55 protein-coding genes (1 of these 55 only partly in view) are annotated in these 56,475 nt (G+C 60.0%); 36 read left to right on the plus strand and 19 right to left on the minus strand.

Translation table 11 applies throughout. The annotated features are described in order from the left end of the window. The 6 genes from JWS10_RS09275 to JWS10_RS09300 all read left to right on the plus strand — a co-directional run. A partial coding sequence (locus JWS10_RS09275; RefSeq protein WP_299506635.1) for a pyridoxal phosphate-dependent aminotransferase occupies window positions 1–1,100 on the plus strand: 1,100 nt, incomplete at its 5' end. Further along, complete coding sequence (locus tag JWS10_RS09280; protein ID WP_299506637.1) at window positions 1,097–1,909, plus strand: NAD(P)-dependent oxidoreductase; 813 nt, start codon at window positions 1,097–1,099, stop codon at window positions 1,907–1,909. The genes JWS10_RS09275 and JWS10_RS09280, both read left to right, overlap by 4 nt. Continuing rightward, on the plus strand, window positions 1,906–3,111 hold the full coding sequence (locus JWS10_RS09285) for an FAD-binding oxidoreductase (protein WP_299506639.1): 1,206 nt from the start codon (window positions 1,906–1,908) through the stop codon (window positions 3,109–3,111). The genes JWS10_RS09280 and JWS10_RS09285 overlap by 4 nt, the downstream gene beginning before the upstream one ends. A gap of 15 nt (window positions 3,112–3,126) precedes the next feature. After that, entirely contained in the window at window positions 3,127–4,041 is a 915-nt protein-coding gene (locus tag JWS10_RS09290) for a LysR substrate-binding domain-containing protein (RefSeq protein ID WP_299506640.1), read from the plus strand. Window positions 4,042–4,053: 12 nt separating this feature from the next. Then, the gene (locus tag JWS10_RS09295) at window positions 4,054–4,773 is read left to right on the plus strand and encodes an SDR family oxidoreductase (protein WP_299506642.1); all 720 of its coding nucleotides are present in this window, start codon (window positions 4,054–4,056) and stop codon (window positions 4,771–4,773) included. Window position 4,774: 1 nt separating this feature from the next. Beyond that, entirely contained in the window at window positions 4,775–5,524 is a 750-nt protein-coding gene (locus tag JWS10_RS09300) for an SDR family oxidoreductase (RefSeq protein WP_299473637.1), read from the plus strand. Between the two features lie 6 nt (window positions 5,525–5,530). Here the strand turns inward: JWS10_RS09300 and JWS10_RS09305 are convergent, their stop codons facing one another. The 6 genes from JWS10_RS09305 to JWS10_RS09330 are packed head-to-tail and all read right to left on the minus strand — an operon-like array spanning window position 5,531 to window position 10,989. Continuing rightward, window positions 5,531–6,289, minus strand: coding sequence for a pyrroline-5-carboxylate reductase (locus JWS10_RS09305; protein WP_299506644.1), 759 nt, complete (start codon window positions 6,287–6,289; stop codon window positions 5,531–5,533). After that, entirely contained in the window at window positions 6,290–7,042 is a 753-nt protein-coding gene (locus tag JWS10_RS09310) for an SDR family NAD(P)-dependent oxidoreductase (RefSeq protein ID WP_299506646.1), read from the minus strand. Between the two features lie 9 nt (window positions 7,043–7,051). Continuing rightward, complete coding sequence (locus tag JWS10_RS09315) at window positions 7,052–7,816, minus strand: SDR family oxidoreductase (protein WP_299506648.1); 765 nt, start codon at window positions 7,814–7,816, stop codon at window positions 7,052–7,054. Next, the gene (locus JWS10_RS09320; RefSeq protein ID WP_299506651.1) at window positions 7,813–8,856 is read right to left on the minus strand and encodes a proline racemase family protein; all 1,044 of its coding nucleotides are present in this window, start codon (window positions 8,854–8,856) and stop codon (window positions 7,813–7,815) included. Before JWS10_RS09320 ends, JWS10_RS09315 begins: the two co-directional genes overlap by 4 nt. Window positions 8,857–8,868: 12 nt before the next feature. Beyond that, complete coding sequence (locus tag JWS10_RS09325; RefSeq protein WP_299506653.1) at window positions 8,869–10,101, minus strand: FAD-dependent oxidoreductase; 1,233 nt, start codon at window positions 10,099–10,101, stop codon at window positions 8,869–8,871. A 3-nt stretch (window positions 10,102–10,104) separates the two neighbouring features. After that, complete coding sequence (locus JWS10_RS09330) at window positions 10,105–10,989, minus strand: dihydrodipicolinate synthase family protein (RefSeq protein WP_299506656.1); 885 nt, start codon at window positions 10,987–10,989, stop codon at window positions 10,105–10,107. Between the two features lie 159 nt (window positions 10,990–11,148). Here JWS10_RS09330 and JWS10_RS09335 point away from each other — a divergent pair, with 159 nt between their 5' ends. Together JWS10_RS09335 and JWS10_RS09340 are read left to right on the plus strand one after the other, a co-directional pair. Beyond that, entirely contained in the window at window positions 11,149–11,868 is a 720-nt protein-coding gene (locus JWS10_RS09335; RefSeq protein ID WP_299506657.1) for a GntR family transcriptional regulator, read from the plus strand. 61 nt (window positions 11,869–11,929) lie between these two features. Beyond that, the gene (locus tag JWS10_RS09340; protein WP_299506660.1) at window positions 11,930–12,922 is read left to right on the plus strand and encodes an MDR family oxidoreductase; all 993 of its coding nucleotides are present in this window, start codon (window positions 11,930–11,932) and stop codon (window positions 12,920–12,922) included. A gap of 100 nt (window positions 12,923–13,022) precedes the next feature. On the opposite strand, the gene JWS10_RS09345 is transcribed toward JWS10_RS09340, so the two are convergent. After that, entirely contained in the window at window positions 13,023–13,733 is a 711-nt protein-coding gene (locus JWS10_RS09345) for a GntR family transcriptional regulator (protein WP_299506662.1), read from the minus strand. Between the two features lie 21 nt (window positions 13,734–13,754). Next, window positions 13,755–15,113 carry a formimidoylglutamate deiminase gene (locus tag JWS10_RS09350; protein ID WP_299506664.1) on the minus strand — a complete coding sequence of 453 codons (1,359 nt, stop codon included), beginning with the start codon at window positions 15,111–15,113 and terminating at the stop codon, window positions 13,755–13,757. A 126-nt stretch (window positions 15,114–15,239) separates the two neighbouring features. On the opposite strand from JWS10_RS09350, the gene hutI reads away from it, so the two are divergent. Genes hutI through hutU form a run of 3 tightly spaced genes read left to right on the plus strand, consistent with a single transcriptional unit; the run spans window position 15,240 to window position 19,657 of the window. Then, window positions 15,240–16,418: an imidazolonepropionase gene (hutI, locus tag JWS10_RS09355; RefSeq protein WP_299506739.1), complete on the plus strand. Its 1,179-nt coding sequence runs from the start codon at window positions 15,240–15,242 to the stop codon at window positions 16,416–16,418. Beyond that, window positions 16,415–17,947 (plus strand): histidine ammonia-lyase, encoded by a 1,533-nt coding sequence (gene hutH / locus JWS10_RS09360; RefSeq protein WP_299506666.1) that lies wholly within the window; start codon window positions 16,415–16,417, stop codon window positions 17,945–17,947. The genes hutI and hutH overlap by 4 nt, the downstream gene beginning before the upstream one ends. A gap of 12 nt (window positions 17,948–17,959) precedes the next feature. Continuing rightward, window positions 17,960–19,657, plus strand: coding sequence for a urocanate hydratase (gene hutU, locus JWS10_RS09365; RefSeq protein WP_299506668.1), 1,698 nt, complete (start codon window positions 17,960–17,962; stop codon window positions 19,655–19,657). A 142-nt stretch (window positions 19,658–19,799) separates the two neighbouring features. Here the strand turns inward: hutU and JWS10_RS09370 are convergent, their stop codons facing one another. Next, a complete protein-coding gene (locus JWS10_RS09370; protein ID WP_299506671.1) occupies window positions 19,800–20,234 on the minus strand; it encodes a MarR family transcriptional regulator in 435 nt (144 codons plus the stop codon). A gap of 125 nt (window positions 20,235–20,359) precedes the next feature. Here JWS10_RS09370 and JWS10_RS09375 point away from each other — a divergent pair, with 125 nt between their 5' ends. The 4 genes from JWS10_RS09375 (at window position 20,360) to JWS10_RS09390 (ending at window position 23,361) form a co-directional block, all read left to right on the plus strand. After that, window positions 20,360–20,788 carry an organic hydroperoxide resistance protein gene (locus tag JWS10_RS09375; RefSeq protein ID WP_299473595.1) on the plus strand — a complete coding sequence of 143 codons (429 nt, stop codon included), beginning with the start codon at window positions 20,360–20,362 and terminating at the stop codon, window positions 20,786–20,788. Between the two features lie 87 nt (window positions 20,789–20,875). Next, the gene (locus tag JWS10_RS09380; protein ID WP_299506673.1) at window positions 20,876–21,640 is read left to right on the plus strand and encodes an SDR family oxidoreductase; all 765 of its coding nucleotides are present in this window, start codon (window positions 20,876–20,878) and stop codon (window positions 21,638–21,640) included. Window positions 21,641–21,889: 249 nt separating this feature from the next. Next, complete coding sequence (locus tag JWS10_RS09385) at window positions 21,890–22,075, plus strand: hypothetical protein (RefSeq protein ID WP_299506675.1); 186 nt, start codon at window positions 21,890–21,892, stop codon at window positions 22,073–22,075. Between the two features lie 392 nt (window positions 22,076–22,467). Further along, window positions 22,468–23,361, plus strand: coding sequence for a calcium-binding protein (locus JWS10_RS09390; RefSeq protein ID WP_299506678.1), 894 nt, complete (start codon window positions 22,468–22,470; stop codon window positions 23,359–23,361). A 207-nt stretch (window positions 23,362–23,568) separates the two neighbouring features. Here JWS10_RS09390 and JWS10_RS09395 read toward each other — a convergent pair whose 3' ends face one another. Beyond that, window positions 23,569–24,435, minus strand: coding sequence for a branched-chain amino acid aminotransferase (locus tag JWS10_RS09395; RefSeq protein WP_299506680.1), 867 nt, complete (start codon window positions 24,433–24,435; stop codon window positions 23,569–23,571). A 138-nt stretch (window positions 24,436–24,573) separates the two neighbouring features. On the opposite strand from JWS10_RS09395, the gene JWS10_RS09400 reads away from it, so the two are divergent. The 8 genes from JWS10_RS09400 to JWS10_RS09435 all read left to right on the plus strand — a co-directional run bounded on the left by JWS10_RS09400 (window position 24,574) and on the right by JWS10_RS09435 (window position 31,316). Next, window positions 24,574–25,083, plus strand: coding sequence for a MarR family transcriptional regulator (locus JWS10_RS09400; RefSeq protein ID WP_299473585.1), 510 nt, complete (start codon window positions 24,574–24,576; stop codon window positions 25,081–25,083). Further along, complete coding sequence (locus JWS10_RS09405) at window positions 25,080–25,781, plus strand: response regulator (protein ID WP_299473583.1); 702 nt, start codon at window positions 25,080–25,082, stop codon at window positions 25,779–25,781. The genes JWS10_RS09400 and JWS10_RS09405 overlap by 4 nt, the downstream gene beginning before the upstream one ends. Before the next feature lie 68 nt (window positions 25,782–25,849). Beyond that, on the plus strand, window positions 25,850–26,347 hold the full coding sequence (locus JWS10_RS09410) for a hypothetical protein (protein WP_299473581.1): 498 nt from the start codon (window positions 25,850–25,852) through the stop codon (window positions 26,345–26,347). Window positions 26,348–26,682: 335 nt separating this feature from the next. Continuing rightward, on the plus strand, window positions 26,683–27,609 hold the full coding sequence (locus tag JWS10_RS09415) for a histone deacetylase family protein (protein ID WP_299506683.1): 927 nt from the start codon (window positions 26,683–26,685) through the stop codon (window positions 27,607–27,609). After that, window positions 27,606–27,845, plus strand: coding sequence for an exodeoxyribonuclease VII small subunit (locus JWS10_RS09420; RefSeq protein ID WP_299473577.1), 240 nt, complete (start codon window positions 27,606–27,608; stop codon window positions 27,843–27,845). Before JWS10_RS09415 ends, JWS10_RS09420 begins: the two co-directional genes overlap by 4 nt. Beyond that, entirely contained in the window at window positions 27,842–28,711 is an 870-nt protein-coding gene (locus JWS10_RS09425; RefSeq protein WP_299506685.1) for a polyprenyl synthetase family protein, read from the plus strand. The genes JWS10_RS09420 and JWS10_RS09425 overlap by 4 nt, the downstream gene beginning before the upstream one ends. Window positions 28,712–28,718: 7 nt before the next feature. Further along, window positions 28,719–30,632, plus strand: a complete 1,914-nt coding sequence (gene dxs, locus JWS10_RS09430) for a 1-deoxy-D-xylulose-5-phosphate synthase (protein WP_299506687.1) — start codon at window positions 28,719–28,721, stop codon at window positions 30,630–30,632. A 189-nt stretch (window positions 30,633–30,821) separates the two neighbouring features. Next, window positions 30,822–31,316, plus strand: coding sequence for an HdeA/HdeB family chaperone (locus JWS10_RS09435; RefSeq protein ID WP_299506690.1), 495 nt, complete (start codon window positions 30,822–30,824; stop codon window positions 31,314–31,316). A gap of 186 nt (window positions 31,317–31,502) precedes the next feature. On the opposite strand, the gene katG is transcribed toward JWS10_RS09435, so the two are convergent. Then, entirely contained in the window at window positions 31,503–33,731 is a 2,229-nt protein-coding gene (katG, locus tag JWS10_RS09440; protein ID WP_299506692.1) for a catalase/peroxidase HPI, read from the minus strand. A gap of 122 nt (window positions 33,732–33,853) precedes the next feature. Here katG and JWS10_RS09445 point away from each other — a divergent pair, with 122 nt between their 5' ends. From JWS10_RS09445 to JWS10_RS09460, 4 genes are all read left to right on the plus strand, one after another. Then, entirely contained in the window at window positions 33,854–34,768 is a 915-nt protein-coding gene (locus JWS10_RS09445; RefSeq protein WP_299506741.1) for a hydrogen peroxide-inducible genes activator, read from the plus strand. A gap of 131 nt (window positions 34,769–34,899) precedes the next feature. Continuing rightward, window positions 34,900–38,217: a DUF2126 domain-containing protein gene (locus JWS10_RS09450; RefSeq protein WP_299506694.1), complete on the plus strand. Its 3,318-nt coding sequence runs from the start codon at window positions 34,900–34,902 to the stop codon at window positions 38,215–38,217. Further along, the gene (locus tag JWS10_RS09455; RefSeq protein ID WP_299506695.1) at window positions 38,217–40,613 is read left to right on the plus strand and encodes a circularly permuted type 2 ATP-grasp protein; all 2,397 of its coding nucleotides are present in this window, start codon (window positions 38,217–38,219) and stop codon (window positions 40,611–40,613) included. The genes JWS10_RS09450 and JWS10_RS09455 overlap by 1 nt, the downstream gene beginning before the upstream one ends. A gap of 11 nt (window positions 40,614–40,624) precedes the next feature. Then, complete coding sequence (locus JWS10_RS09460) at window positions 40,625–41,503, plus strand: transglutaminase family protein (protein ID WP_299506697.1); 879 nt, start codon at window positions 40,625–40,627, stop codon at window positions 41,501–41,503. A 39-nt stretch (window positions 41,504–41,542) separates the two neighbouring features. On the opposite strand, the gene JWS10_RS09465 is transcribed toward JWS10_RS09460, so the two are convergent. Then, window positions 41,543–42,493 carry a TerC family protein gene (locus JWS10_RS09465; RefSeq protein ID WP_299473559.1) on the minus strand — a complete coding sequence of 317 codons (951 nt, stop codon included), beginning with the start codon at window positions 42,491–42,493 and terminating at the stop codon, window positions 41,543–41,545. Window positions 42,494–42,976: 483 nt separating this feature from the next. Here JWS10_RS09465 and JWS10_RS09470 point away from each other — a divergent pair, with 483 nt between their 5' ends. Continuing rightward, window positions 42,977–43,273, plus strand: coding sequence for a PRC-barrel domain-containing protein (locus JWS10_RS09470; protein ID WP_299473557.1), 297 nt, complete (start codon window positions 42,977–42,979; stop codon window positions 43,271–43,273). A 126-nt stretch (window positions 43,274–43,399) separates the two neighbouring features. Here JWS10_RS09470 and JWS10_RS09475 read toward each other — a convergent pair whose 3' ends face one another. Together JWS10_RS09475 and JWS10_RS09480 are read right to left on the minus strand one after the other, a co-directional pair. After that, window positions 43,400–44,014: a TetR family transcriptional regulator C-terminal domain-containing protein gene (locus JWS10_RS09475; RefSeq protein ID WP_299473554.1), complete on the minus strand. Its 615-nt coding sequence runs from the start codon at window positions 44,012–44,014 to the stop codon at window positions 43,400–43,402. A gap of 110 nt (window positions 44,015–44,124) precedes the next feature. Beyond that, window positions 44,125–44,955: an SDR family oxidoreductase gene (locus JWS10_RS09480; RefSeq protein ID WP_299506699.1), complete on the minus strand. Its 831-nt coding sequence runs from the start codon at window positions 44,953–44,955 to the stop codon at window positions 44,125–44,127. A 132-nt stretch (window positions 44,956–45,087) separates the two neighbouring features. Between JWS10_RS09480 and JWS10_RS09485 the strand changes: the two genes are divergently transcribed. Both JWS10_RS09485 and JWS10_RS09490 read left to right on the plus strand, forming a co-directional pair. Next, window positions 45,088–46,566: an AMP nucleosidase gene (locus JWS10_RS09485; RefSeq protein WP_299506701.1), complete on the plus strand. Its 1,479-nt coding sequence runs from the start codon at window positions 45,088–45,090 to the stop codon at window positions 46,564–46,566. A 156-nt stretch (window positions 46,567–46,722) separates the two neighbouring features. Next, window positions 46,723–47,010: an HU family DNA-binding protein gene (locus JWS10_RS09490; RefSeq protein ID WP_299473643.1), complete on the plus strand. Its 288-nt coding sequence runs from the start codon at window positions 46,723–46,725 to the stop codon at window positions 47,008–47,010. Window positions 47,011–47,272: 262 nt separating this feature from the next. Here JWS10_RS09490 and JWS10_RS09495 read toward each other — a convergent pair whose 3' ends face one another. Beyond that, complete coding sequence (locus JWS10_RS09495; protein ID WP_299506703.1) at window positions 47,273–47,887, minus strand: glutathione S-transferase family protein; 615 nt, start codon at window positions 47,885–47,887, stop codon at window positions 47,273–47,275. A 71-nt stretch (window positions 47,888–47,958) separates the two neighbouring features. On the opposite strand from JWS10_RS09495, the gene JWS10_RS09500 reads away from it, so the two are divergent. Together JWS10_RS09500 and JWS10_RS09505 are read left to right on the plus strand one after the other, a co-directional pair. Then, the gene (locus tag JWS10_RS09500; RefSeq protein WP_299506705.1) at window positions 47,959–48,651 is read left to right on the plus strand and encodes a YafY family protein; all 693 of its coding nucleotides are present in this window, start codon (window positions 47,959–47,961) and stop codon (window positions 48,649–48,651) included. A gap of 139 nt (window positions 48,652–48,790) precedes the next feature. After that, the gene (locus tag JWS10_RS09505) at window positions 48,791–49,750 is read left to right on the plus strand and encodes a magnesium transporter CorA family protein (RefSeq protein WP_299506707.1); all 960 of its coding nucleotides are present in this window, start codon (window positions 48,791–48,793) and stop codon (window positions 49,748–49,750) included. A 104-nt stretch (window positions 49,751–49,854) separates the two neighbouring features. Here the strand turns inward: JWS10_RS09505 and JWS10_RS09510 are convergent, their stop codons facing one another. Together JWS10_RS09510 and mutM are read right to left on the minus strand one after the other, a co-directional pair. Next, complete coding sequence (locus tag JWS10_RS09510; RefSeq protein ID WP_299506709.1) at window positions 49,855–50,631, minus strand: enoyl-CoA hydratase; 777 nt, start codon at window positions 50,629–50,631, stop codon at window positions 49,855–49,857. A gap of 9 nt (window positions 50,632–50,640) precedes the next feature. Then, window positions 50,641–51,486: a bifunctional DNA-formamidopyrimidine glycosylase/DNA-(apurinic or apyrimidinic site) lyase gene (gene mutM / locus JWS10_RS09515; RefSeq protein WP_299506711.1), complete on the minus strand. Its 846-nt coding sequence runs from the start codon at window positions 51,484–51,486 to the stop codon at window positions 50,641–50,643. 82 nt (window positions 51,487–51,568) lie between these two features. Between mutM and ubiE the strand changes: the two genes are divergently transcribed. After that, window positions 51,569–52,312, plus strand: coding sequence for a bifunctional demethylmenaquinone methyltransferase/2-methoxy-6-polyprenyl-1,4-benzoquinol methylase UbiE (gene ubiE, locus JWS10_RS09520; protein ID WP_299506743.1), 744 nt, complete (start codon window positions 51,569–51,571; stop codon window positions 52,310–52,312). Further along, complete coding sequence (ubiB, locus tag JWS10_RS09525; RefSeq protein WP_299506714.1) at window positions 52,309–53,838, plus strand: 2-polyprenylphenol 6-hydroxylase; 1,530 nt, start codon at window positions 52,309–52,311, stop codon at window positions 53,836–53,838. The genes ubiE and ubiB overlap by 4 nt, the downstream gene beginning before the upstream one ends. On the opposite strand, the gene JWS10_RS09530 is transcribed toward ubiB, so the two are convergent. Together JWS10_RS09530 and JWS10_RS09535 are read right to left on the minus strand one after the other, a co-directional pair. Beyond that, entirely contained in the window at window positions 53,839–54,492 is a 654-nt protein-coding gene (locus JWS10_RS09530; protein ID WP_299506717.1) for a flagellar hook capping FlgD N-terminal domain-containing protein, read from the minus strand. Window positions 54,493–54,566: 74 nt separating this feature from the next. Next, window positions 54,567–55,874, minus strand: a complete 1,308-nt coding sequence (locus tag JWS10_RS09535; RefSeq protein ID WP_299506719.1) for a flagellar hook-length control protein FliK — start codon at window positions 55,872–55,874, stop codon at window positions 54,567–54,569. A gap of 167 nt (window positions 55,875–56,041) precedes the next feature. Here JWS10_RS09535 and JWS10_RS09540 point away from each other — a divergent pair, with 167 nt between their 5' ends. Beyond that, on the plus strand, window positions 56,042–56,263 hold the full coding sequence (locus JWS10_RS09540; protein WP_299506746.1) for a rod-binding protein: 222 nt from the start codon (window positions 56,042–56,044) through the stop codon (window positions 56,261–56,263). Further along, window positions 56,253–56,475, plus strand: partial view of a hypothetical protein gene (locus tag JWS10_RS09545; protein WP_299480928.1) — the 5' portion only. The gene runs 95 nt beyond the window's last position; 223 of the gene's 318 nt are visible here — the first part of the coding sequence; it begins with the start codon at window positions 56,253–56,255; its stop codon lies off the right edge, out of view. Before JWS10_RS09540 ends, JWS10_RS09545 begins: the two co-directional genes overlap by 11 nt.

The following is a 56,475-nucleotide window of genomic DNA, read 5'->3' on the forward strand; positions in this document are numbered from 1 at the left end:
TTGGCGAGCCTGATTTTCCAACGCCCGCGCATGTGGTGGATGCCGCTTTCAAGGCCGCTGCGGCGGGGCAGACGCTTTATACCGCGTCGGCTGGCACGCAAGCTTTGCGGCAAGCGGTGGCGGATAAATTCAAGCGCGATAACGGCTTAGACTACACCGCCGATGAAATTACCGTCGCCAATGGTGCCAAGCAGATCATCTTCAACGCCTTGATGGCGACGCTTAATCCCGGCGATGAAGCGATCTTACCGACGCCCTATTTCGTCTCGTATCCCGAGATGGTGAAGCTGCTCGGCGGCGTGCCAGTGATGCCAGCTTGCCCAGCGGAAAGCGGTTTTCGCCTTACGCCCGAAGTGTTGGAGGCGGCCATTACCCCCCGCACCAAATGGCTGTTTCTGAACATGCCGGGCAATCCATCCGGCGCTGTTTACAGCTTGGTCGAGTTGCATGCGCTTGGCGCGGTATTGGCACGGCACCCGCAGGTGCTGATCCTGTCGGATGAGATTTACGAACATATCCTGTTTGACGGTCGGCAATTTGTCAGCTTTGGCTATGCCTGTCCCGAGCTGCGCGACCGCTCTTTGATCGTTAACGGTGTGGCGAAAGCCTATGCAATGACTGGCTGGCGCGTCGGCTATGCGGCTGGCCCCGCGCCGTTGCTGAAGGCGATGAATACGGTGCAAAGCCAGTCGGTGACCTCGGTTGCGGCGCCGATGCAGGCGGCGGCACTGGCGGCTTTAACTGGCCCGCAGGATTGCGTCACCGAATTTCGCATCGCTTTTGAACGTCGCCGCGATCTGGTCGTCGCGGGGATCGCAGGTGTTCCCGGCCTGACGCTCTCCCCGCCCGAAGGTGCGTTTTACGCCTATATCGGCTGCAACGGCATGATCGGTAAACGCACTCCTAAAGGCGATGTGCTGACCGACGATAGCGCTGTGACGCAATACCTGCTGGCCGAGGCCCGCGTCGCAGCCGTGCCGGGTGCTGCCTACGGATTGTCACCGTTCTTCCGCATCTCCACCGCGACTTCCGACGCCGTGTTGTCCGAAGCCATCACCCGCATCGCCGCTGCCGTGGCCGCTTTGGAGGATGCAAAATGAGCCGATTTGATACCATCCTGATCACCGGCGCTGCGGGTCGCTTAGGCACCGAACTGCGCCGGGGTCTGGCCCCATTGGCACGGCGTTTGCGGCTGTCTGATGTGGCCGAGATCAGCTATTTGCAACCCAATGAGGAAGCCGTGATCTGCGATCTGGCCGATGAGGCCGCGATCCTGTCGCTCACCCAAGGCGTTGATGCGATTGTGCATTTCGGCGGCGTCCCGATGGAGCGGCCTTGGGACAGCATCCTAAATGTCAACATTCGCGGCAGCTATCACATCTACGAAGGCGCGCGGAAAAATGGCGTCAAACGGGTGATCTATGCCTCGTCGGTCCACGCTATCGGCTATCACGACTTGGAAACTCAGATCGACGCCAACGCCCCGCATCGCCCCGATGGGCTGTATGGCCTGTCGAAGTGCTTCGTCGAAGATCTGGGCCGCCTCTACTGGGATAAATTCGGCATCGAAACCGCGGCATTGCGGATATTCTCGTCCTTCCCCGAGCCGAAAGACCGCCGCATGTTGTGGTCCTACCTGTCGTTTGACGATTGCATCCGCCTCGTCACAGCGGCTTTGACTGCGCCTCGTGTCGGCTTCACGGTTGGCTTCGGCATGTCAGATAACACCGTGAAAACCGTCGATAACCGCCTTGCGGGCCACCTTGGCTATCACGCAAAAGACAGCTCGGAACCCTTCCGTGCCGGGGTCGAGGCGCGCACCGATCCGCCCGATCCGAACGCGCCAGCGGTGCGGCATTTGGGCGGCTGGTTCGTAGATTTAGGTCACCCCGACGAGGAGTCGAAATGAAGACGCAATATGACGTGGTGATCGTGGGCGGAGCGGTGATTGGCTCGGCGGTGGCGTATTTCCTGATGGCGAACCCCGATTTTGATGGCTCTGTATTGGTGGTGGAGCGTGATCCGACCTACGCCAAAGCCTCGACCTCGCTGTCAGCGGCCTCAATCCGCACGCAGTTTTCCAACGCGATCAACGTGAAGATCAGCCAGTTTGGCTATCAGTTTATCAAGCAATTTCCAGAGGTAATGCAGGTCGGCGATGACAAGCCCGACCTGAATTTCCACTCCGGCGGCTATCTCTATCTCGCAGGCACGCCCGAGCAGGAACAAATCTTGCGCGAAAGCCATGAGGTGCAGCGGGCATGTGGGGCCGACACCGTGCTGTGGGATCAAGACGAATTGGCCCGCGCCTTCCCGCATCTGAACGTCGATGATATTCGCCTCGCCAGCTACGGCCAATCCGGCGAAGGTTGGTTCAACAACACCGGCATCATGTCCGGTTTCCGCAACAAAGCCCGCGCCTTGGGGGCCGAAGTTATCAATGATGAGGTCACGGCCATCGGTCGCACTGGCGATGCCGTCACCTCTGTCACGCTGAAATCCGGTGCAACTGTTCAGGCGGGCACCGTGGTTAACGCCTCCGGCCCCCGCGCGGCCCTCACTGCACGGATGGCTGGCCTCGATGTCCCCGTTGAACCCCGCAAACGCACCCTGTTCGTGTTCGATTGCGCCAAAACTCCCGAAGGCAGCGCCACGGTTAACCAAGGTCGCCTGCCCCTGATGATCGACCCGTCCGGCGTATTCTGCCGCCCCGAAGGCCGTTTCTTCCTGACCGGAGCCGTCCCCGTCGAAGATCCCGCCGTCGATTGGGACGATTTCGAACCGCGTTACGAGGAGTTTGAAGACATAATCTGGCCCGCCCTCGCCAATCGCTCGCAGGGGTTTGAGGCGATCAAAGTGGTTAACCAATGGGCTGGCCACTATGATTTCAACACGCTTGACCATAACCTGATCGTCGGTCGCCACCCGCAGGTGCGCAACTTTGTTTTTGCCAACGGCTTCTCCGGCCACGGCTTGCAACAAGGCCCAGCCGCAGGTCGCGCGGTGTCCGAGTTGATCATATACGGCGGCTATCGCACGCTCGATATGTCCGAAGTCGGCTATGAACGCATCGTCGAAAACCGCCCTTTCCTTGAGAAAGCGGTGATCTAAAACGGGCACGCTGCGATGATGGATCGCCCCTTCCGCCTTCCGCCTTTGAACGCTCTGCGAGTGTTTCAGACCGTGGTGCGGCAGCGTAGTTTTCGCGGCGCGGCGGATGAATTGAGCGTCACGCCGCAAGCCGTCAGCCAGCAAATCAAACTGCTGGAGGACACGTTGGGGCTGGAATTATTTGCCCGCAAAGGCCGCGCGATTGAGCCGAATGAGCAGGCGATTTTACTCGCCCATTACGTCCAAGCCGGCTTCGATGAGTTTGCCGAAGGTGTGCGCCGCGTCACAAAACTCGGTCAGCGCAACCGTATCAACCTCAATGCCAGCCCCTATTTCGCCACCCGTTTCCTGCTGGATCGGCTGGCGGGATTCCGTGAAATCATGCCCGGTGCCGACCTGCGGTTAACCACGATGGTAGAGCTGCCCGATTTCGTCGCCGATGATGTTGATGTGGCGATCCAATGGGGTTTTGGCACTTGGACGCAGTTCGATCAGGTGCTTTTACTGCGTGATATCAAGGTGATATGTTGCACGCCGACGCTGGCGCAAAGCCTGCACGCGCCCGCAGATCTGCGCGCAGTACCGCTGTTGCATTCGGTTCTGGCCGACCTTTGGGCTCCGGTTCTGACGCATCTGGGCGTGGTCGGCGCGATCGCCCAAAGCGCGTTCCGCTTTCAGGATGCCGCCACGATGCGCCGCGCGACCTTGGCGGGCTTGGGCGTCGGTTTGCTCTCCACGATTGACGCTGACGAGGATTTAGCCTCCGGCAAACTGGTGGCTCCGTTTGGGCGCGATGTGATGGCAGCAATGCCAGAAACGCAGACACCGGGCTTTTATCTAGTGCTGCCAAAAGCGCATCGCCGGGTAAAATCTATCGCGGCATTTTGCGATTGGGTGGCGCATGAAAACTGGGCTTTGCCCATTGTTTAGACGGGAGACGGCATGGCGCAGGCATTGGTGACGGGGGCGACCAGCGGCATTGGTCGGGCGATTGCACTGGCGTTGCATGGCGCGGGTCATGAGGTTATCGCGCTTGGTCGCAACGCTGCCGCCCTTCAAGGATTGAGCGCGCTGGGGATGCAAACCCGGCAGGTTGATCTGGCGGATGCAGCCGAATTGACAACGGCTCTGAACGGTCTCGCCCCCGATATTTTGGTGAATAACGCTGGCGTGATGCCGCCGCTGGGCAATTTTTGCGACGCCGATCTGGCCGACATTGATCAGGCGATTAACGTTAATTTGCGCTCGGTTCTGGCTCTGACCCACGCGATAGCTCCGGGTATGCGCGCGCGGGGTCACGGTCATATCTTCTTCACCGGATCGACGGCAGGCCACGCCCCCTTCGCCAATCTCGCGGTCTATTGCGCCACGAAGGCTGCGATTGGTGGCTTTGCCCAAGCCCTGCGGTTGGACCTAGCGCCGCACAATGTCCGCGTCACCGAGATCGTCGCAGGCCGCGTTGAAACTGCGCTTTATAGCACCTTGCTTCCGCCCGAAGCCCGCGCCGCGATGTATGCAGGCAACTCCGCCGTGCAGCCCGAAGATGTCGCAGCGATGCTGCTGGCGGTGCTGGCCTTGCCGCAATCGGTCGATGTGGCGCGGTTCGATATTCTTCCCACATATCAAGGGGTCGCCACGGGCACCCCCAAGAAAGAGGCGTGAAATGAAGGGGTTATCAGTCGTCATCATCGGAGGCGGTGCAGGTTTGGGCGCGCTATTGGCACAGATGGCAGTCGCCGAAGGTGCCAGCGCCTTGGGCATCATCGACGTGAACGCAGCCGCCGCCGAGGCAGCTTTAGCCCCCGCCCGCGACGCTGGTCTGCCGCACGCCTTTGCCGCCTGCGACATACGCACCGCCGAGGCCGCGCACGCTGCCTTCGCCCAAGTTGCCGCCGCTTTGGGTCGCGTCGATACCCTGATCAACTCCGCCGCGATCTATCCGCGCAAGCCGATCCTAGAGATTTCGGATGCCGATTGGGATGCCTCCAACGCGATCAACGTCAAGGGCACCTATCACATGATGGTCGCCGCGATTCGCCAGATGCGCGGCCAAGATCCCATTAACCATATCCGTGGCCGCATCGTTAACATCACCTCGGTCGATGCCTTCAAGGCCCACCCGCAGAACGCGCATTATGCGGCGACCAAGGCGGCGGTGGTGAGCCTGACCAAAAGCATGGCGCAAGAGGTCGCGCCTGATGGCATTCTAGTTAATTCGGTTGCTCCTGCGGGGATGGCTACCGAAAAGGCCCGCGAGTCGGGCTTTCTGAATGAACTCGCCAAAGCCAGCCCTTTGGGTCGTGGCGGTGAGCCGCGCGAAATGGCCGAGTGGGTGCTTATGGCAGGCGGCCCGCGCAACACCTATATGACAGGGGAAAACATCATCGTTTCAGGAGGTTACATCTATGCTTGAGGCAGCCTAGCCCTGCACCCGTTTGAAGGCGACGGTCAAGGCGGTCTCCATCGCAGCACCGCCGCCACCTTGAACGAAAGTTTGAAAAATCATTTCATTTAGGCCGCCCTTGGTGGAATGATCCTGCCGCAACTGCTCAAACGAGGCAGGTTTCTCGCGCAAGACATCGCCCAAGCTGCCGAACAATCCGCGCAGATACAGCGCGGCATCAGCGTCCGAATGACCCTGCGCCACCATCCAAGCCGAGGCGGTTTCGAGCAGGCCGAAATAGCTGCCCATTAAGGCGCTCGCAGCCGCGTATGCATCATACGCGGCCAGATCACTGACAGGCAAAGCGGTGCCCAAAGCCGCAAAAATCTGCATCGCTACGGGCTGGGGCGGGAACACCGGAGTCACCCCCTCATGCCGTTCGACAAATGGCAACGGGATCGCGCGGGCGATATCTTTTGCGCCCGTCCACTCAGCCAAAGTCTCGATATGCAGCCCCGCGATCAGGCTGATAATTGGGCGATTTACTGTGAAAATCAACGGCTTAATCACCATCTCCGCCACTTGAGGACGCACCGCGAGGATCACAACATCGGCCTGATCCAGCACCGCTTGATTGCCAGCAGCGACCGTCACGCCCGGCAGCAGCGCCAGTTCCGCAGCCACCGTCTCACCACGCGGTGAGACGACAATCTGCCAATCCGCCAGCCCCGACGTCTTCAGCCCCCGCACCATATGCGCGGTGATCGTGCCGGTGCCGATAAACCCCAGCCGCATCTAGGCCACCGCCTGCGCGCCGGTAATTTCCACCAAAGATCCGCACATAAAGGCTGCCTCATCGGACGCTAGAAACGCCACCAAGGCCGCCACTTCCTCGGGCCGACCAATCCGCCCAAATGGCACCATCTTGTCGAGATCGGCAATGGTGCGGCCCGAGCGTTTCACCCCTGCCTCCAGCATCGGCGTGTGAATTTCGCCCGGACACACTGCATTCACCCGGATTTTCTGCGCAGCATAATCGCGCGCAAGGTTCTGCGTGAAACTCGCCACCGCCGCTTTGGTGACGTTATAGGCGATGTGGTTTGGCGCGGGGTAAAGCCCCCATTGTGAAGCGGTGTTCACAATCGCTCCACCACCCGCTGCAATCATATGCGGCAGGGCTGCTTGGCACAGATGAAACATCGCGTCGATATTGATTGCGAAGGATAAATCCCAATCATCTAGCGTCAACGACAACAGATTTCCACGCCGATTGACCCCCGCATTGTTGCACAGAACATCAAGGCGCCCCTCAACCGCGATCACATCGGCAATCACCGCGCGACATCCCTCGGCCCCACCAATATCAGCGGCAAAACTGCGCGCACGACCGCCCGCATCGCGCAGCCGCAACGCCGTCTTCTCCGCCCCGTCCGCGTTCACATCTGTCACCACCACGCGCGCGCCTTCCGAGGCAAACCGCTGGCAAATCGCCGAGCCAATACCGCCCGCAGCCCCCGTAACCACAACCACTTTATCCTGAAACCGCATTTTATTCCCCTAACGCAGATAGCTGCCGCCGTTCACATCCAGCACCGCGCCGTTCAGCGACGCCTGACTTGGCCGCAGCGCAAACGCCACCAACTCACCGATCTCGGCAGCCTTGGCCATCGCGCCAATCGGGATGCCAGCCATAGCCGCCGCTTCGCCATGCTGCGCAATAAACGCCTCGGCCATTTCGGTGCGAACCCAACCCGGCGCTATCGCCACCGCCGTAATCCCCTCCGCACCATGACTTTGCGCCACCGATTTCGTAAGGTTAATCAGTGCGGCCTTGCTCGCGCCATAAGCCATCGCGTTCGAGGCATAACCGCGCTGCCCCGCCCGGCTCGCCATATTGATAATCCGCCCACCACCATGCGCCCGAAAGTGCAAGATCGCCGCGCGGGTCAGATCAACGGCGGCGAGGAAGTTCACCCGAAACTCACGCTCCCACACCGCTTGCCACTGGTCCAACGGCGCATCTACGGCCACTTCAGACCGGATGCCCGCGTTGTTAACCAGCCCATGCAATCGCCCGGTCAAAGCCTGCGCCTGATCCCATAAATCAGTTGCCCCTGCAGGCTCTGACAAATCCGCGCCAACGCACCAACCTGCGCCGCCGATCTTAGCCAACAAAGCCTCTGCCCCGGCCCGATTGCGTCCGTAATGGATTACCACTCGCGCGCCTTCAACAACCAAAGCGCTACAAATCGCCTGCCCAATCGCCCCCGTCGCACCAGTGACCAGCACGTTCCGCTCAGACAGGCTTCTCGCCATAGTCATAGTTCGCCCACCTGTGGACCCCATGTATCCGACAGCGCAAACCCGGTGACAAACGGATCATCCGGGTTCACCCGCAACTGCTCGCGACCGTAAATCCACGCTTTCCCGGTGATCCGAGGCAGCACTGCCCGGTGTTTGCCTACCACCGCCTCGCCGATTGCTTCCGCCTCAAATGTACCACCGATGATCGAACGCGAGGTCAAACTGTCACCGACGCTGACCTCACTGCGTTCAAACATTACCGCCAAATTCGCCGACGACCCAGTACCGCAGGGTGAGCGATCGACCCGCCCCGGCTTCAAAGTCGTGCAAGTCACGATAGCGCCGTCGGCGTCGCGCGCCCGAAACATCACATAGGCGACCTCGTCCAAACCGGGGATTTCGGGGTGGTTGACCTTGATCTGCCCGCGCAAATCCGCCTTGATCGCGATGCCCGCCTCAGCCAAAGCCCGCGCATTTTCCGGCACAATCGTTAGGCCAATTTGCTCCACGTCGACCAGCGCATAAAACACGCCACCAAAGGCAATATCGGCGCGTAAGATACCGTAATCGCTGGTTTTCACCTTCATATCCAGTTCCACCACGAACGCTGGCACGTTGTCCAAGCTGACCGACATGCAGCGGCCATTTTCACAGCGCGCCCGCGCCGTGATTAACCCTGCCGCAGTGTCCAGTCGCACAACCGAGACGGGTTCCACCATTTTGACGCGCCCGGTTTCCAGTAGTGCTGTCACCACGCATATGCAGTTCGATCCTGACATTGGATGCGCCCGATCCGGTTGCAGCACGATGAACGCGGCATCGGCATCGGGTCGGCAGGGCGGCAGCAACAGGTTCACAGACATCGCCACATGGCCGCGCGGCTCGAGCGTTACAAAGCGGCGCAGGCTATCGTCTACATTGTTGATGTAGTTCATTTTATCCAAGATCGTTGCGCCCGGAATCTCTGGTGCGCCGCCGACAATGACCTTGCCGATCTCGCCCTGACAATGCACCAGCAGCAGTTCTAACGCGCCGTTCCAAAGTGCTATGTCCGACATGAGTTCATTCCCCTAAAAACGGTTAACACGGTAAGGATACAAGTCCAGCGCGGGCTTCGTGCCGGTGATCAGCTCGCCCATCAGTCGCGCGGTGGTTGCAGCATACGTTAACCCTAAATGCCCGTGACCGGTGGCATAAAATACGCCCTTTGTTTTGGCCGAGGCTGACAATATCGGCACGGTATCCGGCAGGGCAGGGCGGTGGCCCATCCATTCGGTAAATTTCGCGCATTGCAACCCCGGTGTCGCCGTTTGGGCCCGCCTGACCGTTACTTTGGCGCGGCGATAATCTGGTGCGGCGTCCAGCCCCGCCATTTCCACGGTGCCGCCGACGCGAATACCGCCCGCCGTCGGCGTCACCATAAACGCCCGCGCCGGCCAGATGATGGAGTGTTTGATCTCAATGCCCGGCGCCATGATCTGCGTGTGATAGCCGCGCTCTGTTTCCAGCGGGATCGGTTCGCCGAGCAGCGTTGACAGCCTGCCCGAGAACGCCCCGGCGCAGATCACCACCTCATCCGCCGCAATCTCACGCCCATCCGCCAGCTTAACGGCGTCGATTTTATCGCTGCGCGCAAAGCCAACGACCGAACCCTCCTCAACGCGTCCGCCCATAGCCACAAAGCGATCGGCCAAGGCAAGCACCAGTTTATAGGGATCTTTCATCGAACGATTGTCGGGAAACCGCACCGCCATGCCGATTTTATCCGACAAGGCAGGCTCCAACGCGCGTACTTCCGGCCCGCCGATCACCTCATGCGCGAAGCCAAACCGCTTTAAAATCTCGATATGCTCATGGTCGGCGCGAAACTCGGCTTCGTCGGTATAAAGTGACAGGCAACCTTGCTCGCTGAGCTGATCCGCAAGCCCGGTTTCCCGCAGCAACTCCACCGTATCCGCCAGCGCACGGCTGCAAAGCGCCGCCCCCTGCGCCTCTAACGCACGCAGTTTGCTTGGCCGCGACGCCGCAATAAACCGCAAAAACCACGGCACCAGTTTCGGCATATACGAAGGCCGCACCCGCACCGGACCTTCCGGGTCGAGCATCCAGCCGGGTATCTGCCGCCAGATTGAGGGGCGCGACGACGGCATAAACTCCGTCACCGCGATTGAGGCCATATTGCCGAAAGACGCTCCACGCCCCGGCGCATCGCGGTCCAGCAAAACCACCTGCCGCCCGCGCTTTTGCAGATCATGCGCAATGGCAGTGCCGATAATTCCGGCCCCAATCACAACCGTGGTCATGGCTTATTGCCGGTTGATGATCGGCTGCATAGCGGCTGCAAAATCGGCCTTTTCGTCGTCGGTCAGCGGGCCGAGCGGCATCCGACATTCGCCCACTGAAAGCCCCTGCAACTCGCAGCCATACTTGAGCTTCTGGACGAATTTCCCCGATTCCAGAATGTTCATCGCGGTGTAAAGCGTCGCCATCTGCGCCTTCGCCTTCACCAAATCACCCGAGCGGTAAGTCCGATCCAGATCGCAAACCGCCTGCGCCATGCAGTTCGCTGGCCCGCAAATCCAACTATCCGCGCCCCAGAACATGAAATCCAGCGCGATATCGTCCGAGCCGGAAACCAGCTGAATCCGCCCCGCATAGCGCGTCGCAATGCCAATCGCGCGCTGCAACGCGCCAGAGCTTTCCTTGATCCCGATCACCCGAGGATGATCCGCCAGCGCATCCAGCACCTCCCAACCCAGTTCGACGCCGTCCTTATCCGGATAGGAATACAGCACGATATTCACATCGACCGCATCCAACACCGCGTTGAAATGCTTGATCAATTCGGCTTGCGTTGGCTTGGTGTAGAACGGTGTGGCCAGCAGCACAGTGTCATAGCCCAACTCTTTCGCGCGTTTGGAATTGGCGATCACTCCCGCAGTATGCGGCGCGTTGGTGCCTGCGATCAGCGTCTCGGACGGCAGTGCGAAATCCTTCACAAACGCCAGCACTTCCTCACGTTCAGCATCGCTCAGGAAGTTATACTCGCCCGACGACCCACACGGCACCCAACCGCTGACGCCTGCCGCGCGCAGATTGGTCAAATGGGTTTCAAACGCCACGAAGTCGATTTTGCCGTTGGCATCAAACGGGGTGACAAGGGCGGGCATGACGCCGGACAGTTTCAACATGAGGTGGCCTTTCAAAGCGCGAATCAACCGAAAGCCCACACGTGCAGGCGCTGTTCAAAACATGACGACAGCGTGCCGACACGTCAATTTAAAAATATTCTGTGTCGACATGATTGGCAAAAAAGATTAGCCTTTTCCGACGCAATGCAAAGGCAGCAGATGAGCGACGAGACAGAAATCAAGCGGGCGAAAGGCACTGGCGCGAAGTTCGCCTATGAAGCCATTCGCGACGAGATTCTGTCGTTGACCCTCGCGCCGGGTGCGCTGCTGGACGAAACGTCGCTCGCCGATCGCTTCGGCATGTCGCGCTCTCCGGTGCGGGAGGCGCTGATCCGGCTGGCTGGCGAAGACCTTGTGGTTATGCTCGCCAACCGCTCCACCATCGTAGCCCCAATCGACGTTACCAGCTTTCCGAAATACGTCGAGGCGCTGGATATTGCCCAGCGCATGAACACTCGTTTGGCCGCCGAATTGCGCAGCGACGCCGATCTGAAAGCCATCGCCAAACGTCAACGCGCGTTTGAAGCTGCGGTGAAAACTGGCAAGCATCTGGCAATGTCGGAGGCCAACAAGCAGTTCCACATGGCCATCGCCGATGCCGGTAAAAACCCATATCTGTCAGGGTTTTACCAACGTCTGCTCGATCAAGGCCGCCGCATGTTGCATCTGCATTTCCAATACCTAGAACGCACCCATGACGGCTATCTTTTAACCGACGAGCACGCCGACATGCTTGATGCCATTCGTGACCGCGACATCCCGCGCGCCGATGCTTTGGCCCATGCCCACACCCGCCAATTCCGCGATAACTTTATCGGCTTCATGCAGGAAAACTACTCCGCGACCATGCCGCTCGCCACCCCGCAAGCCGCCGAGTAGCCCGGTTCCAAAGCTGCGCGATCCGGGCTAGGCTCGGGCAAACCGCATGAGGGGGCCGCAGATGACGTTCAAAGCACTGGTTGTCGATAAGGACGCTGCGGGCGCGACCCATGCCGCCATCAAAACTCTGACCCTCGCCGATCTTCCGGCAGGCGAGGTTCTGGTCGCCGTCGAATACTCCACCGTTAACTATAAAGACGGTCTGTGCATGGGATCGGGCGGCGGCATGGTGCGCAATTATCCGCATGTGCCGGGGATTGATTTTGCTGGCATTGTCGAGGCTTCAGACGATCCGCGCTACCAGCCCGGCGATAAGGTCGTGCTGACCGGCTGGCGTGTGGGAGAGGCTTATTGGGGCGGTTTTGCGCAAAAAGCTCGCGTCAAAGCCGATTGGCTGGTGCCGCTGCCCGCCACTCTGACCACCCGCGCCGCGATGGCCGTCGGCACTGCTGGCCTGACCGCAATGCTCGCCGTGATGGCTTTGGAGGCGCATGGTTTGCAGCCGGGGCAGGGGCCGGTTTTGGTGACTGGCGCTGCGGGCGGTGTCGGTTCCGCTGCCGTCGCGATCTTGGCGCATCTGGGATATGAGGTCGCGGCCGTCACCGGTCGGCCCGAAACCGAAGCCTATCTGCGCGACCTTGGCGCCACCCAAATCATCCCGCGCGATCAGATCAATGAGACCGTCAAACGGCCGCTGGAGTCTGAAACTTGGTCCGGCTGCATTGATGCCGTCGGCGGTGCGATGCTCGCTCGCGTGCTTGGTCAGTTGAAATATCGCGCCTCGGTCGCGGCTGTCGGCTTGGCCGGAGGCACGAACCTGCCCGCCTCTGTGATCCCGTTCCTGCTGCGCGGCGTCAACCTGCTCGGCATCGATTCCGTGCTGCAACCCTACGCCAATCGCCAAGCCGCATGGGCCCGCATCGCCACCGATCTGCCGCAGGATAAGCTGGAGTCGATGGTGACAATGGCGACCCTCGCCGATCTGCCGCGCCTCGGGGTTGAGATTTTGGCAGGCCAGATCAAGGGGCGCTGCGTGATCGACGTGAACTCGTAGGGCAATTTAGTCGCGATCCTACCACATATGGTGCAGACTGGCTCAAAAGGCGCGTTACACAAGTCCCTCCCCGCTGGGAGGACTTTGTCAGCGACGTGCCTCAATACCGCGTCGTCATGCGATACCCCCGCCGATGCGCCAGCGTCACCAGAGTAACGGCGGCGTTCTGCCACCACGTTGCGCGCTCGACACAAAACACCGGATCGCCCAAAGCATGATCGAGATGCGCGACCATCACTGCATCCGCCGCCGCCGCCAGAAAGCTGATCTCCACCTCCGAGAATGGCACCGTCGCCACCAGCCATTCATTCGGCCCAACGGTTGAGAAATTTTGCTCCAAAGCCATTGGCAAAGCCCCCGCATTGATCCAACGATCCTCTAGTTGAAACGCCACCCCGTCGGCGAAATGCAAACACAGCAGATGCACCACCCGGGCGCGCGCTTTCAACCCCAGCCGTCCCCGCAGCCAATCCGGGGCCACCAGCACCTCGCGGGCAAGCAGCTGATAGCCATAAATCGCCCCGGTTTTCTCAATCTCAGACCGCACCACGGGCATCTCAAACCGCGCTTGCCGGATCGGAGCCATCCGCACCCGCGTTCCCGCCTTACGCTTACGGTCCAGAAACCCCAGTTCCGACACCTCTCGCAAAGCCCGGTTCATCGTGGTGCGAGAGCAGCCGAATTCCTCCGCCAGTTCAACCTCACCCGGCAGCAAGGTTCCCGGCCCCCACGGCCCCTCGGTGATGCGCTGCACAATCTCGGCCATCACCTCGCGGAAAGTCGTGGTCTCATGCTTTGCAATTTCTGCCATCGCGCCCTCCCGAACGCCGCCCTAAAGCGCGTCCACCAGCCCCCGCACAGCCACCCGCCAGCCCGCGATAATCTGATCGCGCTGGATATGCCGCCCGCCGCGCACCTGATGCCGCCCCGCCGACCACAAATCGGTGATGACGTTATCCGAGGCCGCAAACGCCAGCCCGTCCAAAATCTGATCATTCCGTAGCGCGCAAAGCGAGGGATGCGCCAGATCAATCGCCACCACATCCGCCAGCATCCCCACCGCAATCGCCCCAGACTGCCGCCCCAAAGCCTGCGCGCCGCCCTTCGCAGCCTCCATATAAAGCGACTGCCCAACCGAGCCTTCGCCCACAACCATCACATTCCGCGCAATATCCCGCAGCCGCTGGCTATACTCCAACGTCCGCAATTCCTCGGTCAAAGAAATCCGCACATTGCTGTCCGAGCCAATGCCAAACGCCCCACGAGCCGCCAGCCACCCCGGCCCATTGAACGGCCCATCGCCCAAATTCGCCTCGGTGATCGGGCACAGACCCGCCACAGCACCGGACTGCGCCAGCCCCGAAGTCTCCGCCTCCGTCATATGCGTCGCATGAATCGCACACCAATCGGCGTTAATCGGTGTATTAGCCAGCAACCACTCCGCCGGACGCGCTCCCAACCAAGCCGAAATATCCGCGACCTCCTTAGGCTGCTCTGCCACGTGGATATGCACCGGATTGCCCGCCGCAATTGGCAATGCCCGCAGCAAATCCCCCGGATTGGTCGCCCGTAAAGAATGCGGCGCAATCCCCACCCGCGTATCCGACGGCAAAGCCCGGGCCGAAACTCGCGCCGCCTCAACCAACCGCGCAAACCGATCCACATCATTGCCAAACCGCAACTGCCCCGCCGTCAGCGGCTGCTCGCCAGCCCCGCCGTAAGTATACAAAACCGGCAAATGCGTCAGCCCGATCCCTGTCAGATCGGCGGCCGCAAAAATCCGCCCCGACAGCTCGGCAATATCCGAATAGACAGCCCCACCCGGCTGATGATGCACATAATGGAACTCGCCGACCGAGGCATAGCCCGCCTCCTGCATCTCCATAAACACCAGCGCCGCAATCGCCTGCATCTGCTCCGGCGTCAGACGGTCCAGAAACCGATACATCAAATCGCGCCACGTCCAGAAACTGTCCCGCCCGGCGATGCGATGCTCGGTCATCCCTGCCATCGCGCGCTGAAACGCATGGCTGTGCAGGTTCGCCAGCGCAGGCAGGAGCGCCGACACCAGCACATCGCCCGCCTGCACCTTAGCCCCGACCGCGACCGCCGAGATATGTCCCTCCGCCACAGTGATCCTGACATTCTCAGCCCAGCCTTGCGGCAACAAAGCACGTTGAGCAAAAATCACGATGGCGACTCCTTATGTGTAGACATAATAAACATACTCGCATAAACCTTGTTGAGGCAATAGCTTTTGGCGAGGCATCCCGTGCATCCTTCCCCGATCACTCTTATCGGCCTGCAAGCCGCCACGATGCAGTCGTCGGATAGGTCCGGCGCGGACCCCTACGGCTTGATCCAAGACGCCGCTTTGGTGCTGGCGGAAGGCCGTATCGCATGGGTCGGCCCCCGCGCTGACCTCCCCGCTGAACACGCTCGCCTGCCGCAACATGACTGCGGCAACCGCCTGATCACCCCCGCTTTGATCGACTGCCACACCCACGTCGTCCACGGTGGCAACCGCGCCACAGAGTTTGAGATGCGCCTTGAGGGTGCCACTTACGAAGAAGTCGCCCGCGCTGGCGGTGGCATCATTTCCACCGTCAAAGCCACCCGCACCGCCTCGCAAGCCGATTTGGTCGACCAAGCCCTACCGTTCGTCGATGCGATGATCGCCGAGGGCGTCGCGGTGATCGAGATCAAATCCGGCTACGGCCTGAACCAGGTCACCGAACTTCGGATGCTGCGCGCGGCCCGCGAAATCGCCACCCTGCGCAAAATCACCGTCAAAACCAGCTACCTTCCCGCCCAGGCCATTCCTCCCGACTACTACGACCGAGCTGACGCCTATATCGACGACGTCGCCATCCCGGCCCTACACGCTGCCCACGCTGAAGGCTTGGTTGAAGCGGTGGACGGCTTCTGCGAAGGCATCGCCTTCTCCCCCGCCCAAATCGAGCGTCTGTTCACGGTCGCCCGCGCCCTGAACCTTCCGGTAAAACTCCACGCCGAGCAACTCTCCAACCTTGGCGGCGCAGCCCTAGCCGCCCGCTTTAACGCCATCTCCGCCGATCACCTCGAATATCTCGACGAAGCTGGCGTCATCGCAATGGCCGCCGCAGGAACCGTCGCCGTCATCCTCCCCGGAGCCTTCTACACCCTGCGCGAAACGCAAGCCCCGCCCGTCGCGCTCCTTAGAAAACACAACGTCCCGATGGCCGTCGCCACCGACATGAACCCCGGCTCCTCCCCCATGTCATCGCTATTACTGGCGATGAACATGGCCTGCACCCTGTTCCGCATGACCCCCGCCGAAGCCCTCGCGGGGACCACCATAAATGCCGCCCGCGCCCTAAACCTACCCAGCCACGGCACGCTGGCCGCAGGTCAGGTCGCCGACCTCGCCATCTGGAACGCCCAACACCCCGCCGAACTCGCCTATCGCATCGGCTTCAACCCACTTCATCAACGCATCATCGGAGGCGCGCTTTGACCGCACTGACCCTGACCCCCGGCCAAACCACCCTCGAACAACTGGTCCGCATCTACCGCGACGAACTCCCCGTCACCCTCGATCGCGCCGCCAAACCCGGCATCGAACGCGCCGCCGAAGCCATCAAAGCTGCCGCCGCTGGCGATGCCCCGGTTTACGGCGTCAACACGGGTTTCGGTAAACTCGCCAGCATGCGCATCGCCCCCGCCGACACCGCCACCCTGCAACGCAATCTGATCTTGTCGCATTGCTGCGGTGTCGGCGAGGCGATCCCTCGCCGCCACGCCCGCCTGCTGATGGTGTTGAAACTGCTCAGCTTCGGTCGCGGCGCGTCCGGTATCCGTTGGGAATTCATCGAACTGCTGGAGTCGATGCTCGCCAAAGGCGTCACCCCGCAAATCCCAGCGCAGGGCTCCGTCGGCGCATCCGGTGACCTCGCCCCACTCGCCCACATGACCGCCGTGATCATCGGCGAAGGCGAAGCCGAATACCAAGGCCAGATCCTGCCCGGAGCCAAAGCCCTCGCCGCCGCTGGCCTCCAAGCCCTGCAACTCGGCCCGAAAGAGGGTCTCGCCTTCATCAACGGCACGCAATTCTCCACCGCTTTCGCCCTCGCTGGCCTGTTTGACGGCTGGAATGCCGCGCAATCCGCGCTTGTCACATCGGCGCTATCGACCGACGCCATCATGGGCTCCACCGCGCCGCTGCAACCCGAAATCCACTCGCTTCGCGGCCATGCAGGCCAGATCGAAGCCGCCGCCTTCATGCGCGCCCTGCTGGCAGGTTCGGAAATCCGCGAAAGCCACATTGAGGGCGACGCCCGCGTGCAAGACCCCTACTGCATTCGCTGCCAACCGCAGGTCACCGGTGCCGCGATGGACGTCCTTCGCCAAGCCGCCACCACCTTGGAGATCGAAGCCAACGCCGCCACTGACAACCCCCTCGTGCTGACCGAAGCGGGCCTGATCGTCTCGGGCGGCAACTTCCACGCGGAACCGGTGGGCTTTGCCGCCGACATGATCGCGCTGGCCCTCGCCGAAATCGGTGCCATCGCGCAACGCCGCGTCGCCCTGATGGTTGACCCGGTGCTGTCGTTCAACCTGCCGCCTTTCCTCACCCCACGCCCCGGCCTGAACTCCGGCTTGATGATCGCCGAAGTCACTACGGCGGCTTTGATGAGTGAAAACAAACACACCGCCATGCCCTGCGTGACCGACAGCACCCCCACTTCCGCCAACCAAGAAGATCACGTCAGCATGGCCGCGCACGGTGCCGTCCGCCTCGGCAAGATGGTCGCAAATCTCAACGTCATCCTCGGCGTTGAAGCGATCTGCGCCGCCCAAGGCGTCGATTTCCGCGCCCCCCTGCAAACCTCGACCCCGCTGCAAGCCGTCGTCGCCCGCCTGCGCCAAGACGTCGCCACCTTGGGCGATGATCGCTACCTCGCCCCCGACCTGATCGCCGCCGCCAATCTGATCGCCACCGGAGCCCTCACCGAAGCCTCCGCCCTCACCCTTCCCACCTTGTAAATCGAGGCTGATATGAACAAACCGCTCGACAACTCCCGCCACAATATGCGCGACATTTACCCCGCCACTGGCACCGAGATCACCGCGAAAAGCTGGCAGACCGAGGCCGCGATGCGGATGCTGATGAACAACCTGCATCCCGACGTCGCCGAAAATCCGCACGAACTGGTCGTCTACGGCGGCATCGGTCGCGCCACCCGCACCTGGGGCGATTTTGACCGCATCGTCGCCACGCTGAAAACGCTAGAAGATGATGAGACGCTGGTGGTGCAATCCGGTCGCCCTGTCGCCGTGGTCCGCACCCACAAAGACGCCCCGCGCGTGCTGATCGCCAACTCCAACCTTGTGCCACACTGGGCGACGTGGGACCATTTCAACGCGCTCGATAAAAAGGGCCTGATGATGTACGGCCAGATGACCGCTGGCTCGTGGATTTACATCGGCACCCAAGGCATCGTGCAGGGCACGTATGAGACGTTTGCCGAAGCGGGCCGTCAGCACTACGGCGGCTCGCTCAAAGGCAAATGGATTCTGACGGGCGGTCTGGGGGGCATGGGCGGCGCTCAACCTCTGGCGGCTGTGATGGCCGGAGCCTGCTGCCTCGCGGTGGAGTGTGACGAGACCCGCATCGACTTCCGCATCCGCACCCGCTACGTCGATGCCAAAGCGCATACGCTCGACGAAGCCCTCGCGATGATCGCCGAATGGACCGCTGCCGGAGAGGCCAAATCGGTCGGCCTGTTGGGCAATGCCGCCGACATATTCCCCGAACTTGTTCGTCGCATGAAAGCTGGCACCGCCCGCCCCGATATCGTCACCGACCAAACCTCGGCGCACGACCCGCTGCACGGCTACTTGCCGCAGGGCTGGAACGTCGCTGAATGGCGCGCCAAACAGGAAACCGACCCGAAAGCGGTGCAAAAAGCCGCCCGCGCCTCAATGCGCACCCATGTCGCGGCGATGGTCGATTTCTGGAACGCAGGTGTGCCGACTTTGGATTACGGCAATAACATCCGCCAAATCGCACTTGAAGAAGGCTTGGAAAACGCCTTCGCCTTCCCGGGTTTCGTCCCCGCCTACATCCGCCCGTTGTTCTGCAAAGGCATCGGCCCGTTCCGCTGGGTGGCCCTGTCCGGTGACCCGGAAGATATCTACAAAACCGACGCCGCGATGAAGAAACTGTTCCCGGAAAACGACCACCTGCACCGCTGGCTGGATATGGCCGCCGACCGTATCGCCTTCCAAGGCCTGCCCGCCCGTATCTGCTGGATCGGTCTGGGGGATCGCCACCGCGCTGGCCTGATGCTCAACGAGATGGTAAAATCTGGCGAACTCAAAGCCCCCATCGTCATCGGCCGCGATCACCTAGATGCTGGCTCGGTCGCCTCGCCCAACCGTGAGACCGAAAGCATGATGGACGGCTCGGATGCTGTCTCCGACTGGCCCCTGCTCAACGCCCTCGTCAACACCGCATCCGGGGCCACATGGGTTTCCATCCACCACGGCGGCGGCGTCGGCATGGGCTTTTCGCAACACTCCGGCGTGGTGATCGTCGCCGATGGCACCGATGATGCCGCCAAACGGCTGGAGCGTGTGCTGTGGAATGACCCAGCTTCGGGCGTCTGGCGCCATGCCGATGCGGGTTATGAGACCGCAATTGATTGCGCCAAAGAGCAAGGCCTTCGGCTGCCGACAATCTTGGGCAACTAAAGCCGATATGCAAGGAACCGGACGAACTATTTCCGGCTCCTTGCATATCTTTCAAACTTAACCAAAATTTTTCATCTACTCATAAATATCCCACGGGGGTCCGGGGGTGTGAAACCCCCGGCGATCAGCCCAGAAAGCCAAGTTAACCCCGCAACTGATCTCGCAGCGCATTGACCTGATCGCGCAGCGCCGTCAAAGCCGCCAAAGTCATGCCTGACTTCTCCAGTATGCACCCGGGAATATCCGCCGCCCGCGCCTGCATGTCGCGGCCCACGCCCGTCAAAGACACCCGCACCTGACGCTCATCGCGACTATCGCGCGCCCGCGCCACCAACCCCTGAGCCTCCAACCGCTTCAACAGCGGCGTCAGCGTGTTGCTCTCCAGCTGCAACGCCTGCCCCAACTGCCCGACGGTCTGGCCGTCCTCGCCCCACAGTGACACCAGCACCAGATATTGCGGATAGGTCAGCCCCAACGCTTCCAACATCGGCTTATAGGCGTGCTGCATCGCATGGGTCGCCGAATACAGCGAGAAACAGATCATCTCGGAGATCGGCAAAGTGGTGGGCGCTGGCATCATCGGGCTCCTTTCCAGCAGGATAAGTCGCACACGATAAAATCGCAAGGGATTTGAAGCGTGTTGACTTCGCTGCCGACTCGCGTTAAATATATCGCACACGATTAAATCGCAAAGGAAATATCATGTTGACAAAAATAGCGTATTCCACTGAAGCCACCGCAACTGGCGGCGGTCGTGATGGAAAATCGGCCACCACAGATGGCGCGTTGGCCGTCACTCTGGCTGTGCCAAAAGAAATGGGCGGCAATGGTGGTGGAAACAACCCCGAGCAACTGTTCGCCGTGGGATACGCCGCTTGCTACCTCGGCGCGATGCGCTTTGCCGCGTCGAGCGAGAAACTCGGCACCGTTCCGGCGGATGCCTCCGTCACCTCGACCGTCAGCATTGGCCCGCGCGACGAAGGTGGCTTCGGCCTGCAAGTCGAGTTGAAAGTTTCGATGCCCGGCGTTGACCGTGAAACCGCGCAGAAAATCGTCGATCGCGGCCATTTCATTTGCCCATACTCGAACGCCACCAAGGGCAATATCGACGTCACCACCACGCTGGTCTAAACATTCCGGTCTTAAGGCCGGGGTCTAACCCCTTGCCACTACCCCTTGCCCTGCTAGGCTAACCCCAACAGGGCAGGGGGCTTTTCGATGGACCGCTTAAAAGGCAAAGTTGCTATCATCTCCGGCGGTGCCACCGGAATCGGAGCCGCCGCTGCCCGCTTGTTCGCCGCCGAAGGCGCTGCGGTCGGCATCATCGACTGCAATGTCGAAGCAGGCCAAGCCCTCGCGTTTGATCTGGTCCTCGCTGGCCACCGCGCCTGTTTCGCCACCGCCGATGTCAGCCAAAAAGCCCAAGTCGATGCCGCCGTTGCCATCGTAAAATCGCAACTCGGCCCGGTGAACGTGCTGTTCAACCACGCCGGCACCATCGTCATCAAACCCTTCCTTGAGACCGAGGAAGCCGATTGGGACATGCTGTTCGACGTCAACGTGAAAAGCATGTACCTGATGACCCGCGCCGTCCTGCCGATGATGCTGGCGCAAGGCAAAGGCTCCATCGTCTGCACCTCCAGCATTTCCGCCGTCTACGCCACCCCGATGGAGGTGCTGTATGACGCCACCAAAGGCGCCTGCCACATGTTCGCCCGCGCCATCGCGGTGGAGTTTCGCGACAAAGGCATCCGTTGCAACGCCGTCTGTCCCGGCTTTATTGAGACCCCACACGGCCTGCGCGAAGTAGCCGAACTCCCCGCACTCGGAGTCGACGCCTCCGAATCCGCGATCAAAGCCGCGCAAGGCCGCTTCGGCCAACCCGAAGACATCGCCCGCGCCGCCCTCTACCTCGCCTCCGACGACGCTGAATTCGTCACCGGCACGCAACTGTTCGTCGATGGCGGATTTTCGGCGGTTTAGCGCCAATCGGTCGTATCGGACTGCGCGCGTTGAGAGCGATGCGAAAGGTCGCAATTTCGGTCCACAGCCTGACAAACGGCCAGCTAGTATTCTCAGCCAGCAAGCGGATTCATGCCAATGCTGCCGTCGATCTCTCCGGTTTTTGCCGAACGTGCAATCAGCCTGCCGCTGCCCCTTTGGACGCAGTTCGTTCTGTGCTAATCTAACCAAATCAACCCACTAATTAACGTTACCGAAAGGGAGCATCCCATGACCAAACACATCGCAGACCACCGCGAACCGTCGAATGGCGCTCGACTTCAACACTTCTTGCGCCTCGCCCGCGAAGCCTCCCCGGCCGCACCGCGCCAACTCCACCAACGCCCGCAAACCCGCAGCGAAGACAACCGCCGTATGCAGGAATATCTGCGCATTGAGCGCGGGATTGAGGCTTAAGGCTACGAGTTTGCGACGCAATTATTTTGCGACGCAATTATGAAGCGCGGCTAAAGCCCTGTCCGTTGACTGCCAGATGAGGTGACGCTTTCAACGCAGCCTGCGCGTGCAAATTATGCGTTTCGGTTCGTTCAGAAAGCTGTGTGCGGTTCCAAAGCTTGTCGGATACCCCACAATCGCACCGGCCGCGCCGCCGAACACTCCTTACGGATAGCGCGTCAAGGCTGGGTCTGTGCGATTTGTTCCCTACTCCCTCCCCCAGAGTTTCTGCCGCTGACTTTGCAACGCATGCTATTTTAGGAAGGTGCAGTTCATCTGCGGGGGTGGATGATCCCTGCGGATGATCCCTGCGGAGGAGCAAGAGCCTACGCTCATTATTTCGGAGTGATAGCATGACTTTCATACTCGGAACCAACCGCCGGGATTCTTTCAGCATGGGGCCCGGCGACGATATCGTCTACGGCCGTGGCGGCAACGATTATCTGAGTGGCGGTGAAGGCAACGATACGGTCTACGGCGGTTATGACAATGATGTCCTCTCGGGCGGCTCGATCGGCAATGACTACCTGTATGCTGGCATCGGCAAAGATTCCGTCTTCGGCGGACCGGGCAATGATGCGACTTATGGCGGCTACGGCAAGGACCTTCTGTATGGCGACGACGGCGACGATACGGTCTACGGCGGTTATGACAATGACGTGCTCTGGGGCGTGCACGGCAATGACAAGCTGTCTGGCGGCGTCGGCAAGGATGCCGTCTATGGCGGGCACGGCGCCGATACAGCCTATGGCGGTGACGGCAAGGACAGGGTGTATGGCGATTTCGGCAACGATATGGTCTACGGTGGCAAGGGCGGTGACGTGCTGTATGGCGGCGGTGACCGCGATAGACTTTACGGCGGCGACGGCCACGACACACTGTCTGGCGGAGCTGGCACAGACGCGCTGACCGGCGGTGCGGGGAAGGATGTGTTCCTGTTCAGTTTCGGCTCGGCGGTCGGGGCGGCGAACAGTGACAAGATCAACGGCTATGTCTCAGCGGATGATCAGATCCAGCTGGAGGATGCGGTGTTTGCAGCGCTGGCACCCGGCGCGCTCGCTGCAAAGAATTTCGCTGTCAACCTGAGCGGGCTTGCGGTGCGGGCCACCGATCACATCATCTATGAACGCGACACCGGCAATATTTACTATGACCCGGACGGGGTAGGCGGTGCCGCCGGCGAGGTGTTTGCCAATGTCGGGGCCAATCGAGCTGGCTTCGGTGCGCATGAGTTCCTGATCATTTGATCCAGATCGCAACATTCAGCCGCACACTGCGGCCGAGGCTGAGAAATGCAGTCGGCCGTCAGACTGGCCTTATGCTCTGGGCTGGCGCACGGCCCGCGCCGCTTGCCAAAGCCCGGTGGTCTTGGCAAGCGGCGGCGTAACCCGTGACCGTGTACGACCGCCCTCTAGGGATGGGTGCTCTGCCGCCGCGACCAGCAGATCGGCAGGTTAGGCCCGCACCAGCTTCTCATACTGATCCGAGATCCCCAAAGTCAGCGCCCCAACCTCAAAACTATACTCGCCGATCTGCCCAACCGGAGTAACCTCCGCAGCCGTCCCGGTCAGCCAGCATTGCTGGAAGCCCTCCAACTCGGCAGGCAGAATATGCCGTTCATGCACCACAATGCCCTGATCGCGCAGCATCCCGATCACCGTCTGCCGGGTGATGCCGTTCAGGAACGCATCCGGCAGTGGGGTGTGAACCTCGCCATCCTTCACAAAAAAGATATTCGCGCCCGTCGCCTCGGCCACATAGCCGCGATAGTCGAACATCATCGCATCCGAGCAGCCCTTCGCCTCGGCTGCATGTTTCGACATCGTGCAGATCATATAAAGCCCCGCCGCCTTCGCCTCATGCGGGATCGTCTCGGGCGAGGGCCGCTTCCACTTGGCGATGTCCAGCTTCGCACCCTTGGTCTTGGCATCGCCGTAATAATTCCCCCAAGACCACACCGCCACAGCCAGCCGGATCGGGTTGCGTTTTGAGGCCACCCCCATATCCTCGCCAGCCCCGCGCCAAGCAATCGCCCGCACATAGGCATCGCTCAACCCGTTGGCTTTAAGCGTCGCCTGCTTAGCCGCCTCAATTTCCGCCACCGAATATGGCAACTCCATATCCAGCAACGCACCCGAGTTCCGCAGCCGTTCCGAATGCTGCACCGATTTGAAAATCTTGCCGTTATAGCAGCGCTCGCCCTCAAACACCGACGACGCATAATGCAGCGCATGGGTCAGAATATGCACATTCGCTGATCGCCATTCCACCAGCTTGCCATCCATCCAGATGAACCCGTCCCGATCGTCATAACCTGCCATCGCAGCCTCCATATTTGCGAATGTTGCGCAATATAGGTCCAATACGGTCATAATATTGCGTGAAATCACGAATCCGCTAAACCTTATGACTTGGAATGTCAACAAGGCTGACGTATATTATCGGCGGAGGAGACGACCATGCCCGACCCAAGCAACAGCGGCGAAAGCCTGCTGTTTCTCACTGATGAAAACCTGCGCAAAGGCATCGAGGCGATGTTCTTCGCCTATCGCGGGTTCACGGCTGATCCCGACCGTATCCTTGAAGACATGGACTACGGCCGCGCCCATCACCGCGCCGTGCATTTCATCAATCGCTCACCCGGCACCACTGTCGGCAATCTGCTGACCATCCTCGGCGTCACCAAACAATCGCTGAACCGCGTGTTGCGCACCTTGTTTGACGATGGCTTGGTTGAGGCCCGCGTCGGCAAACAAGACAAACGCGAGCGCCACCTTTACCTCACCGACAAAGGCCGCTCGCTTGAACGCGCGCTGTCGGACGCGCAACGTGCAAGGATGCGCGCGGCCTACCGCGCCGCTGGGCCGAGCGCTGTGCAGGGGTTTCGCACCGTGCTAGAGGCGATGATGGACGCCGAGCAGCGCCGCCAGTATCAAGGCCAAAATCAGGGATCAAAAGAGGGCACATGACAGAGCTTCCGCCACATCTTCTGGTCGTGGACGACGACGAACGCATCCGCGGCTTGTTGCAAAAATTCCTGATCCGCAACGGCTTCCTTGTCTCGGTCGCCCGCGATGCTGCCCAAGCCCGTCGCCTGCTCGCAGGGCTCGAATTTGATATGCTGGTGCTTGACGTAATGATGCCCGGCGAGGATGGCATCAGCCTGACCCGCGCTTTGCGTCAAACCCTGACCGTGCCAATCTTGCTGTTGACGGCCAAGGGTGAAACTTCGAACCGGATAGAAGGTTTTGAGGCCGGGGCCGACGATTACCTGATCAAACCATTCGAGCCGAAAGAGTTGCTTTTGCGCATCAACGCCATTCTGCGCCGCGTGCCGGCTGCCAAGCCCGCTAGCCCCGCGCCGAAGGTGTTGCATATGGGCCCTGTGCGCTACGATATGGATCGCGGCGAGTTATGGCGCGGCACCGATCTGATCCGCCTGACCTCGACCGAGGCCGCCTTGATGCGAATTTTCTCGGCGCAACCCGGCACAGCAATGTCACGCGATAAACTCGTCGGCGACATGCCGCGCGATGACAGTGCTGGGCAAGAACGTGCCGTAGACGTGCAGATCACCCGGTTGCGACGCAAAATCGAAGACGACCCAAAATCGCCACGCTACCTGCAAACCGTGCGCGGCGAAGGCTATATGTTGCAAACCGACTGAAGCCGATCGCTTCAGTTGCTTAACGATTTCCTGCCAGTTTTGGTGCAATAACATCCTTGGGAGAGACTATGACTTTGTTGAAATTCACCGCCGCCTGCGGCTTTGCTTTGTTGTCTACCGCGGCCTATGCCGATGATCTGGTGCCTTATTCCGAAGCTGGCGGCTGGGATGTGCAAGTTGACACCACTTTGGGCAATGGTTGCCTGTTGTCGTCCGATTTCGAGGACGGCAGCCATGTTCGCATCGGTTTTGACCGCACTGCAGGCAATGGCTATGTTGCAGCCTTCAACACCGCTTGGGGTGAGATAGAGGATGGCACCGACTATCCGATCAGCTTTATGCTGGATGATGAAAAATACGATGGCACTGGCAAGGGCATGCACCTCGACGAGGTTCCGGGCGTGCTGGTCAGCTTTGACAGCCCCGACTTTCTGACCGACCTTTCCGCGAAAGAAGTCATGGTGCTGCAAAGCCAAGGCACCGAAGTCATGTCTATCGACCTTTCTGGCAGCGACGAAGCAGTGACAGAGACGGTTGCTTGTCAGGAAGAGCAAGAGAAGGGCTGAACCTGATCACGCAGATTGATCTCGCAGCGCGACTAAGCCGCGTAGCTTTCAACGACCACGCTGGGGGTTTCACACCCCCAGACCCCCGCGGGATATTTGAGCACAGAACCGAACTTTGAGCAGTGCGCCTGTAGACGGCGGGGTGCACCAACAATGTCTGTCTCGCCAAGACTGCAATCCCCATCCCGTAAGATTTGACTAAAATTTGCTTTCGCATTGGCAAAAATATCCCACGGGGGTCCGGGGGTGTGAAACCCCCGGCGACGGTCCCAAAACCGACCATTCCCGTTCTGCCCGCCCCGCGCTATCTTCGAACCAAACCAGCCGAGGCACGCATGACAACTCTTCTCATCAACTCCCCCGAATCCGAAAACCACCTGACACCCCCCGGCCACCCCGAGCAGGTCGCGCGCTACGCCGCCGTTCAAGCGGGGCTAAGCCACCTCGATTTGCTTCGCCGCGATGCGCCGCTTGGCCTCGATGAGGATATCCTGCGCGCGCATCCCGCCCGATATCTCGCCAAACTCCGCGCGGCATCCCCTGCAACCGGATGGGCGCAACTCGACGGCGACACCTTCCTCTCTGTCGGCTCGCTCAATGCCGCTTTGTATGCCGTTGGTGGAGCCTGCGCCGCAGTCGATGCCGTGCTTTCAAGCAAGGCTAAGAACGCTTTCCTCGCCGCCCGTCCTCCCGGCCACCACGCCGAATCTGAAACCGCGATGGGCTTTTGTCTGCTTGGAACAGTCTCTATTGCGGCACTTAGAGCCTTAAATCACCATAATCTCGCGCGTGTCGCCATTGTCGATTTTGACGTGCATCACGGCAACGGCACGCAAGATCTGTTCTGGAATGAATCCCGCGCCCTGTTCTGCTCCAGCCACCAGATGCCACTGTATCCCGGCACCGGCAACCCGACCGAGACCGGCGCGCATGGCCAAATCCTCAACGTGCCGTTGTCCGAGGCTACAGGTTCCGGCCCGATGCGTGAGGCATACGAAAGCCTGATCTTCCCCCGCATTGCAGCGTTGAAGCCCGATCTGATCCTGATCTCGGCAGGTTTTGATGCGCATGAAGCCGACCCCCTCGCGGGACTTGAGTGGCAAACCGACGATTACGCTTGGCTCACCCAACGCATCTGCGATTTGGCCGACGCTCATTGCGCGGGCCGGGTGGTATCCTGCCTTGAGGGCGGTTATGATCTGCCCGCGTTGACCGCCTCGGTCGCCGCACATGTGGGTGTTTTGCAGGAGCGCGGGAAATGACCGACAAAGCCGTGACAGATATGTCGTTCGAGGAAGCCATGGCCGCCCTCGAATCCGTCGTGACCCAGCTGGAGCGCGGCGAAGTGGCGCTGGAACAAAGCATCGCGCTTTACGAACGTGGCGCGCAGTTGAAAGCCCATTGCGCCGCCAAACTGAAATCTGCCGAGGAAAAGGTCGAACTGATCCGCGCCGCCGAAGGCCGTGCCGTGGGCACCACCCCGGTGGAGGGAATGTGAGCTTTTCGACCCTTCTCGCCGCCGATGCTGGCCTGATCCAAGCCCGCCTTGATGCCGCTTTTGCGCAACTTCCCGACCAAGCGGTGATCCACGCCATGGCCTATGCCAGTGCGGGGGGCAAACGCTTGCGTGGCTTCCTCACCTTGCAATCCGCCCAGATGCTCGGGGTTTCGCCTGCCAGCTCAATCTCTGCCGCAGCCTCAATTGAGGCCCTGCACGCCTACAGCCTCGTCCATGATGACCTGCCCGCGATGGACAATGACAGCCTACGCCGTGGCCTGCCCACTGTGCACATCAAATGGGATGAAGCCACCGCCATCCTCGCCGGAGACGCTCTGCAAACGCTTGCGTTTGAACTCCTCACCGACCCCAGCCTTGGCACCGCCGACACCCGCCTGAAGCTCATAGCGGGCCTCGCCAAAGCCTCCGGCGCGCAGGGCATGGTGCTCGGTCAAGCCCTGGATATCGCCGCCGAAACCGCCACCGATCCGCTAACCCTCAGCCAGATCACCCATCTTCAAGCCGGGAAAACTGGTGCGCTGTTCCGCTTTGCCGCCGAAGCCGGGGCCATCCTCGCCGAGCAAAATCCGCGTCCCTTGCGCGCCTATGCAACCGCCCTCGGCCTCGCCTTTCAGATCGCTGACGACATTCTTGACGTCACCGGAGACGCCGATAAAGCCGGAAAACGTCTGCAAAAAGACGCCGCCGCCGGCAAAGCTACCTTCGTTTCGCTGCTGGGGCTTGATGCCGCACGCATCCGCGCCAAATCCCTGATAGATGAGGCGTGCGACCACCTCGCCCCATACGGCGCATCCGCCCAAAACCTGATAGACTGCGCCCGGTTCACCATCGCGCGGGAAAGCTGAGGCTCTTATGTCAAACCGCCCCCTCACCCCGCTGTTGGACCGGGTGCATCTGCCCGCCGATATGAAGTTCCTGTCGGATCGCGAGCTGAAGCAACTCGCTGACGAACTTCGTGCTGAAACCATTTCAGCGGTGTCCGAAACCGGCGGTCATCTCGGTGCGGGCCTCGGCGTGGTTGAGCTGACGGTCGCCCTGCACGCCATCTTTCACGCCCCGCGCGACAAGATCATCTGGGACGTTGGCCACCAATGCTACCCGCATAAAATCCTCACGGGACGTCGCGACCGCATTCGCACGCTGCGTACCGAGAACGGCCTGTCGGGCTACACCAAACGCAGCGAATCCCCCTATGATCCATTCGGCGCGGCGCATTCCTCCACCTCAATCTCCGCCGCTCTCGGTTTCGCCATGGCGGCAGAGCTGGGCGGCGATCCCGGCGATGCCATCGCGGTGATCGGCGATGGCTCGATGTCGGCAGGCATGGCGTTTGAGGCGATGAACAACGCAGGCCACCTCAAAAAACGCCTGTTCGTCATCCTGAATGACAACGAAATGTCCATCGCCCCCCCGGTCGGCGCTTTTTCGGCCTACCTCAGCCGGATGTATGCAGGTGAGCCGTTCCATGACCTGAAATCCGCCGCCAAAGGCATGGTTTCCTTGCTGCCAGAGCCGTTCCAAGAGGGTGCGCGCCGCGCCAAGGAAATGCTGAAAGGCATGGCCGTCGGCGGCACTTTGTTTGAGGAACTCGGCTTCTCTTATGTTGGCCCCATCGACGGCCACGACCTTGACCAACTGCTGCCGGTGCTCAGAACCGCCCAAGCCCGCGCCACTGGCCCGATGCTGATCCACGTTCTGACCAAAAAGGGCAAGGGCTACGCCCCGGCCGAGGCTGCCCGTGACAAAGGCCACGCCACCGGCAAGTTCGACGTGCTGACAGGCGTGCAGCAAAAAGCTGCCTCCAATGCCCCCAGCTACACCAAGACCTTCGCGCAAGCGTTGATCCGTGAAGCCGAATCCGATGACAAAATCGTCGCCATCACCGCCGCGATGCCGGACGGCACTGGCCTTGATCTGTTCGCCGCGCGCTTCCCGAAACGCACTTTTGACGTCGGCATCGCCGAGCAGCACGCCGTCACCTTCTCAGCCGGCCTCGCCGCTGGTGGCATGAAACCGTTCTGCACGATCTACTCCACCTTCCTGCAACGCGGCTACGATCAAGTCGTCCATGATGTCGCCATCCAACGACTGCCCGTCCGCTTCGCCATCGACCGCGCCGGATTGGTCGGCGCAGACGGCGCGACCCATGCCGGCTCGTTTGACATTGCGTTTCTCTCTAACCTGCCCGGTTTCGTCGTCATGGCCGCCGCAGACGAGGCCGAACTCGTCCACATGGTCGCCACCGCGGCCGCCCATAACTCTGGCCCCATCGCCTTCCGCTACCCGCGGGGTGAAGGCACCGGGGTCGAAATGCCCGCCCGCGGCATCCCGCTTGAAATTGGCAAAGGCCGGTTAATCCAACAAGGCAACCGCGTTGCACTGCTGTCTTTCGGCACCCGCCTAAGCGAGGTGCAAAAGGCCGCCGAGTCCCTTACGGCCAAAGGTTTGACCCCCACCATTGCCGACGCCCGCTTCGCCAAACCACTCGACCGCGACCTGATCCTCAATCTCGCCCGCAATCACGAAGCCCTGATCACAATAGAAGAAGGTGCCATCGGCGGCTTCGGCAGCCATGTCGCCCAACTGCTCGCCAATGAGGGGGTTTTTGACCACGGGCTCAAGTTCCGCAGCATGGTTCTGCCGGACACTTTTATCGACCACGCCTCCCCCGAGGCAATGTATCGCAGCGCCAGCATGGACGCCGCGCACATTGAAGCGAAAGTGTTAGAGACTTTGGGCGTGGCCGTTGTAGGCAAGCGAGCGTGACCGATATCTCTTGTCACAAAAGCGCGTTTTAGTATTATTTTGGACGCCGCGAACTGTGGATGCGCGGCAAGTCCGCGTTGCCGTGGGGTTCACGGCTGCGTGAGTTCACGCGCTTTTCGCTACTCAGATGGCCCCTCCGACCTAACGTTTATAGGGCCCGCATTTGAGCGGGTGCTGGAGGAGGACAATATGATGAAACTTTCTTACACCTGCGCTGTGCTTGCGTTGATCGCAGTGCCGGCTTTCGCGCAAACCACGAGCACTGACACCACAACTTCGGGAACAACGAATTCCGACACCTCGACGTCGGGAACCACGAACTCAGACACCTCGGGAAGCACCACGTCAGGCGGCACGACTTCAGGTGGCACGACGTCAGGCGGCACGACTTCAGGTGGCACCACGTCCGGAGGTACCACATCCGGAGGTACGACGTCGGGGGACGCAACTTCAGGGACTGCGGCCACGGGAACCATGGACGGCACGACAATGACCTGTGCTGATCTGATGGCGATGGATGCGCAAGGTATGTCGAGCGCCGGGATTGCAATGAAGCAGGCGATGTCAACCGATGCTACGGTCACGTCGATGACCGATGAAGCCGCTACGACGGCCGCGCAAGATGCCTGCAAAGCGCATCCAGACGGCACGGTGATGGACGCGATGAAAGCAGGGAAGATGTGAATGGCTTTGGCGCGGGCAAGCTCTCGCGCCATCACCTTAGTTGGGGCAAAGATTAACTGCAAGTTAATCGACCACCCCTAAGCCCTTGATATGCTTAGGCCGAGACCCCTGTCCACGTGTGGACACACTCCAACAAGAAACGCGCGCAGGTCCAGACCCGCGCGCGTTTTTTAATGCTAGCCTCGGTTAAACCAGATCAAACCGATCCGCATTCATCAGTTTGACCCAAGCTTTGGCAAAGTCGCGCACGAAGGCCGCTTGAGCGTCGCTCTGACCGTAAACCTCAGCCAAAGCCCGCAGTTGCGAGTTCGATCCGAACACCAGATCATTCCGCGTCGCGGTCCACTTCAACGCACCCGTCGCACGATCCCGGCCCTCAAACTCCGTCTCAGCTGGAGTGGTGGCTTTCCAAACGGTGCCCATATCCAGCAGGTTGACGAAGAAATCGTTGCTCAGAACCCCGGGCCGTGCGGTGAAAACGCCAGCTTGAGAATGCCCGGTATTGGCATCCAAAGCCCGCATACCGCCTACCAGAACCGTCATCTCGGGTGCGGTCAGGGTAAGCAGTTGCGCCCGATCCAGCAGCAGTTCTTCCGCCGAAACCGAATACTGCACCTTCATATAGTTGCGGAACCCGTCCGCCACAGGCTCCAACACTGCGAAGCTTTCCACATCGGTTTGCTCCTGCAAAGCATCCGTCCGACCCGGTGCAAACGGCACCGCAATCGGATGCCCAGCCGCAACCGCCGCATTCTCAACCGCCGCCGTACCGCCGAGCACGACCAGATCGGCCAGCGAAACGGTTTTGCCTGAAGTCGCGTTGAACGCAGCCTGCACGCCTTCCAGCACCGCCAGCACCTTGGCCAAAACGTCCGGCTGGTTCGCCGCCCAATCCTTCTGCGGAGCCAAGCGAATACGCGCACCATTGGCACCGCCACGCTTGTCCGAACCTCGAAAGGTTGAGGCCGAAGCCCAAGCCACCGCAACCAGTTCCGACACCGTCAGCGCCGAGCCCAAGATCTGCGCCTTCAACGCCGCCACATCCGCCGCATCAATCGGCGCCGCCGTTGGCGTGGGGATCGGATCTTGCCAGATCAGATCGTCCGCAGGCACTTCTGGCCCAAGATACAGCACTTTCGGCCCCATATCGCGGTGGGTCAGCTTGAACCAAGCCCGTGCAAACGCATCCGCAAACGCCGCCTGATCAGCGTGAAACTTGCGCGAAATCGGCCCGTAGATCGGATCAAACCGCATCGCAAGGTCAGCCGTCGTCATCATCGGGCGATGGGTGATCGACGGATCATGCGCGTCGGGAATCATATCCTGCGGCTCTACATCCCGGGCGAGGAAAATCTGCGCGCCTGCGGGGCTTTTGGTCAGCTCCCACTCATATTTGAACAGCATGTTGAAATAACCGTTATCCCACGTCGTCGGGTTCGGCTTCCACGCGCCCTCGATCCCCGAGCTGGTGGTGTGAATGCCCGAACCCGAGCCAAAACCATTCTGCCAGCCCAAGCCCTGCAGCGCCATCGGTGCGCCTTCTGGGTCAGCGCCGACCAAAGCCGGATCGCCCGCGCCATGCGCCTTGCCAAAAGTATGCCCGCCCGCAACCAAAGCCACGGTTTCTTCGTCATCCATCGCCATCCGCGCAAACGTGTCACGAATGTCGCGGCCAGACGCCACCGGATCGGCCACGCCATCCGGGCCTTCCGGGTTGACGTAGATCAGGCCCATCTGCACAGCGGCGAGTGGGTTCTCCAGATCGCGCTCGCCCGAATAGCGGCTGTTTTTGTTGGCTGGATCGTTCGAGGCGATCAGCCAAGTGTCTTCCGAGCCCCAGTAAATATCCTCTGGCGGCTCCCACACGTCAACGCGTCCACCACCGAAACCGAAGGTCTTGAAGCCCATCGATTCCAGCGCGACGTTACCCGTCAACACAATCAAATCGGCCCAGGAAATTGCGTTGCCGTATTTTTGTTTGATCGGCCACAGCAGACGACGGGCCTTATCCAAGCTGACGTTATCCGGCCAAGAGTTCAGTGGCGCAAATCGTTGGGTGCCCGAACCCGCACCGCCGCGACCATCACCGGTGCGATAGGTGCCAGCGCTGTGCCACGCCATGCGAATAAAGAACGGTCCGTAATGACCCCAATCGGCAGGCCACCACGGTTGGCTATCGGTCATCAGCGCGTGAAGGTCTTGCTTCACCGCGGGCAGATCGAGTTCGTTGAACGCTTTCTTATAGTCAAACTCTGCCAGCATCGGGCTCGAGCTCGGCGCATTCTGATGCAAAATCCGTAGGTTAAGCTGGTTCGGCCACCAATCGCGGTTAGAGCGTGCTTTATGAGTGGTGTGCTTGCCACCGCCATGCATCACCGGGCATTTGCCGCCACTGGCATTGTCATTTCCGTCCATAACTTTCCCCTATGCTGCTGGAGACCGCTCAAATGAACGGTCTCTTGCGTTTGCTGCGACAGCTATAGCAACAGAGTGGCATTAGTTTAAGTTGAATAAACTGATTATTGCGATAAGATTATCTGATGAATGTCACTCTGAAGCAGTTTCGCTACTTTGAATCTTTGGCGCAGCATGGTCATTTCGGCCGGGCGGCAGAGAACTGTGCGATCTCACAACCCGCTTTGTCGATGCAAATCAAAGAACTGGAAGCGGCCCTTGGCACCGAGCTGTTTGAACGCGGCGCGCGGCAGGTGCGGCTGACCAGCTTTGGCGAGGCGTTTGCGCTGCGGGTCCGCGACATTTTGCGCTCGGTGGATGAACTCGCCGACATCGCGCGGGCGGCGCAGACGCAACTGGTCGGGCGCTTGCGGATCGGGGTGATTCCCACCATCGCACCGTATTTGTTGCCAACAATCATCGGCAATCTGATGCGGCTCAACGCCGATCTTGACCTGCAACTGCGCGAAACCATCACGCCAAAGCTGCTCACCGAACTGGCCGAGGGTCGCTTGGATACCGCTATCGTGGCGCTACCAATTTCAGAGCCTTCACTGACCGAGGTGCCACTGTTCTCGGAAGGTTTCGTGTTGATCCGCCCTGCCGAGGATGAAGGCAAACCGGTGCCCAGTCGTGAGAGACTGCGCGAAATGCGGCTGCTGTTGCTAGAGGAAGGCCATTGTTTTCGCGATCAGGCGCTGTCGTTCTGCAACACCTCTGCCGCTCCGCCGCGAGAGCTTTTGGACGGCAGCTCGCTATCAACGCTGGTGCAAATGGTCAGCGCAGGCATCGGCGTGACGTTGATACCCGAGATGGCGATTGCCGTTGAAACCCGCGCGACGGCCGTTTCTGTGGCGCGCTTTGGTGACCCTAAGCCGCAACGCTCGGTCGGGATGGTGTGGCGGAAAACCAGCCCGCTTGCCAAGCAACTGTTGCAAGTCGCAGAATTGGTGCGACACTCGGCCCTGACCCTGCGCGCCCAGCATGCGATGCTGTGAGGTGCTTATTTTTTAGGCGGCTTTAACGGAAATACTGATCACTTCGCGTCAAACCGCCCTGAGACGCACAAAAACGATAGAGGAACGCTGCTGGCTGTGAAAAAAAGCAGTCAGCCCTGAAAGAAGATATCATGTCCATTCTCGCCAGCATCCACCACCTGACGCACTATAAATACGACCGCCCGGTTACGCTTGGTCCGCAGGTGATCCGCCTGCGCCCTGCGCCGCACAGTCGCACGCGGGTGGTTTCGCATTCGTTAAAGGTGACGCCTGCGAACCATTTTGTGAACTATCAGCAGGATTTGTATGGCAACTGGCTGGCGCGCTATGTGTTCGATGGCCCGGTAACAGAGCTGAGGATAGAGGTCGATCTGACCGCCGACATGGCCGTCTATAACCCCTTTGACTTTTTCGTTGAGGCCAGTGCCGAGACCTGGCCGTTCGAATATCCCGATGAGATTGCCGAAGATCTGGTGATCTATCGCAACTGCGATGCCCCCGGCCCGTTGCTGCAAGCGTTCCTAAATCGTGTGCCGCGCGACCCTCTGCGCACCATCGACTTCATCGTGCGGCTGAACGCCCAGCTTGCCCAAGAAATCGGCTATGTCATCCGCATGGAGCCGGGGGTGCAGACGCCGGAAGAAACCCTCGGTCTGGCGCTGGGCTCTTGCCGCGACACCTCTTGGTTGCTTGTGCAAGCCCTGCGCCATCTGGGCTTTGCGTCACGATTTGTGTCCGGCTACCTGATCCAGTTGAAGCCCGATCTGACGGCCGTCGATGGCCCGCAAGGCACCGACAAAGATTTCACCGACCTGCACGCTTGGTGCGAGGTTTACCTCCCGGGCGCAGGCTGGATTGGCCTTGATCCCACCTCTGGCCTGCTGACGGGGGAAAGCCATATCCCGCTGTCGGCCACCCCGCATTATTCCAACGCCGCCCCGATCTCCGGCATGGCGAGCTACGCCGAGGTCGCGTTTGACTTTGACATGAGCGTCACCCGCACCGCCGAGCATCCCCGCATCACCATGCCGTTTTCCGAAGCCGCGTGGGACGATCTGAATGCGCTCGGCCACAAGGTCGATGCCGCTTTGGCCGAGGGCGATGTGCGCCTGACGATGGGCGGCGAGCCTACTTTCGTCTCAATCGACGACTTTGAGGCAGGCGAGTGGAACACCGATGCCGTCGGCCCCACCAAACGGGTCTTTGCCGATGCGCTGATCCGCCGCCTGCAAGCCAAGTTCGCGCCGGGGGGGTTCCTGCATTACGGTCAAGGCAAATGGTATCCCGGCGAGACCCTGCCGCGCTGGACGTTCAGCCTATACTGGCGACGCGATGGCAAGCCGATCTGGCACAACCCCGACCTGATCGCACCTGAGATCAGCCATGCCAAGGCGACGCCGGAACAGGCCAGCACTCTGTTGCAAAACATCGCGGAAACCCTTGGTTTGCCTGCGGAAAATGTGACCCCCGCTTATGAAGACCCTGCCGAATGGATCGTCAAGGAAGGCAATCTGCCGGAAAATGTCACCCCGGAAAACTCGCAGCTTAAAGACCCCGAGGAGCGCAACCGCATCGCCCGGGTGTTCTCGCGTGGCCTGACGGAACCCTCAGGTTTTGTGCTTCCAATACAGCGCTGGCAATCTCGCGCAGCACAGACTTGGATATCCGAGAAATGGGCGCTGCGGCGTGGCCATTTGTTCCTTGTGCCGGGCGATAGCCCTGTCGGCTACCGCTTGCCACTAGGCTCACTGCCCCATGTTAAAGCCGCTGACTATCCGCATATTTACCCATCCGACCCGTTCGACAATCGCGGCCCGTTGCCCGATTTCACGCCCGAACCCGCAGCAGAACCCGCGCAACCCATCGCCAGCTTTACCGCATCCGAGGCCACACAAGACCGCCGCGAACAGGTGATTTCCGATCTCGCCGGCTCCGTTCGCACCGCCATCTCGGTAGAACCCCGCGATGGTCGCCTGTGTGTTTTCATGCCCCCGGTCGAGAAAGTCGAAGATTACCTCGAACTCGTCGCCGCCGCTGAAACCGCTGCGAAAAACCTTGGCATGCCGGTGCATATCGAAGGCTACGGCCCGCCAAATGACCCACGCCTGAACGTGATCCGCGTCGCTCCAGATCCGGGTGTGATAGAGGTCAACATTCACCCCTCGCACAACTGGGCTGAAACCGTCCTCACCACGGAAATCGTCTACGAGGAAGCCCGCCAACTTCGCCTTGGCGCTGATAAGTTTATGATCGACGGCAAGCATACCGGAACCGGAGGCGGCAACCATGTCGTTGTCGGCGGCGTCACCCCAAGTGACAGCCCGTTTCTGCGCCGCCCCGATCTGCTCGCCAGCCTGATCCTGCACTGGCAGCGCCATCCGTCGCTGTCCTATATGTTCTCCGGCCTGTTCATCGGCCCAACCAGCCAAGCCCCCCGCATTGATGAGGCGCGGATGGACGCGCTTTATGAGCTTGAAATCGCCCTCGCCCAAGTCCCATTGCCGGGGCAGGGTGCTGCGCCGCCGCCGTGGCTGACCGACCGACTTTTCCGCAACCTGTTGGTCGATGTCACAGGCAACACCCACCGCGCCGAGATTTGCATCGACAAGCTTTACTCCCCCGACGGCCCGACAGGCCGCTTAGGTCTGGTGGAGTTCCGTGGCTTTGAGATGCCGCCAAACCCCCGTATGAGCCTTGCGCAACAACTGCTGATCCGCGCCCTGATTGCCCGGATGTGGGCGAACCCGATCAAAGGCAACCTGACCCGCTGGGGCACCAACCTGTCGGATCGCTTCATGCTGCCGCATTTCGTCTGGGCCGATTTCCTCGATGTGCTGGCCGACTTGCGCCAACACGGCTTTGATTTCGACCCTGACTGGTTCAAGGCGCAAGCCGAGTTCCGCTTCCCGTTCTGCGGCGAGGCGACCTTTGAAGGCGTCACTCTGGAAATCCGCCAAGCACTGGAGCCTTGGCATGTGCTGGGCGAAACTGGCGCGATTGGTGGCACCGTGCGCTATACCGACAGCTCGGTTGAACGCCTGCAAGCCAAGCTGACCTGCGCCGATCCGGGCCGTTATACCGTCACCTGTAATCAGCGCCAAATGCCGATGCAGACGGTCGGGGCAGGCGTTGCCGTCGCTGCCGTTCGCTTCAAAGCGTGGCAGCCCCCCCTCGCTTTGCATCCGGTCCTCCCCGTCAACGCGCCGCTCACCTTCGACGTTTACGACACTTGGACGGGTCGCGCTTTGGGTGGCTGCACCTATCACGTCACGCATCCCGGTGGTCGGCATTATGATACGTTCCCGGTGAACAGTAACGAAGCCGAAGCGCGCAGGCTTGCTCGTTTCGAGCCGCACGGTCATACTGGCGGCTTGTATGAACCAGTTACCGAAACCCCGCACCCCGAGTTCCCGATGACCCTTGATATGCGCCGCGCTCCCCGGCACTGATGGCACGCAAGGCTAAAGCAAAGCCGGTCGATACCCAGCTTTTCGCCCGGTATCGCCCGCTTCCCGGCGTGCCGGATGAACTGGTGGACGCGCAAGGCGCGATGCGTCCGGTGTGGGCTGGCCTGATCGCGCATATGTCTGGCCTGACCGCAACCGAAGTGCAGGATGCCTTCGCGCGCGGCGAACAGCATTTGGCAGATACCGGTGTGTTCTTTCGCAAATACGGCGAAAAGTCGGGCGTCGGGCGTGATTGGCCATTCTCGGCGGTGCCGATCATCCTGCCAGAGGCCGATTGGCACGGAATTGAGGCGGGGCTGATCCAGCGCGCCGATCTGATGGAACTGATTGCGGCCGATCTATACGGTGAAAACCGTCTGGTGGCGGAAGGTCATCTGCCCGCCAGCCTGATCGCGCAAAACCCAGAATGGCTGCGACCTATGGTTGGGGTGAAGCCGCGCTCGGGGCATTTCCTGCATTTCATGGCATTTGAGATTGGTCGCGGACCGGATGGCAGCTGGTGGGTGTTGGCGGATCGCACCGATGCGCCCTCAGGCGCTGGCTTTGCGCTGGAAAACCGCGTCGCCGCCAGCCGGGTGTTTCCTGACTTATACCGCACCACCAACGTGCATCGCCTCGCGGGGTTCTTCCGATCCTTCCGCGATGCGCTGGAAAAGCTGCGCAGCGATCCGTCGTCTCGGGTCGGCATCCTGACCCCCGGCCCGCTGACCGACACCTACTACGAGCAAGCTTACATCGCCCGCTATCTGGGTATGGCGCTGCTGGAAGGCGAAGACCTCACCGTTGAAAACGGCCACCTGTTTGTCCGCACGGTGGAGGGGCTTGCTCCGGTTGACGTGCTGTGGCGGCGGATGGATGGGCTCTGGGCCGACCCGTTAGAGTTGCGCGAAGACAGTCAGCTTGGCACTCCGGGCCTGATGTCTGCGGTACGGCAAGGTCATGTTACCATGGTCAACGCGCTCGGCGTCGGTGTGCTGGAAACGCAGGCTTTGATGGCGTTCCTGCCGAAAATCGCGCAGGTTCTGACCGGAAAACGCCTGCAAATCCCCAATGTTGCAACGTGGTGGTGTGGTCAGGCAAAAGAGCTCGCGCATGTGCGCGCCAATGCAGATCGTATGTTGATCGGGCCTGCCATGGCGACCCGCATCGCTTTTGAATCGACGGCTCCTCATGCCGTTGGCGGTCAGATGCGCGACGCCGAGGATGACGCCGATCTGCACGATTGGTTGACTGACAATGCGGGCGGGCTGGTCGGCAAAGAACTGGTGACGCTGTCCACCACGCCGTTCTATGAAAACGGTGCGCTGGTGCCGCGCCCAATGTCGCTGCGGGTGTTTTTGGCGCGCACCCCGACAGGCTGGCAAGTGATGCCCGGTGGTTTCGCCCGTATTGGCGCAGGCACCGACACCACGGCGATGTCAATGCGCAACGGCGGTTCGGTCGCCGATGTCTGGGTGGTCAGCGATAGCCCGGTTGAGCCTGTCACGCTGCGCGCCCCGCCAACTGCTCCGTTCGTGCGCGCCCAGCCCGGCCCATTGCCCAGCCGTGCCGCTGACAATTTGTTCTGGTTGGGCCGCTACGTTGAACGCACCGAGGGCCTGCTGCGGCTGGTCCGCGCCTACAATATCAGGGTGAATGAGGCTGGCAACGCGCCGCTGCTTGCCACCATCCGCGCCCGCCTGAAATCCTATTCCGTTGACGCGACCGAGGCTTTTCCGGCAGGCGTCCTCAGCACCCTCAGCTCCGCCGTCTACAGCGCCAGCCAAATCCGCGACCGTTTCAGCGTTGATGGCTGGTCCGCCCTGCAAGACATGGAGAAATCCATGACCCGCATCGCCAAGACCGCCGAAGCAGGTGGCGACGCGGCGCAGGTGATGAGCGTGATGTTGCGCAAAATCGCGGGCTTCTCCGGCTTGGTGCATGAAAACATGTATCGCGCAACGGGTTGGCAGTTTCTGTCGATGGGTCGTTCGCTGGAACGCGCCGCGATGATGGCAAACCTTCTGGCTGCGGTGGCTGGACTAACCTCGCCAACCGGCGGCCTCGATATGGCGATTGAAGTGGGCGACAGCATCATGGTCCACCGTCAGCGCTACGCAGTGTTCACCAGCCGAGAAAGCGTTATCGACCTGCTGGGCCTCGACGAATCCAATCCGCGCTCTGTCCGGTTCCATCTCGACGTGATCGCCAAATGCGCGACCGAACTGTCCAGCACCGGCCCGCATGGTCAGATGACCGAGTTTGAACGTAAGGTGCGGATGCTGCAAACTTCAGTCATTGTCCACACGGTTGAGACGTTTGACACCGACGCGCTGTTGAAAGCACGCGACCAGATCTATGATCTCTCAACGGCGCTTGGCGCGGCGTTTATGCATTAAGGGGTTTCGCGGTGATCTATGACATCAAGCTGCAAATCACCTATCAATATACCAACCCTGCGGTGGGAGGGCGGCATGTTGTCTGTGCGATGCCGATTGATGGCCGTGGTCAGCGCGTAATGGCGAGCCTGCTGGATATCGCGCCCCGCCCCGAGGAGCGTCTTGATCGGCAGGATTTCTTCGGCAACCGCATCAGCGAATTCAGCTTTCGCGGTCCGCATACGTCGGTCGGCTTCACCCTGAAAGCCCGCATCGAACGTTTTGCGGCGGCGCCTTTGCCGCTGAATACGATCGCTTTGACGGCGATGCCCGCCGCACTCGCCGCCAGCCGCGATCTTGGGCCAGAGTCTCCGTTGCATTTCCTGTCACCTTCAACCCGTGTCCCACGCGATCCTGCGATGACCGCCTTTGCCCAAGGCGCGCTTCATGCCGATATCTCTGTGGCCGAGGCCGTTGTCGCCATCGGCAGCGCGCTTTATCGACACATGCGGTTCGATCCAAAAGCCACAACGGTGGACACCCCCGCAACCGAGGCTTTCACCAAGCGCCACGGCGTTTGTCAGGATTTTTCGCACATTATGATCGCCTGCCTGCGCGGCATTGGCATCCCTTCGGGCTATGTCAGCGGTTTTCTGCGCACCCTGCCGCCGCCCGGTAAGCCTCGGCTTGAGGGTGCCGACGCCATGCATGCTTGGGTGCGTGCATGGTGTGGCCCCTACGCCGGGTGGATCGAGTTTGATCCGACCAACGACAAACTCGCCAGCGAAGATCACATCGTTGTCGCGCGCGGTCGCGACTATGGCGATGTCTCTCCGATCAGAGGTTCCATGCGAATATCGGGCGGCCAGAATAGCAAACAAGCCGTCGATGTGATCCCGCTCGCTGTCTGAATTGAACAGCGCGCCGATCAGACGCGCTGCCCATCGTGCTTACGCCGTCTGGCCGCGAGTCTTGTACAAGCTGACCAGTACACCCGCCGCCAAGATCGCGAACGTCACGCCTAGCGACCAGCTTGGTGGAAACTTCTCCAGCCCCATCCAGTCGGCCACGAACACCTTCGAGCCGATGAACACCAGCAACAACGACAGCGCATATTTTAGATAGGCGAAGCGGTGCAAGATCGCCGACAATGCGAAATACAGCGCCCGTAGACCCAAAATTGCGAAGATGTTCGACGTATAAACGATAAACGGATCAGTGGTGATCGCGAACACCGCAGGCACCGAATCCACCGCGAACACCAGATCGGCAATCTCAATCAGCACCAGCGCCAGAAACAGCGGCGTCACATAGCGCAGACCATCGCGTTTGACGAAGAACGAATTGCCCTCAAGCTGTTCCGTCACCCGCATCCGCCGCTTTAAAAACCGCAACACCGGGCCATCGACCGAGTGATTGCTCTCATCGGTGAACAGCATCTTGATGCCGGTAAAAATCAGGAACGCGGCGAACACATACAAAAGCCACGCATATTCGGCGACCAAAGTAGCACCCAGACCAATCATAATACCGCGCAGCACGATCACGCCCAGAATGCCCCAGAACAGCACCCTATGCTGATACATCCTCGGAATGGCAAAACTGCTGAAAATAAGCGCGATAACAAACACGTTGTCCATCGCCAGCGTCTTTTCCACCACGAATGCCGTCAGATATTGCGCGGTGGCCTCAGACCCCATCTGCCAATACACAAAGCCTGAAAATGCCAGGCCCAAAGTGATATAGACCGCCGACAACCGCAGGCTTTTTGACACGCCGATCTCTTGATCGCCGTTGTTCACCAGCCCCAGATCGGCGGCGAGCAGCACCAGAACGATGCCGATAAAGGTCAGCCACATCCACAGCGGCGTGCCCAAAAATATTGTAGTTAGAGTGTCCATAGCCATCCTCTGTTTTACACAGCGCCAGAGCTCAGCCGAATACGCTTTGAACCGAAGTTCCACCGGGCATGACATCGAGCGCACTCGATGCGGTCCGACATCACGATCGCGACGATCGTCAGAGGGGCCCGGCCCGCAATCCAGATTTGGGGCGGCATTTGCGCCGTTCAACCCCCGCCGCGAAAATATCACGCGCGCGTGAAGCAACCGAAGGCTACGCCCCGTACAGCGCCGCACCCCAAATTTTCCGACGCGTTATGTCGCGACGTCAATATCACGGAACCGCCACAATCTAAGCGCGTTTGAAAGCTGAAAGCGCTGCCTGCATGTCAACCGGGCGCAATGGTACGAAGAACGAGGTGGTTTTCCCGGTTTCTCACCTTGGCCAACGCATCGGCAGGCGAGCTTCTGTCCCATTTGCTGGCGGCGTTTTCACCCATCTGTCGCCGCTAAGGCGGCTGACCCGCAACCTTGGAGATACACATGGACCACAGCAGACATACTGCTCTTGATCGCAGCGAAATCAACAACACCACCTTAGAAGGTGCCCCGATTTACGGCGTGGATGACAGCAAAATCGGCACGATTTCCCATGTCCACGGTGCTGGTGCAGTGACCCAAGTGGTGATTGATGTCGGCGGGTTCTTGGGCATCGGCTCTAAACCAGTGCTTGTCAGCGTTGATCAGTTGAACCTGATGCGCGACGAAGATGGAGAGGTTCACGGCGTCACTTCTTGGACCAAAGAACAGCTCGAAGAATTGCCCGAACATCATCACTGACCGCCAAACGTTCACATAACAATCGATCACATAAATCGCGTCCGGGCTCGTCATTGGCGAGCCCGTTCGCGTTAATCACCAAAATTGTCATAATTCCGAGTTCGTTTGGGCAGGCTTGCAAAGCTGTCACGGTCTTACGAACACTTTCGGGAAAAACGCCGCAGCGCAGGCAAGCAAAGTCTCCAGAGCTTCATGCACACTGTAGGGCTCGGCTTGCGTCACCAGATCCATCCACAGCCCCTCGCTCGCCACCCTGATCGCCCGTGCCACACGCTCTGCATTGCCCGATGGCCCGAGCAAAGCCGCGCAAAGTCCCTCCAGCTTGGTGACGTATTCCGCATTGTTAGAGCCGCATTTCTCTTGATAAAGCGGCCTACTCTGCGCCTCACCCCAAAACGCACACCATGCTGCCAACCGTTGCGGCGTGCAAAGTTCAGGGGTGAAATCTGCGCGGATCAGCGCATCCAGCTGCGCCGCAGGCTCAGGCGCTGCCGCTGCCAGTGCGTTTTGCCAGTTTTGCACATATTCTTCGGCCAGATAGGTCAGCGTCTCGGCCAGCAACAATTCTTTCGATTGGAAGTGAAAATTGACCAAGCCGTGCGACAGCCCCGCCTGATTGGCGACATCGCTCATTGTGGCGCGCGCATAGCCTTTGATCGCCAGTACTTCGATTGTGGCCTCGATCAACTGCTCGCGTCGGGCCTCCCGAGACAATTTGCGAGGTGGTTTTGCGGGGGTCATTGAGCGGTCTTTCGTTGCTATATATTGTCAAAAGATGCTTAATTCTTCCATAATGAAAAACATTAAATACTTACAAAACAACGGGTTAGCAAGATGCCCGCATGTGGACACTATCCCAACAGCGCCTTCAATCCGTCCTGATAGGTCGGATAGTGAAGCTTCACCCCTAAATCGCGCTTAATCCGATTATTGCTGACCCGTTTCGACTCAGAATAGAAACTGACCTGCATCGGCGACATTTCAGCCTGCTCGAACAGCACCGTAGGCGGCTCCGGTAGCCCCAACAACGCCGCAGCATAACTCAGCACATCCTCGGGCGGCGCAGGATTATCATCACATACATTATAGATCGCGCCAGCCTCAGGAGTGTTGATTGACGCCAGCAAAGTTGCCGCGATATCGGCAACATGAATGCGACTGAAAACTTGGTTCGCCTTGATGATCCGCCGCGCCGACCCGTCGCGCACCTTCTCAAACGGCCCGCGTCCCGGTCCGTATATACCAGCCAAGCGGAACACCTGCACAGGCAACCCCGTAGCCAGCCACTGCCGTTCCGCAAGCACCCGCTGCACCGCTCGCGCCGACTGCGGATTGACCGGAGTATCCTCATCCACCCAACCGCCCTGATGATCGCCGTACACAGCGGTGGTAGAAAGGTAGCCCACCCATTCAGGTCGCCCTGCGATGATCTGATCGCGCGCGGCATGTAAGAAAGGATCACCCGACCCGTCCGGCGCGGCCGAGGCTAGCACATGCGTGGCGACGTCAAGCGCAGTCTTGATATCGCACGGCCACAACAGCGGCTCCACCCCTTCAGCCCGCAGATCAGCGATCCGGTCGGGAGAACGCGTGGTGCCGATCACCCGCCAACCCTGCGGAATCAACAGCGCCGCCAACGCCGCCGCAGAATAGCCATGACCAAGAGACAGCAAGGTTTTCATCGCGCCTTTATTCCCGCGCTCCCGTTGCTTCGCAAGACCCAACCTAGCAGCAGCACGCCGTCATTAAGACTTCACTTGCGAAACCGGCCGCTTCGGCCTTAGATGCCCGATCGAAATGAAGAAGATGACGCCATGAACGACGAACCCGCTTTGATCCTGATCCCCGAGTTTACCGCCCCTGAATCGTTCACCGATGCCGCCGCCGCCGTTGATCGGCTAGAGGCGCTGTATGCTGACGCGGTAAGCTTTCTTTCGCAACATTTCAGCGCCACGGTTGTGGGAGCAAAGCCTTCGACGCGTATCCGAGCATTTTATCCCGAGATCAGGTTGGTGGTGACAAGCCATGTCAAGACCGACAGCCGCCTTGCCTATGGCCACGTCGCAAGCCCCGGCGTGTATGCGACCAGCGTCACCCGACCGGACTTATTTCGCAATTATCTGATTCAACAAATCAGTTTGCTGATGCAGAACCACAGCGTGCCCGTGCAAATCGGCTATTCCGATACGCCAATTCCGGTGCATTTCGCGGTGGCGGGCAATCCTCTGGTCTCGGTTCCGCAAGAAGGCGTGCTTGAGTTTTCCCTGCGTGATATCTTTGATGTGCCCGATCTTGCTACCACCAACGATGACATCGTCAATGGCACCCGCACCCACAATGCCGATGGCTCGCAACCCTTGGCACCCTTCACGGCGCAGCGCGTGGATTACAGCTTGGCGCGGCTGTCACATTATACTGCGACAGACCCCACGCACTTTCAGAATCATGTGCTCTTCACCAACTATCAGTTCTACGTTGACGAATTTGAGGCTTATGCCCGCGCAATGCTGGCTGATCCGACCTTAGGCTATGTCAGCTTTGTGGCGACCGGAAATCAGGAAATCACCACGCCGGATGGGATGATCGCCCATTCTTCGAAGACGCCGCAAATGCCGACGTTTCATCTGAAGCGAGCTGACGGTAACGGCATTACGCTGGTGAATATTGGTGTCGGGCCTTCCAATGCCAAGACCGCCACAGACCACATTGCCGTGCTGCGCCCGCATGCCTGGCTTATGGTCGGCCATTGTGCCGGCTTGCGGAATTCACAGTCTTTGGGGGATTTTTGCCTCGCACACGCTTATCTGCGCGAAGATCACGTCTTGGATGATGACCTGCCGGTTTGGGTGCCAATTCCAGCGCTGGCCGAGATTCAAATTGCCTTGCAAGAAGCGGTGGCTGAGGTCACTCAGCTGGAGGGCTACGAGCTAAAGCGCATCATGCGGACGGGGACGGTTGCGACGATTGATAACCGCAACTGGGAGCTTCGCGACAAGTCCGGGCCAGTGCGACGGCTTTCGCAATCTCGTGCGATCGCGCTGGATATGGAAAGCGCCACGATTGCTGCGAATGGGTTCCGGTTTCGAGTGCCCTATGGCACGTTGCTGTGCGTTTCCGACAAACCGCTGCATGGCGAATTAAAGCTGCCGGGCATGGCCAGCGAGTTTTACAAGACTCAGGTCGCGCGACATCTGCAAATCGGTATCCGCGCTATGGAACGCCTTCGAGATATGCCGACAGAGCGAATTCATAGCCGCAAGCTGCGCAGCTTTGAAGAGACTGCGTTCCTGTAGTCTGCTTCGGCGAAAACTGGGTCGCCGCGGCGAAGCGCCTTATTTTACGCCAAAAAGAGCTTGCCTTGGGGCGCAAAAGCGTGAGAAGCCGCTGCATCCGTCGGATCAGACAAATTAAGGCTCCACAGCTAACGGGGCCAGAAAGAGGAACCAATGATAACCAAAGCTATGACAAAGACGCAACTTCTGGCCGCTATCTCGGATGCGATGGGTTCCGACAAGAAAACCGCTGCTGCTGCACTCGATGCTGTTGCTGCTGTTGTCGCGCGTGAAGTTGCTGCGGGCGGTTCGGTGACGTTGCCGGGTCTGGGCAAAATGGTCTGCCGTGAGCGTCCTGAGCGTCAGGTTCGCAACCCTGCGACAGGTGAAACAGTCACCAAAGCTGCGGACAAACAAGTTAAGTTCGCTATTGCAAAGGCTTTGAAAGACAGCGTTAACGCCTGATTTCGTCTCTGAAACAGGTCTGCAAAGGGTCGCCTGCTAGGCGGCCCTTTTGCTTGCTTTGAGGCTGTCCACGCGTGGCAGGGGCTTCGTTTGCATAGAAATCAATGACTTATGGCGTCGAGTTAACGATAATTTAACTTTGCCACCATGACGGTGGGAGTGCTATCGGCACTGAAAGCCAGTCTGCTGGCAGGCATCGTTCAACCGGCCACTTAGCCGCGCCGCGTTCAAATTTTGCCCCCGCCGAAGCGAGGGCAGTGGTCTAGGCAGCTTTTGCCGTGACTAGGGCATCGGCTTGCTGCACCTGCAGTCTTGCGGGACGCGCGGCGCAACGTGCCACCCAGTCTCGGATCAGGGAATCGTCCGGTACTGCGTCTTTGAACCAACCATAGAGCGAATGGACCAAAAGATCGGCGGCCGAAAACTGCGCGCCCAGCAACCATGGCCCATTTTTCAAAGCGGTGCGAATGCGCGCGGCAGCTTCGTTATGGCTGCGAAACGTACTGGCGAGGCCGGGATGTTCAAGCCCAAGTGCGTCCATGACCATCACAGGCTCCAGCACACCCTGATACCAAGAAAGCCAAGTCAGATATTCACCCCACAGCGGCGAGCCTACAGGCGGCGCAAGGCCCGTTTCCGGGAAAATCGTGGTCAAATGCAGCATGATCGCACCGCGTTCGGTGATAAGATGACCGTCATGCAGGAGGGCGGGGACTTTGCCCTCCGGATGCGGGTTTGTCGGATCGACCTCACCGGAACCGTCGATGCGTTTGATGCTGACATGACGGACTTCCACTTTGTCGGTGATGCCCATTTTATTTAGCAGCATGACGACGGCGGATGAGCGAGAGTTCGGCGAGTGGAACAGGGTCAACATTTTTGTCTCCATTGAATTTGTCGATAAAGACCATATGCTGCATCCCTACTGCCAGAAACCGTCAGGATGTTGTGGCCAAATCTGATCGCCTGTTCCGTCTGCTGACTGCGCTGCGCATGTTGCCTCAACCGGTGACGGCTGCGCGGTTGGCGGAGGAAATGGCGGTGTCGGAGCGTACTATATATCGCGACATTGATAGTCTGCGGGCAGGCGGTGCTTTGATTGATGGTGAGGCCGGGGTTGGCTACACGTTGACCGAAGATCCCGCGTTGCCGCCGCAGATGTTTACGCAGTTGGAGGTGGAATCACTGGTGTTGGGGCTGGCGGAGGTGCGGCAGATGGGTGATCCGGCGCTTGCAAAAGCTGCTGAAGTAGCGATGGCGAAGATTGTCGCCACCTTGCCCGAACGGGTCCAACGGCAGGCGGTTCATGCGGTTTCACGCTCGATCAAGTTTCAGCTGCGGGCGGCGCCTCCGACCCATGTGGCGCTGCTGCGGGAGGCGTCTTGGGCTGAGCAAGAGGTGGAGCTGAACTATCTTGATCTGAATGGCGCGCAGACTCGGCGGAGGATTTGGCCGCTGTCGATTGTGTATTTTGATCACGCGTTGATGTGTCTGGCTTGGTGTTGTTTGCGGGAAGATTTCCGGCGGTTTCATCTGGATCGGATGCAGGATGTGGCGTTGACCGGGGTAAGCTTTCGGCCTCGGCGGGTGCCGATGTTGCGTGATTATGCGGCCTTGGTCGCCACACGTGGACACAGGTAATAATCACTTGATTACAACGGCCTACCGTAGTTCATTCATTATTTATTAACCAATTTTCCATCGGACACGGGGCAATCGAAGCCTTGGCGCTGGGCAGGATTGGCGCTACGCAGAGGGCTTAGGTTTTGGGGATTGCAGGATGCTGACGGCTTATAATTTTGCCAACAAACGCTTGGAAGTTTTGCCCGAGGCGGCATTGGAGCAGGCCGAATGGATTGATCTGCTGCGTGCTGCGCCCGAGGAGGAAGCGGCGGTGCGGGCTTTGGGCGTCGATGTGCCGACGCTGGCTGACATGGAAGAGATCGAAATCTCTAACCGTTTGTACCACGAGGAAGATCTGGATTATCTCACCGTCGTGCTGCCGGGGCAGGATGCGCTGGGTGTGCAGGTCATGGGGCCGGTGTGTTTTGTGGTGTCGAAAGCGCGGCTGGTGACGATCCGCCACCACGCGCCGCGGCCTTTTGAGACCTATCCGGCGCGCGCAGGCAAAAGTACGTTGGGCTGTTCAACGCCAGATCGGGTGTTTCTGGGGCTGATCGAGGAAGTCATCGGACGGCTGGCGGATCATCTTGAAATCGCGGGCGGCGGCTTGGATAAGGTGTCGCGTGGGATTTATCATCCCGATCCGAAGGGCCATCAGCAAAAGCAACTTGAGGAGGCGCTGGCCAATCTGGGCGGCGAGGGCGAGCGGCTTAGCCGGGTGCGGCTGGCGCTTTTGACATTGGGGCGGGCGCTGAATTACGTCGATCAGATGCTTGGGCACCGCCTGAATGACGAGGGCTTGGGGCTGGTTTTGAACGGGCAGTTGCGCGATATTGAGGCGCTGGAGGTTCACGCGGATTTCCTGTCGTCGCGGTTGGGCCTGATGTCGGATGCGACGATGGGGCGGATCAACCTCGCGCAGAACAGCACGGTGCGGATCGTTTCAGTGGTCGCCGTTCTGTTCATGCCGCCAACGCTGATCGCCAGCATGTATGGGATGAACTTCAAGTTCATGCCGGAACTGACGCTCGCTTTGGGCTATCCGATGGCGCTGGCGATGATGGTCGGGTCGGCGGTGGTGACCTATGCGTTCTTCCGGTGGAAGGGCTGGCTTTAGAGGTCGGAGAGTTATCTCGAAACCCGCCGCCCCGGACTTGATCCGGGGCCTCTGCTCATACCATGAGGCCCCGGATCCAGTCCGGGGCGGCTTGGTGTTTGCGACTAGCTGTCAGTAAACTTGGCCGGGCGCTTTTCGATGAAGGCGGTCATGCCCTCTTTTTGATCGTCGGTGGCAAACATCGCGTGGAACAGCCGGCGTTCGTGCAGCAAGCCTTCGCGCAGGGTGGTTTCCTCGGCGCGGTTGACGGATTCCTTCGCGGCGCGGATGGAAACGGCCGATTTGGCCGCGATTTTCCCGGCAGTTTTCAAAGCTTCGTCGATCAGGTCTGCGGCAGGGATGATGCGGCTGACAAGGCCCGCGCGTTCAGCCTCGGCTGCGTCCATCATGCGCCCTGTGAGGTTCATCTCCATCGCTTTGGCTTTGCCGACGGCGCGGGTCAGCCGCTGCGTGCCGCCCATGCCCGCGATGATGCCAAGGTTGATTTCAGGCTGACCGAACTTGGCGGTATCAGCGGCGAGGATGAAATCGCACATCATCGCCAGTTCGCAGCCGCCCCCCAAAGCAAAGCCAGCCACGGCGGCGATGATCGGTTTGCGGATGCGCTGGATGGCCTCGGCTTCGGGGCCAAAGATGTCGCCGACGAAGGCTTCGGCAAAGCTCTTGCCAGCCATTTCGCGGATGTCGGCACCCGCTGCGAAGGCTTTTTCTGATCCGGTGATGACGACGCAGCGCACGGTGTCGTCAGTATCCATCGCCTGCAATGCGGTGGCGAGTTCCGACATAAGCTGTTGACTGAGCGCGTTTAATGCCTCGGGACGGTTCAGGCGGATCAGGGCGACATGGTTGTTGATTTCGATAAGTAGGGTCTCATAGGTCATGTCGGTTCCTTAAATCTGGCAGGTGGGGCAGTAGAACGATGATCGTCCTGATTGCACCATGCGGGCGATGGTTGAAGTGCAGCCGGGGGTTTGGCAAGGCTGGCCTTCACGGCCATAGACGGCGAAAGATTTCTGGAAATAGCCGAGTTCGCCATTGGTGCGGCGGTAGTCTTTCAGGCTGGAGCCGCCGGCTTCGATGGCTTCAGCTAAGACTTCGCGGATGATCGGCACCAGTGAGCCTGCGTTGGCGATACTGCCCGCGCGGGTGTTCGGGGCGATGCGGGCGCGGTAAAGCACCTCACAAACGTAGATATTGCCAAGGCCCGCGACGAGGTGTTGGTCGAGCAGGGCGGATTTGATTGGAGTGTTGCGGTCTTTCAGTTTGGCCGCGAGATAGCTCTCATTGAACGCATTGCCCATCGGTTCTGGGCCGATTTCCGACAGCAAAGGGTGCTCATCGGCGGTGGCCGTTGGCAGCAGATCCATCGCACCAAAGCGGCGGGCGTCGTTGAAAGTGACGCGCGCACCGCCTTCCATATGCAACACAACATGGTCATGTTTTTCGGGAGCGGCATGGTCGTGGAAGAAATTGCCAAGCGTGATACCAGACACCAACATCCGGCCCGACATGCCGAGGTGGATTAGCAGCGTCTCACCCGAGGACAGATCGGCGAGGATGTATTTGGAGCGACGGCGCAGCGCCACGACCCGTTGCCCGGTCAAGCGTTCGGCCATATTCAGGGGCAAAGGCCAGCGCAAATCGGGGCGGTTGACCTCGGCGCGCTCAATCAGGCGGCCCTCCATTGCGGGCAAAAGGCCACGCCGGACGGTTTCGACTTCGGGCAGTTCTGGCATGGAACCTCAGGTGACAGATCGGCGCATTGAGGCTTGCGCCGCGCGCGCCTATAAGGGGGGTGCAATCACAGGACGGCAAGAGATGAACGACAACACCACGCATTTCGGCTATCAAACTGTGCCAGAGGCGGACAAAGCCGGGATGGTGCACGGCGTGTTCACGCGGGTTGCCAGCAAGTATGACATTATGAACGATCTGATGTCGGGCGGAATGCATCGGCTTTGGAAAGACGCGATGATGGATTGGCTGGCACCGAGGGCGGGTCAGCGGCTGTTGGATGTGGCGGGCGGCACGGGCGATGTGGCGTTTCGGTTTATGAAGCGGGCTGAAGGCTCGACGGCGGTAGTGTGCGATCTGACGGAATCGATGCTGGTTTCGGGGCGGCAAAGGGCTGAGGCCGATCAACTCGCGGCGCGGCTCGATTGGGTGGTCGGCGATGCGATGGCGCTGCCGTTTTCCGACAATTCGTTCGATGTTTACACGATTTCCTTTGGTATTCGGAACGTGACGCGGATTGGCGATGCTTTGGCCGAGGCTTACCGGGTGTTGCGGCCGGGCGGGCGGCTGATGGTGCTGGAGTTTTCGCGGATTCCCAATGACTTGGCGCAGTGGGCCTATGACAAATACAGCTTCAACGTGATCCCGGTGATGGGGCAGGTGGTGGCCGGCGATCGCGAGTCGTATCAGTATCTGGTCGAATCGATCCGCAAGTTTCCTGAACAAGAGACGTTCGCGTCGATGATCCGCACGGCTGGGTTTGAGCAGGTGAAATTTCGCAACCTGACGATGGGGATTGCGGCGCTGCATTCGGGCTGGAAACTGTGAGAGGACCGCATAACATCTGGCGGCTGATCCGCACCGGGGCAACGTTTGAACGCACCGGGGCGATGGCGGTGGCGTTGGAGGCGATGCAGGTGCCGCCGCGTCTGCGCTTTGCCGCACGGATGCTGGGCTGGCCGTTTAAGTGGCTGGGATTGCAGGGCGATTTGGCGCTGCCTCCGGTGACGCGGGCGCTGACGGCACTGGGGCCTGCGTATATCAAGTTCGGTCAGATTTTGTCCACACGGCCGGATATTGTTGGCGAAGAATTGGCTTTGCAGCTGAAGTATCTGCAAGATCGGCTGCCTCCGTTTCCGACTGATGTCGCCAAGGCTATGGTTGCGGAGGAACTGCGGCTGCCGGTGGATGAGGTGTTTTCCAGCTTTTCGGAACCCGTTGCGGCGGCTTCTATTGCGCAGGTGCATCGCGCGACTTTGCGCAGCAATGGGCAAGATGTGGCGGTGAAAGTGCTGCGTCCGGGGATTGAGCGGGCGTTTCGCCGCGACATTGATGCGTTTTATTTCGCGGCGCGGGCGATTGAGTTTGTGTCTCCTGCATCGCGCCGCTTGCGACCTTTGGATGTGATCACGCATTTTGAGGGCGTGGTTTTGGGCGAGTTGGATTTGCGGCTGGAATCTTCGGCGGCGTCGGAGTTCGCCGATAACACCAAAGATGATGCCGGATTTCAGGTGCCGAAGGTGGTGTGGGATCTGTCGGGTCGCACGGTGATGACGCTGGATTGGGCCGAGGGGATCAACCTTGCTGATAACACGGCGATTGATGCGGCGGGATTGGATCGGCGGGCTTTGGGCGCGCGCGTGCTGCAACTGTTTCTAAGCCACGCTTTGCGCGATGGATTTTTCCATGGCGACATGCATCAGGGCAATTTGAAGGTCGCGGCGAGCGGCAATCTGATCGCTTATGATTTCGGTATCATGGGGCGGATCGACGAATATACCCGGCGGGTCTATGCCGAGATTTTGATGGGGTTTATCCGCAAAGATTATCGCCGCGTCGCTGAAGTGCATTTTGAGGCGGGTTATGTGCCGCCGGACCGTGACATTGATGAGTTCGCCCGTGCGCTGCGGGCGGTGGGTGAGCCGATTTTCGGGCTTGAGGCCACCCGCGTGTCGATGGCGCGGTTGCTGTCCTATCTGTTTGAAGTGACAGAGAGATTTGGCATGGAGACTCGCACAGAGCTGATCTTGCTGCAGCGCACTATGGTTGTGGTTGAAGGTGTCGCGCGCAGCTTGGACCCGAACATTAACATCTGGCAAGTGGCAAGGCCGGTGGTTGAATCTTATGTCGGTCGCAATGTTGGACCGGTGGCCTTGCTGCGTGATCTGGCACATACCGCGCGGGTTTTGGCGCGGTTTGGCCCGCGTTTGCCGCGCTTGGTTGAGGCCGCTCTGATTGCGCAAGCCGAGTCGCCGCTGCCGGTGAATACGCGGCGGCGCGTGTCGATTACCCGGCTGATTGTTGGCGCTTTCATTGTGTTTGCGCTGGGGATTTGGCTTGGTCATCTGCTGTGATCACGGCACGCGCAGAGCGGTAATATCGGTCGCACTCACCTCTATGCCGCCCTCCAGAACCAAGGTCGGGCCATTGCTGCCGCCACGCGCCTCTAGGATGCGCGCATAGGATTCGACGGAGACGGCCTCACCGAGTTGCTGCTCGCCGTTGTAGCTTTCAATTTTCAGCGTATAGACGCCGTTCGGCAAAGGTTTGCCAGCGGCGTCCGCGCCAAGCCATTGATATGCGCCGCCTTCTAGCGAAACATCCTCTCGCGATACGACCTGATCCTTCACATTTCTTACTACCAAAACGGCGCGATCTGCTTGTGCAGCGGGATGATAATTGATGGTGACGGGCTTATCGCCCAGATAGACCGGTGCGGCAGACCGCGCCTCTTGACCAACCCAAGCGGCGAGTTGCGCCATACCCAGCACACCAAACTGGCTGGTGAGACCTTCGAGCAGTTGGTTGGTTCTGGTCTGTTGCTCGACACCGGAAAACGTTGCCAACTGCACGGCATAATCGGACGAATCAATCGGATTGAGCGGGTCTTGGTTCTTCATCTGAGTCGTCATCATTTTTAGGAACGTGTCGAAATCCGCCGAGATCGCGGCCTTGGGCTTCGTCGTTGCGGCAGAAGTTTGGGGGGTGGTAACTGCGGTGGTTTCCATCGCGCGCTCCTTTCAAGAGCTTTTCGATTTGCATTTTATGCGGATTGCTTCGCCTTTTCCTCAGCAAGAAAGCATCAGAGCCGCAGGTTAAGCCCGCGCCCGGATGATCCGTTTACGTCGGCAGGGGGTCGCGGCCGCGCAATTTTCGGCTCTGACGCGAGATCGTCAGACGGGGCTTCGTATTCAGCTGGCGGGGCTGAGGATTTGTGCTGCTGGCCCCATTGGCCGAAGCTTAGTGACGCCTCGGCGAACCCGGCCTGGCGAAATTCTTGCTGCAACTGATCGGCATGTCGCCGCAAAAGCGCCAACGTCTCGGGATGTTCGGCGCTGAGCATCACATGCAGCGAATCGCCACGGTGCTGAATTTGGAACCGAACATGGCCGAGATCTTCCGGCGTCAGCAAGAGATCAACCGGCCCAGCTTGGGCAGCGGTTGCGTGGTGAAGCAGCGTGGCGGGAATCGAGGGCGGCAGGGGGGGCTGCGTCGGCAGATCAGCGGGTCGATGCGCGGTGATCGGATGGCCGGGGATGATAGCGGGGTCAACCGCGAGCGTGACAAATGCCTGAGCATCGGGGGGGCTGGCTTGGCCGTCATCGGGCGGTGGCGGGGCCGCTTGCGCAAGGTGTTTCGGCGGCGGGCTATCCGCGACAATGCCAGCGATGGGCGCGACAATCGCCAGATCGAAGGGTTGCTGTGTGAGACTTTGCGACGACGAAAGGTGAGTTGGCTGGCCGGAAACCTGCGCCGTTTCAATGGTTTGAGCGACAGGTTTTGTCGGACGGTTCATCAGTGGGATGGCGATGACGTCAGCGGTTGGCAGAGCATTTGCACCGTTTGGATGCAGCGTGTTGGCCGGCAAAATCTGCAGGCGCGTTTGCCACGCTGATTGCGCAGGTGTGATAGCTTGAGCTTTTTCAGGCGGGGCGGCTTGCGGATTCTCGGGCGGTGAAAGCGCAGATCGCACGGACGTATCAGTAGGCTTGGCGGCGCTGTCAGACGGGTCGAGGTGAGGTGGGTTTAGCGGTACAGTCGGCTCGGCAGGTTGCCTCGGCTGCGCATGGTCTGGTGCCAAAAAGCCGGTGACCGACACCGCCTGCGCCACATTCAAAGCCTGACGCGCGTCTGGTTTGGTCAAGGGCTGCGCGCATTTTGGCGGATCGCCTGCGGTTTGATCGTTAACGGACCGGGACAGAGCGGGGGGCAGTGGCAAGGATATGAAAGCGCCGTCCACGAGAACAAGCGCATCCGCGGCTGGCAGCAGCTCGCGGTCTTGCTCTGCATCTAGGACGTCGATGAAGCCCTGCGCATCCGGCGTATCGTCGCAGGACATGCGTTGTTCGGGAGCCAAAGCGCCTGAAACCTGAGGAATTATCGAAATCATCTTTCACCGACTTTGCCCGCTGTCCCTGCTTTATTGCCGGGATTGGTTACCACTTGTTTACCGCCCTGCGGGATACTGCAAAAAATCTGAATGATCAGGAGACCGCCATGGATATCACCGCCGCCTTGCCACTGCCGAAACCCAGACCACAGAAAGACGGCCCGCTGATGGTGCAAGCCAAGGCGCTGGAGGCGAGTTTCTTGTCGGAAATGCTGGGGTATGCGGGGGTCGGCAAGACGCCTCAGGAGTTTGGCGGCGGGATTGGTGAGGATCAGTTCGGCTCATTCTTGCGTGACGAGCAGGCGCGACAGATGGTTGAAAAAGGCGGCATTGGGCTGGCGGAACAATTGTTTCGTGCCATGACGAAAGGCCAAAGCGATGCAAATTGAACGCCTGATGGACGAGATGCATACGGCGATTGTTACTGCGGATTTCGACGGGCTTGGCAGGCTTTCACCAAAGTTGGATGCGGCGCTAGAGAGTCTGCCAAAGCGAATGGATCAAAAGCTGCTGCAACGTCTGCAACGCAAGGCGGAGCGCAACGCAAGCAGTGCGGCGGCGGCGGCGAAAGGCGTGCGTGCGGCGATCCGGCGGCTAAATG

This window comes from Cypionkella sp. (assembly GCF_028290025.1).
Classification (GTDB): domain Bacteria; phylum Pseudomonadota; class Alphaproteobacteria; order Rhodobacterales; family Rhodobacteraceae; genus Cypionkella.

What these genes read in the sequence shown, in the direction of transcription:
- JWS10_RS09280 (WP_299506637.1), top strand. Translation starts at nt 1,097, where the DNA reads ATGAGCCGATTTGATACCATCCTGATCACCGGCGCTGCGGGTCGCTTA.
- JWS10_RS09285 (WP_299506639.1), top strand. Translation starts at nt 1,906, where the DNA reads ATGAAGACGCAATATGACGTGGTGATCGTGGGCGGAGCGGTGATTGGC.
- JWS10_RS09290 (WP_299506640.1), top strand. Translation starts at nt 3,127, where the DNA reads ATGATGGATCGCCCCTTCCGCCTTCCGCCTTTGAACGCTCTGCGAGTG.
- JWS10_RS09295 (WP_299506642.1), top strand. Translation starts at nt 4,054, where the DNA reads ATGGCGCAGGCATTGGTGACGGGGGCGACCAGCGGCATTGGTCGGGCG.
- JWS10_RS09300 (WP_299473637.1), top strand. Translation starts at nt 4,775, where the DNA reads ATGAAGGGGTTATCAGTCGTCATCATCGGAGGCGGTGCAGGTTTGGGC.
- JWS10_RS09305 (WP_299506644.1), bottom strand. Translation starts at nt 6,289, where the DNA reads ATGCGGCTGGGGTTTATCGGCACCGGCACGATCACCGCGCATATGGTG.
- JWS10_RS09310 (WP_299506646.1), bottom strand. Translation starts at nt 7,042, where the DNA reads ATGCGGTTTCAGGATAAAGTGGTTGTGGTTACGGGGGCTGCGGGCGGT.
- JWS10_RS09315 (WP_299506648.1), bottom strand. Translation starts at nt 7,816, where the DNA reads ATGACTATGGCGAGAAGCCTGTCTGAGCGGAACGTGCTGGTCACTGGT.
- JWS10_RS09320 (WP_299506651.1), bottom strand. Translation starts at nt 8,856, where the DNA reads ATGTCGGACATAGCACTTTGGAACGGCGCGTTAGAACTGCTGCTGGTG.
- JWS10_RS09325 (WP_299506653.1), bottom strand. Translation starts at nt 10,101, where the DNA reads ATGACCACGGTTGTGATTGGGGCCGGAATTATCGGCACTGCCATTGCG.
- JWS10_RS09330 (WP_299506656.1), bottom strand. Translation starts at nt 10,989, where the DNA reads ATGTTGAAACTGTCCGGCGTCATGCCCGCCCTTGTCACCCCGTTTGAT.
- JWS10_RS09335 (WP_299506657.1), top strand. Translation starts at nt 11,149, where the DNA reads ATGAGCGACGAGACAGAAATCAAGCGGGCGAAAGGCACTGGCGCGAAG.
- JWS10_RS09340 (WP_299506660.1), top strand. Translation starts at nt 11,930, where the DNA reads ATGACGTTCAAAGCACTGGTTGTCGATAAGGACGCTGCGGGCGCGACC.
- JWS10_RS09345 (WP_299506662.1), bottom strand. Translation starts at nt 13,733, where the DNA reads ATGGCAGAAATTGCAAAGCATGAGACCACGACTTTCCGCGAGGTGATG.
- hutI (WP_299506739.1), top strand. Translation starts at nt 15,240, where the DNA reads ATGCAGTCGTCGGATAGGTCCGGCGCGGACCCCTACGGCTTGATCCAA.
- hutU (WP_299506668.1), top strand. Translation starts at nt 17,960, where the DNA reads ATGAACAAACCGCTCGACAACTCCCGCCACAATATGCGCGACATTTAC.
- JWS10_RS09370 (WP_299506671.1), bottom strand. Translation starts at nt 20,234, where the DNA reads ATGCCAGCGCCCACCACTTTGCCGATCTCCGAGATGATCTGTTTCTCG.
- JWS10_RS09375 (WP_299473595.1), top strand. Translation starts at nt 20,360, where the DNA reads ATGTTGACAAAAATAGCGTATTCCACTGAAGCCACCGCAACTGGCGGC.
- JWS10_RS09380 (WP_299506673.1), top strand. Translation starts at nt 20,876, where the DNA reads ATGGACCGCTTAAAAGGCAAAGTTGCTATCATCTCCGGCGGTGCCACC.
- JWS10_RS09385 (WP_299506675.1), top strand. Translation starts at nt 21,890, where the DNA reads ATGACCAAACACATCGCAGACCACCGCGAACCGTCGAATGGCGCTCGA.
- JWS10_RS09390 (WP_299506678.1), top strand. Translation starts at nt 22,468, where the DNA reads ATGACTTTCATACTCGGAACCAACCGCCGGGATTCTTTCAGCATGGGG.
- JWS10_RS09395 (WP_299506680.1), bottom strand. Translation starts at nt 24,435, where the DNA reads ATGGCAGGTTATGACGATCGGGACGGGTTCATCTGGATGGATGGCAAG.
- JWS10_RS09400 (WP_299473585.1), top strand. Translation starts at nt 24,574, where the DNA reads ATGCCCGACCCAAGCAACAGCGGCGAAAGCCTGCTGTTTCTCACTGAT.
- JWS10_RS09405 (WP_299473583.1), top strand. Translation starts at nt 25,080, where the DNA reads ATGACAGAGCTTCCGCCACATCTTCTGGTCGTGGACGACGACGAACGC.
- JWS10_RS09410 (WP_299473581.1), top strand. Translation starts at nt 25,850, where the DNA reads ATGACTTTGTTGAAATTCACCGCCGCCTGCGGCTTTGCTTTGTTGTCT.
- JWS10_RS09415 (WP_299506683.1), top strand. Translation starts at nt 26,683, where the DNA reads ATGACAACTCTTCTCATCAACTCCCCCGAATCCGAAAACCACCTGACA.
- JWS10_RS09420 (WP_299473577.1), top strand. Translation starts at nt 27,606, where the DNA reads ATGACCGACAAAGCCGTGACAGATATGTCGTTCGAGGAAGCCATGGCC.
- dxs (WP_299506687.1), top strand. Translation starts at nt 28,719, where the DNA reads ATGTCAAACCGCCCCCTCACCCCGCTGTTGGACCGGGTGCATCTGCCC.
- JWS10_RS09435 (WP_299506690.1), top strand. Translation starts at nt 30,822, where the DNA reads ATGATGAAACTTTCTTACACCTGCGCTGTGCTTGCGTTGATCGCAGTG.
- katG (WP_299506692.1), bottom strand. Translation starts at nt 33,731, where the DNA reads ATGGACGGAAATGACAATGCCAGTGGCGGCAAATGCCCGGTGATGCAT.
- JWS10_RS09450 (WP_299506694.1), top strand. Translation starts at nt 34,900, where the DNA reads ATGTCCATTCTCGCCAGCATCCACCACCTGACGCACTATAAATACGAC.
- JWS10_RS09455 (WP_299506695.1), top strand. Translation starts at nt 38,217, where the DNA reads ATGGCACGCAAGGCTAAAGCAAAGCCGGTCGATACCCAGCTTTTCGCC.
- JWS10_RS09465 (WP_299473559.1), bottom strand. Translation starts at nt 42,493, where the DNA reads ATGGACACTCTAACTACAATATTTTTGGGCACGCCGCTGTGGATGTGG.
- JWS10_RS09470 (WP_299473557.1), top strand. Translation starts at nt 42,977, where the DNA reads ATGGACCACAGCAGACATACTGCTCTTGATCGCAGCGAAATCAACAAC.
- JWS10_RS09475 (WP_299473554.1), bottom strand. Translation starts at nt 44,014, where the DNA reads ATGACCCCCGCAAAACCACCTCGCAAATTGTCTCGGGAGGCCCGACGC.
- JWS10_RS09480 (WP_299506699.1), bottom strand. Translation starts at nt 44,955, where the DNA reads ATGAAAACCTTGCTGTCTCTTGGTCATGGCTATTCTGCGGCGGCGTTG.
- JWS10_RS09485 (WP_299506701.1), top strand. Translation starts at nt 45,088, where the DNA reads ATGAACGACGAACCCGCTTTGATCCTGATCCCCGAGTTTACCGCCCCT.
- JWS10_RS09495 (WP_299506703.1), bottom strand. Translation starts at nt 47,887, where the DNA reads ATGTTGACCCTGTTCCACTCGCCGAACTCTCGCTCATCCGCCGTCGTC.
- JWS10_RS09505 (WP_299506707.1), top strand. Translation starts at nt 48,791, where the DNA reads ATGCTGACGGCTTATAATTTTGCCAACAAACGCTTGGAAGTTTTGCCC.
- JWS10_RS09510 (WP_299506709.1), bottom strand. Translation starts at nt 50,631, where the DNA reads ATGACCTATGAGACCCTACTTATCGAAATCAACAACCATGTCGCCCTG.
- mutM (WP_299506711.1), bottom strand. Translation starts at nt 51,486, where the DNA reads ATGCCAGAACTGCCCGAAGTCGAAACCGTCCGGCGTGGCCTTTTGCCC.
- ubiE (WP_299506743.1), top strand. Translation starts at nt 51,569, where the DNA reads ATGAACGACAACACCACGCATTTCGGCTATCAAACTGTGCCAGAGGCG.
- JWS10_RS09530 (WP_299506717.1), bottom strand. Translation starts at nt 54,492, where the DNA reads ATGGAAACCACCGCAGTTACCACCCCCCAAACTTCTGCCGCAACGACG.
- JWS10_RS09535 (WP_299506719.1), bottom strand. Translation starts at nt 55,874, where the DNA reads ATGATTTCGATAATTCCTCAGGTTTCAGGCGCTTTGGCTCCCGAACAA.
- JWS10_RS09540 (WP_299506746.1), top strand. Translation starts at nt 56,042, where the DNA reads ATGGTGCAAGCCAAGGCGCTGGAGGCGAGTTTCTTGTCGGAAATGCTG.